The organism is Mesorhizobium sp. LNJC405B00, from assembly GCF_000502615.1.
In the GTDB taxonomy this organism is placed as follows: Bacteria; Pseudomonadota; Alphaproteobacteria; order Rhizobiales; family Rhizobiaceae; genus Mesorhizobium.
On the sequence record NZ_AYWC01000013.1, the window covers coordinates 171,286 to 228,956 of the forward strand.

The 57,671-nt window shown below is 63.3% G+C and carries 48 protein-coding genes, 1 tRNA gene and 3 pseudogenes (2 of these 52 only partly in view); 22 read left to right on the top strand and 30 right to left on the bottom strand.

Annotated features, from left to right (window positions below; all coding sequences use genetic code 11):
- The 3 genes from X756_RS142970 to X756_RS142960 form a co-directional block, all read right to left on the bottom strand.
- On the bottom strand, positions 1-862 hold the 5' portion of the coding sequence (locus tag X756_RS142970) for a sugar ABC transporter ATP-binding protein (protein WP_023730989.1). The gene continues 680 nt to the left of window position 1, outside the view; the window shows 862 of its 1,542 coding nt (coding positions 1-862); it begins with the start codon at positions 860-862; its stop codon lies beyond the left edge, outside the window.
- A gap of 84 nt (positions 863-946) precedes the next feature.
- Positions 947-1,942 carry a rhamnose ABC transporter substrate-binding protein gene (gene rhaS / locus X756_RS142965; protein ID WP_023669661.1) on the bottom strand — a complete coding sequence of 332 codons (996 nt, stop codon included), beginning with the start codon at positions 1,940-1,942 and terminating at the stop codon, positions 947-949.
- 48 nt (positions 1,943-1,990) lie between these two features.
- Entirely contained in the window at positions 1,991-2,794 is an 804-nt protein-coding gene (locus tag X756_RS142960; protein ID WP_023669662.1) for a DeoR/GlpR family DNA-binding transcription regulator, read from the bottom strand.
- Positions 2,795-2,976: 182 nt separating this feature from the next.
- Between X756_RS142960 and X756_RS142955 the strand changes: the two genes are divergently transcribed.
- From X756_RS142955 to ggt, 3 genes and pseudogenes are all read left to right on the top strand, one after another.
- Positions 2,977-5,079, top strand: a complete 2,103-nt coding sequence (locus tag X756_RS142955; protein ID WP_023730990.1) for a bifunctional rhamnulose-1-phosphate aldolase/short-chain dehydrogenase — start codon at positions 2,977-2,979, stop codon at positions 5,077-5,079.
- 107 nt (positions 5,080-5,186) lie between these two features.
- Entirely contained in the window at positions 5,187-6,479 is a 1,293-nt protein-coding gene (gene rhaI, locus X756_RS142950; protein WP_023730991.1) for an L-rhamnose catabolism isomerase, read from the top strand.
- Between the two features lie 140 nt (positions 6,480-6,619).
- Positions 6,620-8,358: pseudogene (gene ggt / locus X756_RS01000000165880) on the top strand (gamma-glutamyltransferase).
- 17 nt (positions 8,359-8,375) lie between these two features.
- Here ggt and X756_RS06780 read toward each other — a convergent pair.
- From X756_RS06780 to X756_RS142940, 3 genes are all read right to left on the bottom strand, one after another.
- Positions 8,376-8,723 (bottom strand): hypothetical protein, encoded by a 348-nt coding sequence (locus X756_RS06780; protein WP_032885862.1) that lies wholly within the window; start codon positions 8,721-8,723, stop codon positions 8,376-8,378.
- A 185-nt stretch (positions 8,724-8,908) separates the two neighbouring features.
- On the bottom strand, positions 8,909-10,258 hold the full coding sequence (locus X756_RS142945; protein ID WP_023730992.1) for a sigma-54 dependent transcriptional regulator: 1,350 nt from the start codon (positions 10,256-10,258) through the stop codon (positions 8,909-8,911).
- The gene (locus tag X756_RS142940) at positions 10,255-12,114 is read right to left on the bottom strand and encodes an ATP-binding protein (RefSeq protein ID WP_023730993.1); all 1,860 of its coding nucleotides are present in this window, start codon (positions 12,112-12,114) and stop codon (positions 10,255-10,257) included. Before X756_RS142940 ends, X756_RS142945 begins: the two co-directional genes overlap by 4 nt.
- Positions 12,115-12,333: 219 nt before the next feature.
- On the opposite strand from X756_RS142940, the gene X756_RS142935 reads away from it, so the two are divergent.
- Together X756_RS142935 and X756_RS142930 are read left to right on the top strand one after the other, a co-directional pair.
- A complete protein-coding gene (locus X756_RS142935; RefSeq protein ID WP_155922526.1) occupies positions 12,334-13,680 on the top strand; it encodes a dicarboxylate/amino acid:cation symporter in 1,347 nt (448 codons plus the stop codon).
- Between the two features lie 135 nt (positions 13,681-13,815).
- Positions 13,816-14,397 carry a histidine phosphatase family protein gene (locus X756_RS142930; RefSeq protein ID WP_023730994.1) on the top strand — a complete coding sequence of 194 codons (582 nt, stop codon included), beginning with the start codon at positions 13,816-13,818 and terminating at the stop codon, positions 14,395-14,397.
- A gap of 21 nt (positions 14,398-14,418) precedes the next feature.
- On the opposite strand, the gene X756_RS142925 is transcribed toward X756_RS142930, so the two are convergent.
- The gene (locus tag X756_RS142925; protein WP_023730995.1) at positions 14,419-15,171 is read right to left on the bottom strand and encodes a pseudouridine synthase; all 753 of its coding nucleotides are present in this window, start codon (positions 15,169-15,171) and stop codon (positions 14,419-14,421) included.
- A 211-nt stretch (positions 15,172-15,382) separates the two neighbouring features.
- Here X756_RS142925 and X756_RS1000000169480 point away from each other — a divergent pair, with 211 nt between their 5' ends.
- On the top strand, positions 15,383-15,481 hold the full coding sequence (locus tag X756_RS1000000169480; protein WP_198020063.1) for a putative RiPP precursor: 99 nt from the start codon (positions 15,383-15,385) through the stop codon (positions 15,479-15,481).
- A 27-nt stretch (positions 15,482-15,508) separates the two neighbouring features.
- Entirely contained in the window at positions 15,509-15,718 is a 210-nt protein-coding gene (locus X756_RS142920; RefSeq protein WP_023730997.1) for a DUF768 domain-containing protein, read from the top strand.
- Between the two features lie 103 nt (positions 15,719-15,821).
- Here the strand turns inward: X756_RS142920 and X756_RS142915 are convergent, their stop codons facing one another.
- Complete coding sequence (locus tag X756_RS142915; protein WP_023696662.1) at positions 15,822-16,280, bottom strand: hypothetical protein; 459 nt, start codon at positions 16,278-16,280, stop codon at positions 15,822-15,824.
- A gap of 190 nt (positions 16,281-16,470) precedes the next feature.
- On the opposite strand from X756_RS142915, the gene X756_RS142910 reads away from it, so the two are divergent.
- From X756_RS142910 to X756_RS142900, 3 genes are all read left to right on the top strand, one after another.
- Positions 16,471-16,734 (top strand): DUF982 domain-containing protein, encoded by a 264-nt coding sequence (locus X756_RS142910; protein ID WP_023730998.1) that lies wholly within the window; start codon positions 16,471-16,473, stop codon positions 16,732-16,734.
- Positions 16,735-16,802: 68 nt separating this feature from the next.
- A complete protein-coding gene (locus X756_RS142905) occupies positions 16,803-17,402 on the top strand; it encodes an SOS response-associated peptidase (RefSeq protein WP_023730999.1) in 600 nt (199 codons plus the stop codon).
- Positions 17,403-17,718: 316 nt separating this feature from the next.
- Positions 17,719-18,882, top strand: coding sequence for a helix-turn-helix domain-containing protein (locus X756_RS142900; RefSeq protein ID WP_031239239.1), 1,164 nt, complete (start codon positions 17,719-17,721; stop codon positions 18,880-18,882).
- 37 nt (positions 18,883-18,919) lie between these two features.
- Here the strand turns inward: X756_RS142900 and X756_RS142895 are convergent.
- Positions 18,920-18,996, bottom strand: a tRNA-Pro gene (locus X756_RS142895).
- A gap of 199 nt (positions 18,997-19,195) precedes the next feature.
- Between X756_RS142895 and X756_RS142890 the strand changes: the two genes are divergently transcribed.
- Positions 19,196-20,716 carry a phosphomannomutase/phosphoglucomutase gene (locus X756_RS142890; RefSeq protein ID WP_023731001.1) on the top strand — a complete coding sequence of 507 codons (1,521 nt, stop codon included), beginning with the start codon at positions 19,196-19,198 and terminating at the stop codon, positions 20,714-20,716.
- An 11-nt stretch (positions 20,717-20,727) separates the two neighbouring features.
- Positions 20,728-22,965: a mannose-1-phosphate guanylyltransferase/mannose-6-phosphate isomerase gene (locus X756_RS142885; protein WP_023731002.1), complete on the top strand. Its 2,238-nt coding sequence runs from the start codon at positions 20,728-20,730 to the stop codon at positions 22,963-22,965.
- Positions 22,966-23,153: 188 nt separating this feature from the next.
- Here X756_RS142885 and betB read toward each other — a convergent pair whose 3' ends face one another.
- Genes betB through betI form a run of 5 tightly spaced genes read right to left on the bottom strand, consistent with a single transcriptional unit; the run spans position 23,154 to position 29,454 of the window.
- Positions 23,154-24,617: a betaine-aldehyde dehydrogenase gene (gene betB, locus X756_RS142880; protein ID WP_023731003.1), complete on the bottom strand. Its 1,464-nt coding sequence runs from the start codon at positions 24,615-24,617 to the stop codon at positions 23,154-23,156.
- A gap of 51 nt (positions 24,618-24,668) precedes the next feature.
- Positions 24,669-26,321 (bottom strand): choline dehydrogenase, encoded by a 1,653-nt coding sequence (gene betA / locus X756_RS142875; protein ID WP_023715687.1) that lies wholly within the window; start codon positions 26,319-26,321, stop codon positions 24,669-24,671.
- Between the two features lie 3 nt (positions 26,322-26,324).
- Entirely contained in the window at positions 26,325-27,329 is a 1,005-nt protein-coding gene (locus X756_RS142870) for a threonine/serine dehydratase (protein ID WP_023731004.1), read from the bottom strand.
- The gene (gene betC / locus X756_RS142865) at positions 27,326-28,855 is read right to left on the bottom strand and encodes a choline-sulfatase (RefSeq protein WP_023731005.1); all 1,530 of its coding nucleotides are present in this window, start codon (positions 28,853-28,855) and stop codon (positions 27,326-27,328) included. Before betC ends, X756_RS142870 begins: the two co-directional genes overlap by 4 nt.
- An 8-nt stretch (positions 28,856-28,863) precedes the next feature.
- Positions 28,864-29,454 (bottom strand): transcriptional regulator BetI, encoded by a 591-nt coding sequence (betI, locus tag X756_RS142860; RefSeq protein WP_023731006.1) that lies wholly within the window; start codon positions 29,452-29,454, stop codon positions 28,864-28,866.
- A gap of 189 nt (positions 29,455-29,643) precedes the next feature.
- On the opposite strand from betI, the gene X756_RS142855 reads away from it, so the two are divergent.
- Positions 29,644-30,810, top strand: a complete 1,167-nt coding sequence (locus X756_RS142855; protein WP_023731007.1) for an acetyl-CoA acetyltransferase — start codon at positions 29,644-29,646, stop codon at positions 30,808-30,810.
- A gap of 27 nt (positions 30,811-30,837) precedes the next feature.
- Complete coding sequence (locus tag X756_RS142850; protein ID WP_023731008.1) at positions 30,838-31,842, top strand: asparaginase; 1,005 nt, start codon at positions 30,838-30,840, stop codon at positions 31,840-31,842.
- Here X756_RS142850 and X756_RS142845 read toward each other — a convergent pair.
- On the bottom strand, positions 31,835-33,229 hold the full coding sequence (locus X756_RS142845) for a TIGR03808 family TAT-translocated repetitive protein (protein ID WP_023731009.1): 1,395 nt from the start codon (positions 33,227-33,229) through the stop codon (positions 31,835-31,837). The genes X756_RS142850 and X756_RS142845 overlap by 8 nt on opposite strands.
- Before the next feature lie 139 nt (positions 33,230-33,368).
- Between X756_RS142845 and greA the strand changes: the two genes are divergently transcribed.
- Positions 33,369-33,842, top strand: a complete 474-nt coding sequence (gene greA / locus X756_RS142840) for a transcription elongation factor GreA (RefSeq protein WP_023731010.1) — start codon at positions 33,369-33,371, stop codon at positions 33,840-33,842.
- Positions 33,843-33,916: 74 nt separating this feature from the next.
- Here greA and X756_RS1000000170440 read toward each other — a convergent pair.
- The 3 genes and pseudogenes from X756_RS1000000170440 to X756_RS142830 form a co-directional block, all read right to left on the bottom strand.
- A pseudogene (locus X756_RS1000000170440) lies at positions 33,917-34,054 on the bottom strand (AbrB/MazE/SpoVT family DNA-binding domain-containing protein); the annotation flags it as partial.
- 64 nt (positions 34,055-34,118) lie between these two features.
- Positions 34,119-36,239: a methylmalonyl-CoA mutase gene (gene scpA / locus X756_RS142835; RefSeq protein WP_023731011.1), complete on the bottom strand. Its 2,121-nt coding sequence runs from the start codon at positions 36,237-36,239 to the stop codon at positions 34,119-34,121.
- The gene (locus tag X756_RS142830; protein ID WP_023731012.1) at positions 36,236-37,678 is read right to left on the bottom strand and encodes a methylmalonyl-CoA mutase subunit beta; all 1,443 of its coding nucleotides are present in this window, start codon (positions 37,676-37,678) and stop codon (positions 36,236-36,238) included. The genes scpA and X756_RS142830 overlap by 4 nt, the downstream gene beginning before the upstream one ends.
- 348 nt (positions 37,679-38,026) lie before the next feature.
- On the opposite strand from X756_RS142830, the gene X756_RS142825 reads away from it, so the two are divergent.
- Both X756_RS142825 and X756_RS142820 read left to right on the top strand, forming a co-directional pair.
- Positions 38,027-39,571, top strand: a complete 1,545-nt coding sequence (locus tag X756_RS142825) for a helicase HerA-like C-terminal domain-containing protein (protein ID WP_023731013.1) — start codon at positions 38,027-38,029, stop codon at positions 39,569-39,571.
- A 71-nt stretch (positions 39,572-39,642) separates the two neighbouring features.
- Positions 39,643-40,512, top strand: coding sequence for an aldose 1-epimerase (locus X756_RS142820; RefSeq protein ID WP_023731014.1), 870 nt, complete (start codon positions 39,643-39,645; stop codon positions 40,510-40,512).
- A 4-nt stretch (positions 40,513-40,516) separates the two neighbouring features.
- Here the strand turns inward: X756_RS142820 and X756_RS142815 are convergent, their stop codons facing one another.
- From X756_RS142815 to X756_RS142785, 9 genes and pseudogenes are all read right to left on the bottom strand, one after another.
- Positions 40,517-40,993, bottom strand: coding sequence for a DUF4189 domain-containing protein (locus tag X756_RS142815; RefSeq protein WP_023687219.1), 477 nt, complete (start codon positions 40,991-40,993; stop codon positions 40,517-40,519).
- On the bottom strand, positions 40,990-41,685 hold the full coding sequence (locus X756_RS142810) for a hypothetical protein (protein WP_023687220.1): 696 nt from the start codon (positions 41,683-41,685) through the stop codon (positions 40,990-40,992). Before X756_RS142810 ends, X756_RS142815 begins: the two co-directional genes overlap by 4 nt.
- A gap of 13 nt (positions 41,686-41,698) precedes the next feature.
- Positions 41,699-42,274 (bottom strand): invasion associated locus B family protein, encoded by a 576-nt coding sequence (locus X756_RS142805; protein WP_023670757.1) that lies wholly within the window; start codon positions 42,272-42,274, stop codon positions 41,699-41,701.
- A gap of 9 nt (positions 42,275-42,283) precedes the next feature.
- Positions 42,284-46,155 (bottom strand): annotated as a pseudogene (locus X756_RS01000000165885) (YadA-like family protein).
- A 1-nt stretch (position 46,156) separates the two neighbouring features.
- Positions 46,157-46,576 (bottom strand): hypothetical protein, encoded by a 420-nt coding sequence (locus X756_RS142800; RefSeq protein ID WP_023673694.1) that lies wholly within the window; start codon positions 46,574-46,576, stop codon positions 46,157-46,159.
- Between the two features lie 233 nt (positions 46,577-46,809).
- Positions 46,810-47,745, bottom strand: a complete 936-nt coding sequence (locus X756_RS01000000165890; protein ID WP_306413643.1) for an AraC family transcriptional regulator — start codon at positions 47,743-47,745, stop codon at positions 46,810-46,812.
- Positions 47,746-48,554: 809 nt separating this feature from the next.
- Complete coding sequence (locus X756_RS142795; RefSeq protein WP_023684556.1) at positions 48,555-48,755, bottom strand: hypothetical protein; 201 nt, start codon at positions 48,753-48,755, stop codon at positions 48,555-48,557.
- A 289-nt stretch (positions 48,756-49,044) separates the two neighbouring features.
- A complete protein-coding gene (locus X756_RS142790; protein ID WP_023692792.1) occupies positions 49,045-49,854 on the bottom strand; it encodes a L,D-transpeptidase in 810 nt (269 codons plus the stop codon).
- A gap of 175 nt (positions 49,855-50,029) precedes the next feature.
- A complete protein-coding gene (locus tag X756_RS142785; RefSeq protein ID WP_023673689.1) occupies positions 50,030-50,692 on the bottom strand; it encodes a haloacid dehalogenase type II in 663 nt (220 codons plus the stop codon).
- Positions 50,693-50,860: 168 nt separating this feature from the next.
- On the opposite strand from X756_RS142785, the gene X756_RS142780 reads away from it, so the two are divergent.
- The 4 genes from X756_RS142780 to X756_RS142765 all read left to right on the top strand — a co-directional run bounded on the left by X756_RS142780 (position 50,861) and on the right by X756_RS142765 (position 54,004).
- A complete protein-coding gene (locus tag X756_RS142780) occupies positions 50,861-51,739 on the top strand; it encodes a branched-chain amino acid aminotransferase (protein ID WP_023731015.1) in 879 nt (292 codons plus the stop codon).
- Positions 51,740-51,844: 105 nt separating this feature from the next.
- Positions 51,845-52,447: a superoxide dismutase gene (locus X756_RS142775; protein ID WP_023673687.1), complete on the top strand. Its 603-nt coding sequence runs from the start codon at positions 51,845-51,847 to the stop codon at positions 52,445-52,447.
- 159 nt (positions 52,448-52,606) lie between these two features.
- Complete coding sequence (locus X756_RS142770; RefSeq protein ID WP_023684552.1) at positions 52,607-53,044, top strand: cytochrome c; 438 nt, start codon at positions 52,607-52,609, stop codon at positions 53,042-53,044.
- Positions 53,045-53,053: 9 nt separating this feature from the next.
- Positions 53,054-54,004, top strand: a complete 951-nt coding sequence (locus X756_RS142765; RefSeq protein WP_023731016.1) for a cytochrome c — start codon at positions 53,054-53,056, stop codon at positions 54,002-54,004.
- Between the two features lie 6 nt (positions 54,005-54,010).
- On the opposite strand, the gene X756_RS142760 is transcribed toward X756_RS142765, so the two are convergent.
- The 3 genes from X756_RS142760 to X756_RS142750 all read right to left on the bottom strand — a co-directional run bounded on the left by X756_RS142760 (position 54,011) and on the right by X756_RS142750 (position 57,341).
- The gene (locus tag X756_RS142760) at positions 54,011-54,400 is read right to left on the bottom strand and encodes an SET domain-containing protein-lysine N-methyltransferase (protein WP_023673684.1); all 390 of its coding nucleotides are present in this window, start codon (positions 54,398-54,400) and stop codon (positions 54,011-54,013) included.
- A gap of 146 nt (positions 54,401-54,546) precedes the next feature.
- Positions 54,547-55,173, bottom strand: coding sequence for a LysE family translocator (locus X756_RS142755; protein WP_023702202.1), 627 nt, complete (start codon positions 55,171-55,173; stop codon positions 54,547-54,549).
- The gene (locus X756_RS142750; RefSeq protein WP_023731017.1) at positions 55,170-57,341 is read right to left on the bottom strand and encodes a S9 family peptidase; all 2,172 of its coding nucleotides are present in this window, start codon (positions 57,339-57,341) and stop codon (positions 55,170-55,172) included. Before X756_RS142750 ends, X756_RS142755 begins: the two co-directional genes overlap by 4 nt.
- A gap of 114 nt (positions 57,342-57,455) precedes the next feature.
- Here X756_RS142750 and X756_RS142745 point away from each other — a divergent pair, with 114 nt between their 5' ends.
- On the top strand, positions 57,456-57,671 hold the 5' portion of the coding sequence (locus X756_RS142745) for an SH3 domain-containing protein (protein WP_023702200.1). The gene runs 159 nt beyond the window's last position; only the first 216 of its 375 coding nucleotides appear in the window; it begins with the start codon at positions 57,456-57,458; the stop codon falls past the right edge of the window.

Genomic DNA, 57,671 nt, shown 5'->3' on the forward strand with positions numbered 1-57,671 from the left:
CGCTGAATTCGGTCGGGTGCGACAGGCCGGATACAGACAGCACCGGCGCGCCGATCTCGGCCTTGCGTTGCGGGAAGATGTGGTCGACCGAGCGGCCGACCATCATGCGCACGATCTGGCTCTGGCCGGCATCCTTTATAAGGCCCTCGCCAACCATCTCGCCGTCGCGGAACACGGTGTAGCGATCGGCGATCCGATAGATCTCGTCGAACTTGTGGCTGATGAACAGGATCGCCTTGCCTTCCTCCTTGAGGAATTCGATCAGCAGGAAAAGCTCCTCGATCTCCTTCATCGAAAGGGCTGCGGTCGGCTCATCCATGATGACGATCTGCGCATCGATCGACATCGCGCGAGCAACCGCTACCAGATGCTTGTTGGCGATGCCGAGGTCTTTCAGCCGCGCATCGGCGTTGATATGGCCGGCATGCATGGTGTCGAGCACTTCGCGCGCGTGTTTTCGCATGGTGCGCCAGTCGATGGTGCCTAGCCGCGTGCGCGGCGCATGGCCGAGAAAAATGTTTTCGGCGACGCTCAGATCGTCGAACAGCACGGTTTCCTGATGAATGGCGGTGACGCCGTGGCCGAAGGCGGCATGCGCGCTGGGCAGGGTGACGGCCTGGCCGTCAATGCTGATCGTGCCGGCGTCGGGCTGGTAGATGCCGGTCATGATCTTGACCAGCGTCGACTTGCCGGCACCGTTTTCACCGATCAGCGCCGTAACCTGGCCGGGGTAAAGCGACAGGCTGACATTGTGCAGCGCGCGCACGCCGGGAAAGCTTTTGGAGACGCCGGACAGCGTCAGGCGCGGGGCAGGACCCGTGGGCTCCTCCTTCGCAATGCCGTGCTGGGCTGTCGTGTCCATATCCGTATCAAGCCCTGAAACAAGGTCCGTTTAAAGTCGCGGCGGGATTTTGGTCCCGCCGCGCTTGGTCCGAGACGTCCGAGATCAATAGATCTTGGAGAACTTTTCGATGTTGGACTTGTCGAACTGGAAGGGCGGAGCCATCGCAGCCGAGTTGCTGTCATCGAGCGTGACCTTGCCGACGCGGCCGATCGACAGCGTTGCGCCCGGCTTTGCCTCTTCCTTCTTCACCGCCAGATCATGAGCGAGGTAGACGGCGGAGTAGCCGAGGTCGATCGGATTCCAGAGGGCAACCGCCTGGCTGGAACCGTTGTCGATGAACTTCTTGAACTCCGACGGCAGCGCCAGACCCGTGACATTGACCTTGCCGATCAGGTTCGCGTCGGTGACGACCTGGGCAGCGGCAACGACGCCGACGGTGGTCGGCGCGATGATCGCCTTGAGGTTCGGATAGGATTTCAGCAGGCCCTTGGCTTCGTCGGTGCTCTTGGCCGAATCGTCATCGCCGTAGACGGTGGCGACGAGTTTGATCTTGGGGAATTTCTCCGGCAGGATCTTCTTGGCCGCGTCGATCCAGGCGTTCTGGTTGGTCGCGGTCGACGAAGCCGACAGAATGGCGACTTCGCCGCCTTCCGGCAGATAGTCGGCGGCCAGCTTGATGATGGTCTCGCCGATCAGGCCGGTGTCGGACGGGTTGAGATGCAGCTGGCGGCCTTCCTTGGCGACGCCCGAATCCCACGAGATGACGGTGATGCCGCGCTCCATGGCCTTCTTCAGCACCGGCACCAGCGCGTCGGCGTCATTGGCCGAAATCGCAATGGCGTTGACCTTCTGCGCGATCAGCGAATTGACCACTTCGATCTGCGCTTCGGCGGTCGCCTTGGTCGGGCCGGTGTAGATGATGTCGACATCGCCGAGTTCCTTGGCCGCCTCTTCGGCGCCCTTATTGGCGGCGTCGAAGAAGCCGTTGCCGAGCGACTTCACCACCAGCGCGATCTTGACGTTCTCGGCATAGGCGGCATTCACGAACATGGCGGCCGAGAACGCGGCCGTCACCATCAATTTCTTCAGAAAGCTCATCGTATTTCCTCCCTTGAGCGTTGCATTCCATCGTCGCTGCGGTTGGCCTCAGGCCTGCAGCGAGGATTCTTCCTTTGCCGACTTGCGGGCGACGATCAGCGTCACACCCGCGGCCTCCAGCATGTTGGCTTCGCGATCCTCGATGCCGTCATCGGTGATGACGGTGGCGATGCGCTTGAGCCCGCACAGGATCAGGCTCGAGCGCTGGCGGAATTTCGATGAGTCGACCAGCACCACCAGTTCGTCGGCCTGGTCGATCAGTTTCTGCTCCGCCTGGATCAGCAGCGGGTCGCCTTCCATCAGGCCAAGCGGCCCGAGCCCTTGAGCGCCCATGAACATGCGGCGCGCGTAGAAATTACGCGTCACGTCATTGTCGAAGGGCGAGAGGATGATGTTCTGCTCGCGGTAGATGGTGCCGCCCGACAGCATGACGGTGTTCTTCGAATGCTTGAGCAGGTGCTCGGCGATGGGGAACGAATTGGTGAAGATCGGCATGCGGCGTCCGGTCAGGAAATGCACCATCTGGAAGGTGGTGGTGCCGCCATTGATGATGATCGGTTCGCCGTCCTTGCACAGCTCCACCGCTTCGCGCGCAATCGCGCGCTTCTGCGAAGCGTTAAGCGTTTCGTTGACGGAAAAGGGCCGGCCGGCGAGGCCGATGAACTGCGGTGGCGAGATCGCCTCGGCGCCGCCACGCACGCGACGCAGGCGCTTTTGCACATGAAGAGCCGCGATATCGCGCCGGATCGTCGCCTCGGAGGAGTCCGTCAGGTCGACCATCTCCTGCACCGTCACCACAGGCTTTTCCTGGACGGCGGACAGAATGATCCTGTGGCGCTCTTTTTCGTGCATGGTTCCTCCCTGCATGGTCATGAGGCACTAGAAAACCACCAGTGTCAATCATTTCCGCTCATATAATTTCATTGTGCAGTGCAATATGATCGATCTTGATCGTTTATGATTGACAACCGAGATGCTTGCGTAGACATTTCCGGCAAAATGGACCGCGCCTTTTGCGTCCAGGGAGGATAATCATGCTCGACAAGCGCTCCGGCTCGCGCCTTGCCAACCTTTGGGACGATGCTAAAGCCAAGGGGCTGAGCGAGCCTGAGCTTCTGGTCTATCGCTCCAACACGCTCGGCTCCGACAAGCGTGTCACCAATTATGGCGGCGGCAACACCTCGTCCAAGATCCGGCAGAAGGACCCGCTCTCCGGCGCCGAAGTCGAAGTGCTATGGGTCAAGGGCTCGGGCGGCGACAGCGCCTCGATCAAGCTGGACGGTTTCGCCACGCTTTACATGGACAAACTGCAGGCGCTGAAAGGCCTTTATCGCGGCGTCGCGCATGAGGACGAGATGGTGGGCTATCTTCCCCACTGCACCTTCAATCTCAACCCGCGCGCGGCCTCGATCGACACGCCGCTGCACGCCTATGTGCCGAAGCCGTTCGTCGATCACATGCATCCCGATGCCATTATCGCGATTGCCGCGGCCAAGGATTCCAAGGCGTTGACCAAGGAGATATTCGGTGACGCCATCGGCTGGCTGCCGTGGAAGCGGCCGGGCTTCGAACTTGGCCTCTGGCTGGAGAAATTCTGCGTCGAACACCCCGAGGCCAAGGGCGTCATCCTCGAAAGCCACGGCTTGTTCACCTGGGGCGACACACCCAAGGAGTGCTATGAGACGACGATCTCGGTCATCAACCAGGCGATCGAGTGGTTCGAGCGCCGCTCCGAGGGTCTCGCCATCTTCGGCGGCGAAGTCGTCAAATCGCTCGACGCCGCTGAGCGCCGCGCCATCGCGGCGAGACTGATGCCGAGGATTCGCGGCCTGATTTCGGAGAAGAGCCACAAGCTCGGCCATTTCGACGATTCCGCCGCCGTGCTCGAATTCGTCAACTCCAGGGATTTGCGCCCGCTGGCGGCGCTCGGCACTTCATGCCCGGATCATTTCCTGCGCACAAAAATTCGCCCGCTGGTTATCGAGTTCGACCCAGCGAAGCCCGACGTCGAAGCCGTTATCGCCCGACTCGCCGACGATATTGCTGAGTACCGTGTCGGCTACCAGGCCTATTACGACAGCTGCAAGCATCCGGACTCGCCCCCGATCCGTGACCCCAACGCCGTGGTCTACCTGATGCCCGGCGTCGGCATGTTCACCTTCGCCGGCGACAAGGCCACCGCCCGCATCTCTGGCGAATTCTACGTCAACGCCATCAATGTCATGCGCGGGGCCTCGACCGTTTCGTCCTATGTCGGCCTGCCGGCGCAGGAGGCCTTCGACATCGAATACTGGCTGCTCGAGGATTTGAAGCTGCAGCGCATGCCGAAGCCGAAGTCGCTCGCCGGCCAAATCGCGCTGGTCACCGGCGGCGCCGGCGGCATCGGCCGCGCCACCGCCAATCGCCTGCTGCGCGAAGGCGCCTGCGTCGTGCTGGCCGATATCGACGAGACCGCACTTGCCAACGCCAACGGCGAACTGGCGAAAGCCTATGGCAAGGACTTCGTCCGGCCGGTGCTGATCAACGTCACCGCGGAGGAGCAGGTGATTTCCGGCTTCGCCCAGACAGCCGTCGAGTTCGGCGGCATTGATATTCTCGTCTCCAACGCAGGCCTCGCCTCCTCGGCGCCGATCGAGGAGACGACGCTGGCGCTGTGGAACAAGAACATGGACATATTGTCGACCGGCTATTTCATGGTCTCGCGCGAAGCCTTCCGGCTGTTTCGCGCCCAGAAGATCGGCGGCAATGTCGTCTTCGTCGCCTCCAAGAACGGCCTTGCCGCGTCACCCAACGCCGCCGCCTATTGCACCGCCAAGGCCGCCGAAATCCATCTCGCCCGCTGCCTCGCGCTGGAAGGCGCGGAAGCCCAGATCCGGGTCAATGTCGTGAATCCGGACGCCGTGCTGCGCGGTTCGAAGATCTGGACCGGCGAGTGGAAGGAACAGCGCGCCGCCGCCTACAAGATGTCGACCGACGATCTGGAAGAACACTACCGCTCGCGCTCGATGCTGAAGCGCTCGGTGTTTCCGGAAGACATTGCCGAAGCGATTTATTTCCTGGCGTCCGACATGTCGGCCAAATCCACCGGCAACATCATCAACGTCGACGCCGGCAACGCGCAGAGCTTTACGCGCTGAGTTAAGGGCGGAGCGCTTCTCTTCTCCCCGTCACTATACGGGGAGAAGGTGGCCCGAAGGGCCGGATGAGGGGCAGCGCTGACTGAACGCATTGGGAGGAATAGCACTTGTCCGAAACCATCATCGCCGCCGATCTCGTCTCCAGCCACAACGCCCAGCGCAAACCCGACCTCGAACGCGACTACGCCTCGCTCGGGGAACGCCTCGACCGCCGCGGCATCGCCATCGATGCCATCCGCGACAAGGTCGAGAAATTCGCCGTCGCCATTCCGTCCTGGGGCGTCGGCACCGGCGGCACACGCTTTGCCCGCTTTCCCGGCGCCGGCGAGCCGCGCGACATTTTCGACAAGATCGAGGACTGCGCCGTCATCAGCCAACTGACGCAGGCGACACCGACCGTCTCGTTGCACATCCCGTGGGACAAGGCCGATCCGAACCGGCTGAAGCAGGCCGCCTCGCGCTTCGGCCTCGGCTTCGACGCCATGAACTCCAACACCTTTTCGGATGCCAGGGATCAGACGCTCTCCTACAAATTCGGCTCGCTTTCGCATGCCGATGCCGGCACGCGCCGCCAGGCCGTCGAGCATAATCTCGAATGCATCGAGATCGGCAAGACGCTGGGGTCCAGGGCGCTGACAGTGTGGATCGGCGACGGCTCGAATTTCCCCGGCCAGGTCAATTTCGCCAAAGCCTTCGAGCGCTATCTCGACGCCATGAAGGAGATCTATGCCGGACTGCCCGCCGACTGGAAACTGTTCACCGAACACAAAATGTACGAGCCGGCTTTCTACTCCACGGTCGTGCAGGACTGGGGCACTAACTACCTCATATCCAAGGAGCTGGGCGACAAGGCCTACTGCCTGGTCGACCTCGGCCACCATGCGCCCAACGTAAACATCGAGATGATCGTGTCGCGGCTGATCCAGTTCAAGAAACTCGGCGGCTTCCACTTCAACGATTCCAAATATGGCGACGACGACCTCGATGCCGGCTCGATCGATCCCTACCGGCTGTTCCTGGTCTTCAACGAACTGGTCGATGCCGAGCTGTCCGGCGCCGAGGGTTTCGATCCCGCCCACATGCTCGACCAGAGCCACAACGTCACCGACCCGATCGAAAGCCTGATGCTGTCGGCAGTCGAGGTGCAGCGCGCCTATGCGCAGGCGCTGCTGGTCGACCGCAAGGCGCTCGAGGGTTTCCAAGACGGCAATGATGCGCTGATGGCGACGCAGACTCTGAAAGCTGCCTACCGCACCGATGTCGAGCCGATCCTTGCCATGGCGCGGCTGAACACAGGCGGCGCCATCGATCCAGTCGCCGCATATCGCGCGGCGGGCTACCGGGCGAAGGTCGCGGCGGAACGGCCGGCGGTTGTGGGCGGTTCAGGCGGGATTGTTTGAGATTGGCTAATCTCCACCACAGGGGGGAGATCAGCTTGCCTCTGCCGGCAGGCGAACACCAATATGTGTTCGCTCATATTGATGATGGACTCGGCCGCTCCATGTAGCTCTTCTAGGCACACCGCACTTGGAGCACCGCCATGCCCTTGACCCGCCGGACGCTGATTGGCGTCACCCTTTCGCTCGCAATTGCGCTCGCGCCATCCGGCGCGCTCCATGCCGCCTCGCCTCAACCGGCGAAGGGCGAGCACGGCATGGTCGTCACTGCCCAGCATCTGGCGTCGGAAGCCGGCGTCGAGGTGCTGAAGAAGGGCGGCAATGCCGTCGATGCGGCGGTCGCCGTCGGCTATGCGCTCGCCGTCGTCTACCCTAATGCCGGCAATATCGGCGGTGGCGGGTTCATGACCATCCGCTTCAAGGACGGCAAATCGACCTTCCTCGATTTCCGCGAGCGCGCGCCGCTGGCGGCAACCAAGATCATGTATCTCGACAAGGACGGCAATCCGGTGAAGGGCGCCAGCCTTGATGGCTACCTTGCGGTCGGCGTACCGGGTTCCGTGGCAGGGTTCGAGATGGCTCGTGAAAAATATGGCACGCTGCCACGCCAGGATTTGATGGCGCCGGCAATTGCCTATGCCAAGGATGGCTTCATCCTCGACCAGGGCGACGCTGCTTCATTCGCAAGCAATGCCGCACGGCTGGCGAAGGACCCTGCCGCCGCCGCCATCTTCCTGAAGCCGGACGGCAAACCCTATGGCGCCGGCGAGCGTCTCCTCCAGCCCGATCTTGCAGCCTCGCTCGCCGCCATCTCCGAAAAAGGCGCCGACGCCTTCTACAAAGGCGCCATCGCCGGCGCCATCGTCAAGGCGAGCGGCGCCAGGGGCGGCATTCTGGCCAAGGCAGACTTCGAGCAATATAAGGTACGCGAGCTGCAACCGGTGAGCTGCACCTATCGCGGCTATGAGATCACGTCCTCGCCGCCGCCAAGCTCCGGCGGCGTTATCATCTGCGAAATCCTCAACGTGCTGGAGGGCTACCCGCTGTCCTATCTCGGCGCCGGCTCGGCCGAGACGGTGCATGTCATGGTCGAGGCGATGCGTTACGCCTATGTGGACCGCAACTCGGCGCTCGGCGATCCAGATTTCGTCGACAATCCGGTCTCGAAACTGCTCGACAAGGGTTACGCCAAGGAGATCCGCGACAAGATCGACCCGTTCCGCGCCGGCGTCTCGCAGGATTTGATGCCGAAGGGCTTCGGCGAGTCGAAGGAAACGACGCACTATTCGATCATCGACGATGACGGCAATGCGGTCGCGGTCACTTATACGCTGAACGGCTCGTTCGGCGCCGGCGTGGTCGCGGACGGCACCGGCATCCTGCTCAACAACGAGATGGATGATTTCACCCAGAAGCCTGGCGTGCCCAACCTCTACGGTCTCGTGCAGGGAGAGGCCAATGCTATCCAGCCGAAGAAGACGCCGCTGTCATCGATGAGCCCGACTATCGTCGCCAAGGACGGCAAGCCGTTCATGGTTATCGGCAGCCCCGGCGGCTCGCGCATCATCACCATCACGCTGGAAGCCATCGTCAACGTCATCGACCACGGCATGAACATCCAGGAGGCGATCGACGCATCGCGCATCCACCATCAATGGCTGCCCGACACGATCTATGTCGAACCCTTCGGCCTGTCGCCCGACACTGAAAAACTGCTGGCCGGCATGGGCTACCACCTCGATCTCGCGGATTCTACTTGGGGCAGGCGGCCGGCATTCTTGTCGGCGGCAAGAGCCTGGCGGAAATCGAGAAGGGCGGCGGCTCCCGCTACAACGGCGCCATCGACAGCCGCGCCGCATCCGGCGAGGCGATTGGCTACTGATCAAAACAAGAGATTGATCAGAGGACGAGCGTAAGCGTCGACCCGACGAGCATCAGCGCGGCGATCACGACGAACGCCGCGTAGATGCGGGGACGGTCGAGGAGCAGCGCATTGCCCGATATCCAGGCCGCGGTTGCGCCGCCAAGCGCAAACAGGAAGCCGTTCCGGTGACCAAAGGTCATGGAAGCGGCCATCAGCCCGCCAATGATCAGCGCGCCGAAGACGATGATCACGGCAACGGCGTATTTCTCGAAGTCGTTGCCGCCGCCCATGGCCGGGCCGATCGCGTTCAAATTCGTCAGATCGTCCGGATCGAACGGATTGGTCGATCCATATTCATCTTGACCGACAGGTTCTCGCATCATTCATTCTCCGCTGACCGGCAACAAATCATCAACATCTGCCGAGCGCAACCGGATCGCGCCGTGCCGAAGGCCGCCGATGCGGTCTTCAACACTTTCTGATGCCGACTTGCCACGGTTTTTTTGCGCCGGTTCACAAAATCTACCCTGCTTTCGGGTCCACACGCCTGAATTGCCTGGAAAATGAATTACCTGGAAAAATCGCTGCGCACGATGCCGTGCCGCTGCAGCTTGTCGTAGAAGGTCTTGCGCGGAATGCCGAGCGCTTCGATCGTGCGCCGGACATCGCCGTCATTGCGGCCAAGCGCCTCGCGGATGACATTGGCTTCATAGCGTTCCAGCCGTTCCGGCAGTGAGCTGGCGTCATCCGGCTCCGCCGGGGCGGAAGGTGGCGCTTGCGCCGCTTCCTCGAGTCCCAGCACGAAACGCTCGGCGAAATGCGCGAGTTCACGCACATTGCCCGGCCAGTCGTGCTGGCTCAGATGGCGGTGCACTGAGGCAGGCACGGCTGGCATTTGCCGGCGGAAGCGGGCGGCTGCACGCTCTGCGAAGTAGAAGAACAGCAGGGCGACGTCGTCGCGGCGTTCGCGCAGCGGCGGGATCGAGATCGTCACCACATTGAGCCGGTAGTAGAGATCCTCGCGGAAGGCGCCGCGCCGGCTGGCATCGCCGAGATCGACCTTGGCGGCGGCGACGACGCGCAGGTCGACCGGCCGGATTTCATTGGTGCCGAGCGGCGTCACCTCGCGCATTTCCAGCACCCGCAGCATCTGCACCTGGGTCGAGGCCGGCATGCTTTCGATCTCGTCGAGAAACAGCGTGCCGCCGCTCGAATGCTCGATGCGGCCGATGCGCTTCTTCTGTGCGCCGGTGAACGCGCCGGCCTCATGGCCGAACAGTTCGCTTTCGATCACCGTATCCGGCAGCGTGCCGCAATTCAGCGCCACGAAATTGCCCTTGGCGCGGCGGCTCCAGCGGTGCAGCAGGCTCGCCACCACCTCCTTGCCGGAGCCGGTCTCGCCAGTCACCAGCACGTCGACATCGGTGTCGGCGATCTGCCGCAGCGTGCGGCGCAGCCGCTCCATCGCCGGCGTCTGGCCGATCAGCGGCAGGCCGTCCTGCGCCTGTTCGGCGCTTTCGCGCAGCGCGCGGTTCTCCATCACCAGTCGGCGTTTTTCCGCCGCCCGCGCCACACTTTGCGCCAGCCGGTCGGCGGCGAACGGCTTGGTGATGAAGTCGTAGGCGCCGTCCTTGATCGCCTTGACCGCAACCGCGATGTCGCCATGTCCGGTGACCAGGATTACCGGAATGTCGGCATCAAGCTGCAAGACGCGGTCGAAGAGCTGCAGGCCGTCAATGCCGGGCATGCGGATGTCGGACACCACCACGCCGGGAAAATTGGCGTCGAGCCCGGCCAGCGCCTCGGCCGCCACCGCAAAGGCCGAGACGGAAAAACCAGCGAGTTCCAGCGTCTGCCGCGTGGCCCTCAGCAATTCGCTGTCGTCGTCGATCAATACGACCGGTGCGGTGTCCATCATGCTGCCCTGGCGAGGTGAATGGTAAAGCGCGTGCCGGCCTGGCCGCTCGCCACCTCGATGCGTCCGCCATAGTCGGCGACGATGTCCTGCGAGATGACGAGGCCGAGCCCGAGGCCTTTTTCCTTCGAGGTGTTGAACGGCGTGAACAATGACTTGAGGATGGCAGGCGAAATGCCCGGCCCATTGTCGGCGACGGCAAGCGCCACGCCGTCGGCCGTCTCCTGGGCCGACACCTGCACCCTGGCGCCGTCGCGCCCGTCCAGCGCTTCCAGCGCATTCTGGAACAGGTTGATCAGCACCTGTTCGAGCCGCAGCCGGTTGCCCATCACCTTGAGCGTTACCGGCGGCAGCGTGATATCGAGCGCGTCCAGCCGGCCGGCAAAGCGGCTTCTGAGCAGCACCACGGCGCCCTCGATGACGCCGCGCAGTTCGACCGGTTCGGCTGCCGTGCGCCCCTTGCGGGCAAAGACCTTCAACTCTTCGGTGATGCCGCCGATGCGCTCGGTCAGCGCGGCAATCGCTCCAAGGTTCTCCTCGGCCGAGGCGGTCTGCTTGCGCTCCAGGAACACACGCGCATTGTCGGCATAGGCGCGGATGGTCGCCACCGGCTGGTTGATCTCATGCGCGACGCCGGCGGCAACCTGGCCGAGGGTAGCAAGACGGTTGGCCTGCACCAATTCCTGCTGCATGACCTGCAGCTTGGCTTCGGTGCTGCGGTGATCGGTGATCTCGGCCTGCAGCCGGTCGCGAGCCAGGCTGAGGTCATGCGTACGCTCGACGACGCGGCGCTCGAGCTCGATGCGCGCTGCCTGTTCGGCGGCGATGCGCATCTGCGCCGACTGACGGCGCCACAGGAGGTAGCCGGCCAGCGCCAGCAACGGCACCACGACGCCCAGCGCCAGCAGCCGCATCTCACGCACCGCAGCCGCGATCGGCGCTTCGACCGGCACGAGATAATCGAGCCGCCATGGCGTCGATTGGACCAGTGTCGAAAGCCTGAGATATTCGGCATCGCTGCCGCCCGGTGTTATCGCATGCACCATCGACACGTCAGGGCTCAATGCCTCGGGGCGTGTGATCGGCAAGGGGATCAGCGGCGCGTTGCCGAATTGCTGGCTGCTCCGGATGGCGGCAGCCACCGGGCCGGCCAGCGGCGCGGTGGTCATGAAGCGCCAGGACGGCACGCTGGTGATCAGCACGACGCCGTGGTCGTCGCTGACATAGGCCGGCCGGTTGGCCTCATGCCAGTCGGCTTCAAGCTGGTCGAATTCCATCTTGACGACGACGACGCCGAGCGGTGCCGCCGCATTGCCCACGCGACGCGAAATGTAGAGGCCGGGGCGCTTGCTGGTGTTGCCCAGCGCAAAATATTCGGCCGTTCCCGATTGCATGGCGCCGGAGAAATAGGCGCGGAAGCCATAGTCGTTGCCGACGAAGCTGGTTGTTTCGCGCCAGTTGCTGGAGGCGATCGCAAACCCGTCGACGCCGGTGACGTAAAGCACCGAAGCCTTGGTGCCGGAGACCAGCCCTTCGAGCTTGCGGTTGAGCACGTCGATCGTGACAGCGCCCTTGTTCCGCAGGGCGTCGTGCACCTGCTGGTCCTCGGACAAGAGCAGCGGCAGCGCCCGCGGGCTTTCCAGCACGGCGCGCAGCAACGCTACCTTCAGATTGGCATCGGTGCGGCCTTGCGCCGCCAGTGCCGCGACCTCGGCGCGGCGCGCGTAGAAGCCGGCGCCGGTGAGCGCCGTGGCAACGATCACCAGCGCGATCGCCGCAAACAGCAGCCAGGCGCGACGCGCGCTTTTGCCGAGTTGCTCGGACGTCGGCGACAGGACCGCGGCAGGGCGTTGCAGCATTCCCTATTTGTGCATAATTTCGCACAAAGCACAATTCAATCATGCGGATGTCCGCACTTGCGGTTGAGCGGCATCAGCCTCCATCGGTCGAATACCCAACAAAATCAATGGCTGCGGTAATGCCGCACAGTCTGGCACGGCAGTTGCAATCACCGATACAGCAGTCGCAAGGCTGCGGAAACAACTGCCCCGGGAGGTCGAGCTTTCGATCGGGGCGCCATGGAGGACGTCATGCAGCCAGCATTCGCTGCCGCCGAACCGCGCGGCAAGCTACCCTTTTACCGTCATCTCTACGTGCAGGTCCTGACGGCGATCGCCGCCGGCGTGCTGCTCGGTCATTTCTATCCCGAACTCGGTGCTTCGCTGAAGCCGCTCGGCGATGCCTTCATCAAGCTGGTCAAGATGGTGATCGCGCCGGTCATCTTCCTGACGGTGACCACCGGCATTGCCGGCGTCTCCGACCTGAAAAAGGTTGGCCGCGTCGCCGGCAAGGCGATGATCTATTTCCTGGTCTTTTCGACCCTGGCGCTGGTCGTCGGCATGGTCGTCTCCAACGTCGTCCAACCGGGCGCCGGCATGCACATCAATGCGGCGACGCTCGACCCCTCGAAGGTCGCCACCTTCACCGAGAAGGCGCATGACACGACCATCGTCGGCTTCCTGCTCAACATCATCCCCGACACCATCACTGGCGCCTTCGCGCAAGGCGACATTCTGCAAGTGCTGTTCTTCTCGGTACTGTTCGGCATCTCTCTCGCTCTGGTCGGCGAGCGCGGCCGCCCGGTCGTCGATTTCCTGCAGGCGCTGACCTCGCCTATTTTCCGCCTGGTCGCCATCCTGATGAAGGCCGCCCCCATCGGCGCCTTCGGCGCCATGGCCTTCACCGTCGGCAAATACGGCATCGGCGCGATTGCCAACCTCGCCTTTCTGATCGGCACCTTCTACCTGACGTCGCTGCTCTTCGTGCTGGTCGTGCTCGGCGCTGTCGCTTGGTACAACGGCTTCTCGATCCTCGCCTTGATCCGCTACATCAAGGAAGAGCTGCTGCTGGTGCTCGGCACCTCGTCCTCGGAAGCCGCTCTTCCCGGCCTGATGGCCAAGATGGAGCGCGCCGGCTGCAACCGCTCGGTGGTCGGCCTGGTCATCCCGACCGGCTATTCCTTCAACCTCGACGGCACCAACATCTACATGACGCTGGCGGCGCTGTTCATCGCCCAGGCGACCGACACGCCGCTCACCTATGGCGACCAGATCCTGCTGCTGCTCGTCGCCATGCTGAGCTCCAAGGGTGCCGCCGGCATCACCGGCGCCGGCTTTATCACGCTGGCCGCCACGCTCTCGGTGGTGCCTACTGTGCCGGTCGCCGGCATGGCACTGATCCTCGGCGTCGACCGCTTCATGTCGGAATGCAGAGCGCTGACCAACTTCGTCGGCAATGCAGTGGCGACGATCGTCGTGGCGCGCTGGGAAGGCGAACTCGACCAGACCAAGTTCGCCGCTGCCATGGCCGGCACATTGTCCGAGGAAGCCGACCTGGCGCTGTCGGGCGATCTGCAGCCCGCCTGACCGCTCCGGGCACTGACGTTTGAGCACAAGGCCGCAGCCGATTCGGTTGCGGCCTTTCCTTTTCCGCCTGCACGCGGCTGGCGCTGGCCAGGCCCTCCCGGGTAGGGTGCGGACGTAAAACCGAAAGGCCGGCGCATGAGCAATCCGTACCCCGAAATCTACCTCGTCCGTCACGGCGAGACGGAGTGGAGCGCTTCGGGAAAACACACCGGCCGCACCGACATACCTTTGACGCCAAAGGGCGAGGCGGCGGCTCGCGGCGTGGCGGACAGGCTCAAGGATCTGTCCTTCCAGGCGGTGTGGTCGAGCCCGTCGCAGCGCGCCTTCAGCACCTGCACGCTTGCCGGTTTCGGCGCCACTGCCGTGAAGAAGCCGGACCTGCAGGAATGGGATTACGGCGCCTACGAAGGCGTAAAGACCAAGGAGATTCTTGTGCAGCGCCCCGGCTGGCAGTTGTTCCGTGATGGCTGTCCCGACGGCGAGTCGGCAGCGGATGTCGGCGCCAGGGCCGACAGGATCATCGCCGGACTGCGGGCAATCGAGGGCAATGTGCTGGTGTTTTCGAGCTCGCATTTCCTGCGCGTGCTGGCCGCGCGCTGGCTCGGTCTGCCACCCGAAGGCGGTGCGCACTTCGTGCTTGATACCGCGAGCCTCAGCATCCTCGGCTATAAGCACGATCTGAGCGAGCCGGTGATACGCAGGTGGAACCAGAAGTAGTGTTCTCAGCAAGCCTGCCTCTTAACGCGCGAGCACCGCCAATTCCTCCGATGTCAGATGCCGCGCCTTGCCCTTGGCGAGCTCGCCGAGCTGCAAACCGCCGATCGCCACCCGAACCAGCCTCAGCACCTCGATGTCGAATGCCCCGAGCAGGCGGCGGATCTGGCGGTTGCGGCCCTCGTCGAGCACGATTTCCAGCCAGGCAGTGCGGCCGCCGCTGCGCAGCAGTTCGATCGAACTTGCGGTCAGCAGTTCGCCGTCGACGATCGCTCCGTCGCGAAAGCGCGCCAGCATCGCTTCGTCGGGCGCGGTACCGATCTGGACATGATAGGTCTTGGCGACATGCGAGGCCGGATCGAGCAGGCCGTTGGCCCAGCGCGTGTCGTTGGTCATCAGCAACAGGCCTTCGCTGGCCTTGTCGAGGCGGCCGACCGGCGACACGAAAGGCAACTCCAGATCCACCAGGCAGTCATAGACGGTGCCACGATCCTGCGGGTCATCGCGCGTGGTGACCTGTCCGCGCGGCTTATTGATCATCAGGTAGACTTTTGCCTCGCCGACGATCTGCTCGCCGTCGACAGCGATGCGGTCGCGGCCGAGATCGACGCGCAGCGACGGATCGCGCACCACCTTGCCGCCAACCCGCACGCGCCCTTCGGCGATCAGCAGCTCGGCCTGCTTGCGCGAACACAGGCCGAGTTTGGAAAGCGCCCGGTTCAGGCTGACGCCTGCGCTCGCGGCCTGTTGTCGGACGATGTCTGGCGGCCGTGCCATGTCCTGCTTGTCATCCCAATGATCGGCATCGACAAATGCCACGCCCCGCATTGGCTTCGCAACCTGCCGCGGCATCAACATCACGGGTCGCGGGAGCGGGGCTGTTCTCAAATACGATGTGTCAGGGGGTCGGGCTCAACAGCCGGCCAGGGAACGCTGCCCCGCGACGGACGTTGTTGCCGACGAGCGATTTGTCGCGAAAGGCACCGCCATGAAGAAAATCTACGAAAAACCGACGCTCGTGAAGCGAGGCAGGCTCACCAGCCTGACGGCTCAGATCGTCGCTTCTGGGGTCATTCTGGGGGAATGATCCCCAGATAACGGAAGGGATAAATCGATGAGCGAGCGCGGCGTTGATTTCCTGCAGGGCTGGATCCACGAGCACCTGCCGGGCGAACTGCCTGTCGACAAGGCAACGGCTCGAACCCTAACCACGCGAGCTGCCCTGGATGCTCGGCATTTAGGCCTTGAGGTCAGCGAGATCGAAGAGGATCTCGGTCCGCTGGAACGGGTGATTTTCGAGGCGCTGGATCAGCCCGATATCTGAGCCCCGACATCTGAGCCCCCGATATGAGCCCATTGCAGGCGATATTGGCCCATCGCCATCCTGGCGGGGGCTTTTCCGTGATGGCATCCGCGGGTGCGCAGCCCTAGGCAGCCCGCGCAGCTGACGCTCCCCGTGCCGGCGGCAATTCGAACACAGTGGCGCCGTTCTCTCGGCCGCGTTCGACATAACCGATGACACGGAACCATTTGCCGACGTCGGCCCGCTGCAGCCAGCTGCGCGAGTGGATGGGAAGGTTGCCGGCCAGCGCCTGAATGTGGCGGATGTGGCGCCTGCAGAAGCGGACTGTCGCGGCGCTGAAGAAACCCTCCTGCGCGGCAAACAGCGTGTCGGCGGCGTCGCTGTTCTCGTGCCAGGCGACGATCGCCACCGTCTTGTCGCCGTCGACCAGCGCGTGCGCCCGGCCTTCCTTCAAATTCATCATCAGATTGTCGTAGGCGACCTTGCTGTCCTTGCCGGCGGCCACATACTCGTCCGACATCCGCGTGGACAGATCGCGGAAGACACTTTCGAGATCGCCGATCGTAGCTGCGCGTGCTCGCATTTCTCCTCCTGCAGCCCCGGCAGGCAGTTTGCCCTAGGCAGACGGGATCACCAAGCAAATCAAATCCGCCATTTGGCCGATGCGCGCAAAGTGATTTCAGAAGGCGGGTTTATTGCGTTGGCAAATCGCTCCCGTGGAACCGAACTTGCCTCCCCCGAATTGACTCGCGATCGCGTTCGGGAGGGGAAGCATGCAAGATCAGCATTTCGATGAGCCGGTTCGCGTGGCGCTCGGCAGGTCCAGAAACACGATCTACAAGGTGGAGCGTGTCGCGCAGGCCGCTGACATCCTCATGAACCGATGGCCCGTGAAGACAGGCGGCTATCACGTCGCCGCCCGCAAAGCCTGCCTCGGCGTTCTCGAAGACCTGAAAGAGCCGCGCTATGCCCGCGCCCCCTTCGTCAACGCGGCGATCGAGGCCGATATCCTGGTCGAGCGCGACCGCGAGGGTTGAACGGCCACGGCTTTCCATCGCCTCTTTGTTTGCGTAACGTAAACTGGCAGACCGGTCGGGAGCCTTCCATGTGCAACGACTATGAGCAGCATATTCTCTGGGCTGAATATTGCCGGATGCTGGAGTCGCTGGCACTCGAGATCCCGACCCATCAGACCGAACTTGACCTGCCGCAGGTTGATGACATCCACATTAATGATCCGGCCCCGATCATGCGCGCCGCCGGCGACACCGGCGCTGTCGAACTGACGTCGATGACGTTCGGATTTCCACCGGCCGGACCGAAAGGCGGACCAGTGTTCAACTTCCGCTCCGAAGGCAGGCAATTCGCCGGCAGCAAACGCTGCCTCGTTCCGGCATCCGCCTTCTTCGAGTTCACGGGCACGAAGTATCCGAAGGCAAAGCATCGCTTCACGCTCAACGGCTCGCCGTTCATGGCCATCGCAGGGCTTTGGCGTGAAGCTGCCGGCAACAAGCCGCCAACCTTCACCATGCTGACAACCGAGCCTGGACCGGATATTGCGCCCTATCACAGTCGGCAGGTCGTGGTGCTTCGGCCCGGCGATTGGGCGGCTTGGCTCAGTCTGACGAAGCCGGAAGCCGAACTGCTGCAGCCGCTTCCAGCCGGCTCGCTGCGCGTGGAGACCGTGCGCCCCGAAAGTTCATAACTCGGTTGGGCAGGCTTGCCGGCACAGCCGGCAGGCCGAAATCAGGAATCCGTCGGTGCGGCGCCAGGAAGTCAAGCCCTTGATGTTCAGTGCCCTTCCCGAGAGATGGGTGACAGTTCATTCCGGAGACATGGGTTACACTTTCGGCCCTTTGCAAGGAGAGCNGTGCTCTTCCGATCTTCAATTCCCACTCAGGCCTCCACACTATCTCTTTGTGCCCTTCCCGAGAGATGGGTGACAGTTCATTCCGGAGACATGGGTTACACTTTCGGCCCTTTGCAAGGAGAGCAAGGTGCCTTGGAAGGAGTGTAACGTCATGGAAGAGCGGCTGAAGTTCATTGCCCGGCTGCTGGACGGCGAGAAGATATCGGTGCTTTGCCGTGAGTTCGATATCTCGCGCAAGACCGGCTACAAGATCCTCACACGCTACAATGACAGTGGCCTTGAGGGGCTGACGGATCGATCACGCCGACCCTACCGCCACGCCAATCAGCTTCCGTTTCAAATCGAGAAGCTGATTGTGCGCCTCAAGCAAGACAAGCCGACCTGGGGTGCGCCAAAGATACGCGAACGGTTGGCCCGGCTGTATCCTGACGTTCACCGGCCTGCGATCTCGACGGTGCATGCGGTTCTCGACCGCCATGGCCTGGTCGAGCGCCGCAAGCGAAGGCGCAACAGGGCGATGGGAACACCACTTTCAAACGGCTATCGGCCCAACGATCTGTGGTGTGCCGACTACAAAGGCGAGTTCATGCTCGCCGATCGGCGCTATTGCTATCCGCTGACGATCACCGACTTCGCCAGCCGCTATCTCATCGCCTGCGAGGCGTTGTCGACTACCAAGGAAGCCTATGCCTTCACGGTGTTCGAGAGCGTTTTCAAAGAGTTCGGCCTGCCCAGCGCCATCAGGACCGACAATGGCGTTCCCTTTGCCAGCCCAAACGCGCTGTTCAATCTCAGCAAACTGTCGGTCTGGTGGCTGCGCCTGGGCATCGACATCGAGCGCATCCAGCCGGGCTGTCCGCAGCAGAACGGGCGCCATGAGCGCATGCACCTGACTCTCAAGAAGGAAACCACCAAACCGGCTGGCGCCAATTTCCTGCAGCAGCAGGCCAGGTTCGATGACTTCATCAATGAGTTCAACTCAGAACGCCCACATCAGGCGCTCGACATGGCCTGTCCAGCCGAGCGCTACACCCCGTCACCGCGCATCTATGCCGGCCTGCCGGATCTCGATTATCCGTTTCACGACAAGGCCGTCACCGTCACCACCTGCGGCCGCATCTGCTACAATCGCAAGAAGATCAACCTCAGCCTCGTCTTTGCCGGCCAGACCGTCGGCATCAAACAGGTCGAGGACCATATCTGGCTGGCTTCCTTCATGGATTATGATTTGGGCTACTTCGATGATGAGACATGCAGGCTCGAACCACTCCAAAACCCCTTCGGGCCAAAAGTGTTACCCATGTCTCCGATATAAACCGTAACCTATGTGTCCGGAATGGACCTGTTTTTTCTGGTCGGAGTGGCAGGATTTGAACCTGCGACCCCCTCGTCCCGAACGAGGTGCGCTACCAGGCTGCGCTACACTCCGTGACCAGACCGCGGGCTTATAGCTGCCGCATACCGTTCCTGCAAGCGGCAATGGCAGCGCTTCTGTCGCATTTCGTTGGCTTTCGTTGGGCATTGCCGCAAAGCTTGGCTTTCCTCCCGGGATAAACCCGGCTTAAAGCCTTGTGTGCTAAGTCGCAGCCTCGATAGATCGTGTTTTCGCCATCTGGAGCTTTGCTGCCTTGCCCCTGAAAATCGTAGGCGACGCCCGGCCCAACAGCTTCGAATTCGAAACCGAAGCGCTGATCAAGGCGTCCGGCTTTCGCGAATACGACGCGCGCTGGTGGTTTGGCCATGCCGGTTCGACGCAACCGCCGGACCTGAACCTGATCGGCGTCCAAGCGTTGGGCATGGGCCTGGGCACCTTGATCCGCCGTCTTGGCGCGGGTCCCGACATCGTCACCGGGCATGATTTCCGTTCCTATTCGCTTGCCATCAAGCTGGCGCTGGTTTCCGGCCTGATGGCTGCGGGCGCAAAGGTGAAAGACATTGGCCTGGCGCTGTCGCCCATGGCCTATTTCGCCCAGTTCGCGCTCGACGCGGCATCCGTCGCCATGGTCACGGCATCGCACAACGATAATGGCTGGACCGGAGTCAAGATGGGTGCGGCGAGGCCGCTGACCTTCGGACCAGAGGAGATGAGCGCACTGAAACAGATCGTGCTGTCGAGCGACTTCGATCTCGCCGGCGGCGGCTGCTACGATTTCGTCGCCGGTTTTCGCGAGACCTATCTCGACGACCTGACTCAGGACAAGCGCATCGCGCGCAAGATCAGGGTTGTGGCGGCTTGCGGCAACGGCACCGCCGGCGCCTTCGCGCCGCAGGCGCTGGAGCGCATCGGCTGCGAGGTGATCCCGCTCGATGTCGAGCTCGACCACACTTTTCCCCGCTATAACCCCAACCCTGAAGACATGCAGATGCTGCACGCCATCCGCGACAAGGTGCTGGAGACCGGCGCCGATGTCGGGCTGGGCTTCGACGGCGACGGCGACCGTTGCGGCGTGGTCGACAATGAGGGCAACGAGATCTTCGCCGACAAGGTCGGCGTCATGCTCGCGCGCGATATCTCCAGCCAGCATCCCGGCTCGACCTTCGTCGTCGATGTCAAATCGACCGGCCTGTTCAACACCGACAGCGTTTTGCGTGGCAACGGCGCGAAGACAGATTACTGGAAGACCGGCCATTCCTATATCAAGCGCCGGGTCGCCGAGCTTGGCGCCGTCGCCGGATTCGAGAAGTCGGGCCATTTCTTCTTCAACCCGCCGATCGGCCGCGGCTATGATGACGGTCTCATCACGGCAATAGCCATTTGTGAGATGCTCGACCGGAACCCCAGAAATTCGATGGCCGATCTCTATCGCGCGCTGCCGCTGACCTTCGGCACGCCGACCATGTCCCCGCATTGCGCCGACGATGTGAAATACGGCGTGGTCGATCGGGTGGTGGCGGACTTCCAGGCGATGCAGCGCGCCGGCAAGACTTTTGCCGGCCAGAAGATCGCTGACCTGATCACCGTCAACGGCGTGCGCGTCGTGGCTGAGGACGGCACCTGGGGGCTGGTGCGGGCGTCATCGAACAAGCCGGAGCTTGTCGTGGTTGTCGAAAGCCCGACATCGTCCGACCGCCGCCGGCAGATGTTCGAGGCCGTCGACGCCGTGCTGCGCCGCAGCCCCGAAGTCGGCGCTTACAACCAGACGTTCTGATTGGACCTTTCATGAGCGAGCGCATCGTCAGTTTTGTCATGAGCGGCGGTGTCGGCTCGCGGCTGTGGCCGCTGTCGCGCGAGGACAACCCGAAACAGTTCCACGATCTTTCCGGCGACGGCTCGATGCTGGCCAAGACACTGCGCCGGCTGACGGCGCGGCCGGAGGGCGAAACGCCGATCTTCTTGATCGCCGCCGAGCGCCATGCCGAGCGCGTGCATGCCGACCTTGCCGGCCTCGACCTCGCCGGCGGTGGCCCGCTGTTCGAGCCGACCGGGCGCAACACGGCTGCCGCCGTGGCGCTGGCCGCGCTGCGCACATTGTCGGAGTTCGGCGACAGCCTGGTGCTGGTGGTGCCGTCAGACCACGAAATCGCCACGCCCAAGCAGTTCTGGCAGAGCGTCGAGGCGGGCAGCCAGGCAGCGCTTGCCGGCCGTCTGGTGGTGTTCGGCATCAAGCCGACGCAGCCCGAGACCGGCTATGGGTATATCGAAGTCGCAGCCGAAAGCGGCGGCGTCTTCGACGTGTCGCGCTTCGTCGAAAAGCCCGACCTCGCCACTGCGCAGAGCTATCTCAGTGCGGGCACCTTCTACTGGAACACCGGCATTTTCCTGTTTCGCGCCGGCGCCATGCGCGACGCCTTCGCCACCTTCCAACCCGACATCTGGCAGGCCACCGAAACCGCCTACAAGGCGGCAACGAGCGACCTGTCCGGCCTCTATATGCCGCTCGACCTCTACGCCGCCATCCCGTCGAACTCGATCGACTACGCCATCATGGAACGGGCCAAGGACATCGCCATGGTGCCGGCCGGCTTCCGCTGGAACGACCTCGGCTCCTGGCAGTCGCTGCTCGATGTCGGCCCTGCCGACGCCAAGGGCAATGTCGTCGTCGGCGATGTCGTCGCCATCGATTGCGAAAACTCCTACATCAGAAGCGACGGCCGGCTTTTGTCGGCAATCGGTATGAAGGATGTCGCCATCGTCTCGACGGCGGACGCCACCTTCGTCGCCCCGGTCAGCCACAGCCAGCACGTCAAGAAAATCGTCGAGCAGCTGGAAAAGTCGGGCCGGCTGGAAACCAGGTTCACGCCGGCACACGACCGCGTCATCGAGAGCGGCGCCTGGCGTCGGCGCGTGCATCACTGGCTGTTCGAGGAGACCTTGCCGCTGTGGTCGACTTCAGGCGTCGATGAGCGTCATGGCGGCTTCCACGAGGCGCTCGGCTTCGACGGCGAGGCGCTGTTGAAGCCCAAGCGCATGCGCACGACGGCGAGGCAAGTCTACGCCTTCGCCGTTGCCAAGGCCCGCGGCTGGGACGGTCCAGCCGATCGCCTGATCTCCCATGGCATCGCCTTCATGGCCGGCAAGGGCCGCACGGACCGGGGCGGCTGGGTGCGCACGCTCAATGTCGACGGCTCCGTCGCCGACCCAACCGAGGATGCCTACGACCATTCCTGCGTGCTGCTGGCGCTGGCGCATGCGCATATGTGCGGCAATCCGGATGCGCTGCGGCTGGGCCAGGAGACCTTCGTGTTCCTCGACGCGCATCTCGAGGACAGCCGCATGACCGGTTTCCTCGAGACGTCGGACGGGGAGGGCGAGCGGCGCTCCAACCCGCATATGCATCTGCTCGAGGCCTTCCTCGCCTGGTATGAGGCGACCGGCGACCGCACCTATCTGCGCCGCGCCGCGCGCATCATCGACCTTTTCCGCAGTCATTTCTTCGATGCCGAGAGCTGGACGCTGGGCGAATATTTCGACGCCGGGTGGAAGCCGGCCGCCGGCGAGAAGGGCACATGGACGGAGCCCGGTCATCATTTCGAATGGGCCTCGCTGCTCACCGATTTCGTCGCCCGCAGCGGCCAGGGCGAGTTGAGCAATTTTGCCCGCAAGCTCTACGCCTCGGCCATCGCCAACGGCCTCAACCGCGCCACCGGCCTTGCCTACGGCGCGGTCTCCAGACAGGGTCTGCCGCTCGAGCTTGTGTCGCGGAGCTGGCCACAGGCCGAAGCGATCAAGGCGGCGATTGCGCTGGATGGCTCGGGTGGTCCCGACCTCAAGCCGGAAATCGAGGCGCGCGTCGGCCGCCTGTTCCGCTGGCACATCGATCCGGCCCCGCTCGGCCTGTGGATTGACCGCATCGACGAACGCGGCCGCTCCTTGGCATCGGACGTGCCGGCCAGCATCTTCTATCATCTGGTCTGCGCGCTGACGCAGTATCTGGACGGCACGGCGCAGAAGGGGTGAGGCGTTGGAGCTGCCAATCTCCCCCCTTGCGGGGGAGATGCCTGGCAAGGCAGAGGGGGGTGCTGTCCCGCCGACGTCTCAGCTACTCGAAGATCAGACCAAAGGTGGCGATCCGTCACACCCCCCTCTGGCCTGCCGGCCATCTCCCCCGCAAGGGGGGAGATCAGCTGTCACTTCGCTTTCAACCCTCAATACGGGCTCGCCACGTCCCCGGTCTCGACATACACCGCCTTCAGCTGCGAATAGAGCGCTAAAGCCGCCAGCGAGTTCTCGCGCCCGATGCCGGATTGCTTCACCCCGCCAAACGGAATTTCCACTGGCGTCAGATTGTAGGCGTTGATCCAGCAGGTGCCGGCCTGCAGTTCGGCGATCACCCTATGAGCGCGCTGCAGGTCGCGGGTGAAGACGCCGGCGGCGAGGCCGAATTTGGTGTCGTTGGCGCGGTCGATCACCTCGTCCTCGCCGTCGAACTTCAGCACGCTCATCACCGGCCCGAAAATCTCCTCGCGCGCAATGCGCATTGTGTCGGTGACACCGGTGAACACCGTCGGCTCGACAAAGAAGCCGCCATCGAACCCTTGCAGCGACGGCACGTTGCCACCGCAGGCGAGCGTTGCTCCATCCTGCCTGCCGGCCGCGATGTAGGAAACGACCTTCTCCTGCTGCGCCTTGTTGACCAGCGGCCCCATCTGCGTCTCAGGATCGAGCGGATCGCCGATGCGGATCTTTTTCGTCCGCTCGACAAGCCGGTCGACGAAGCGGTCATGGATGCCGCTTTGTACGAAAACACGCGTGCCGTTGGAGCAGATCTGCCCGGTCGAATAGAAATTGCCGAGCATGGCGCCGCCGATGGCGTTTTCGAGATCGGCATCGTCGAACACGATCAGCGGCGACTTGCCGCCGAGTTCCATCGTCGCATGCTTCATCTTCGAGCCGGCGAGCGACAGCACCTTGCGGCCGGTCGGCACCGAGCCGGTCACCGAAACCTTGGCAACGACATCATGGCCGACCAGGCCGGCGCCGACATCGCCATAGCCTTGCACGACGTTGAACAGCCCGTCGGGCAGGCCCGCCTCTGAGTAGATCTCGGCCAGCGCCAGCGCCGACAGCGGCGTGTTCTCCGAGGGCTTGAACACCATGGCGTTGCCCATGGCGAGCGCGGGGGCGGATTTCCAGCCGGCGATCTGGATCGGATAGTTCCAGGCGCCGATGCCGACGCACACACCGAGCGCCTCGCGGCGCGTATAGGCAAAAGGTCCACCAAGATCGATCGCATCGCCGTTGAAGGCGGCAACCGCGCCGCCGAAATATTCGAGGCAGTCGGCGGCCGATAGTGCATCCGCCACCAGCGTCTCCTGGATCGCTTTGCCGGTGTTGAGCGTCTCGATCCGCGCCAGATCGGCGTTGCGCGCGCGCAAAATGTCGGCGGCGCGGCGCAGGATGCGGCCACGCTCGACCGGCTTCATCCGCGCCCAGGCCGGTTGTGCGGCCCGCGCGGCTTCGATGGCGAGCTCCAGCACGTTCGGAGTCGCCGAATGCAAAGTGGCGATGACCTCACCGGTCGCCGGATAGATCACCGGCAGCGGCGCGCCGCCTTCGTCCTCGATGTAGCGGCCGTTGACATAGTGCGATGCCGTTGGCTGGGCGCGCATGCTGTTCTCCAGATGTATTCGCTATTGCGGAGCAGTCCGCCGGACAATGCCCTATCGATCCGCCACCTGCCAGCGCGGATTGATCCAGGGTTCCTGGTTGGACGGCGCCAGTGGCGTGCGGCCGAGAATGTGGTCGGAGGCCTTCTCGCCGGTCATGATCGACGGCGCGTTGAGGTTGCCGTTGGTCACCCGCGGGAAGATCGAGGAGTCGGCGACGCGCAGGCCGTCGACGCCGATTACCCGGCACTCCGGATCGACCACGCTCATGATGTCGTCGGCGCGGCCCATCTTGCAGGTGCCGCACGGGTGGTAGGCACTCTCGGCATGATCGCGGATGAAGGCGTCGAGATCCTCGTCCGACTGGACGTGCGAACCCGGCGAGATTTCCTTGCCGCGAAAGCCGTCAAAAGCCTTCTGGCCGAAGATCTCGCGGGTCAGCCGGATGCAGTGGCGGAACTCGGTCCAGTCGTCTGGATGCGACATGTAGTTGAAGCGGATGACCGGCGTCGCTTTCGGGTCGGGCGAGCGCAGCGTCACCGAACCGCGCGACTTCGACCGCATCGGCCCGACATGCGCCTGGAAGCCATGCGCCTTCGCCGCCGCCTTGCCGTCATAGCGCACCGCCGCCGGGATGAAGTGGTACTGGATATCGGGGTAGTCGACACCGGCCTGCGAGCGTACGAAGGCCGCGGCCTCGAAATGGTTGGTGGCGCCGAGGCCGGTCTTGAAGAACAGCCACTGCGCCCCGATCAGCGTCTTGGAGAATGGGTTGAGAACCGAATTCAGCGTGATCGGCTGGGTCGATTCCTGCTGGATGTAGAGCTCCATATGATCCTGCAGATTGCGGCCGACACCGGGCCGGTCGGCCACGACCTGGATGCCGTTCTCCGTGAGATGCGCGGCCGGGCCGATACCGGATAGCATCAGGATCTTGGGCGAATTGATCGACGATGCGGCGACGATCACCTCACGTCGTGCCTTAACGACCTGAATCTGTTTGTGAGCTTCCATCTCGACTCCGACGGCACGCTGATTCTCGATGATCACCCGGCGGGCGAAGCCTCTGATCACGCTGACATTTTGCCGCTTGAGCGCCGGCTTCAGATAGGCTGACGCCGCCGACCAGCGGCGGCCGCCGCGTATGGTTTGCTCCATCGGTCCGAAGCCTTCCTGCTTCGAGCCATTGTAGTCGTCGGTCAGTTCGAACCCGGCTTGGCGGCCGGCCTCGACAAAGGCGCCGTAGAGCGGATTCTTGCGCGGGCCACGCTGGACGTGCAGCGGGCCGCCGTGGCCGCGCCAGCCGTCCTCGCCCCCGTCACTGTCCTCCATGCGCTTGAAATAGGGCAGCACGTCGGCGAAGCCCCAGCCGGCCGCCCCCTGTTCGGCCCAGTGGTCGAAGTCGCGTGCGTGGCCCCTGACATATACCATGCCGTTGATCGAGGACGAGCCGCCGATCACCTTGCCGCGTGGCGTCGCCAGCACGCGGCCGCCGAGATGCGGCTCTGGTTCGCTGGCAAAGCCCCAGTCGTAAAGGCTCATGTTGAGCGGGATCGACAGCGCCGACGGCATCTGGATCAGCGGCCCGATATCGGTGCCGCCGAACTCGATGACGATCACCGAATGCTTGCCGTCTTCCGACAGCCGGTAGGCCATGGCCGAGCCGGCCGAGCCGGAGCCGATGATGACGAAGTCTGCTTCAAGCATGGTTCACATGCGCCCATCGTTCATATGCGAAATAAAATCGGCGAGCGAGACATTGCCGCCGGTAGCCATGACCAGGACCGTTTTACCCGTCACATCCACCTTGCCGCCGAGCAGCGCCGCCAGAGAGGCGGCGCCTGACGGCTCGAGCACCAGCTTCATCCGCTCGAAGGCGATCTTCATCGCTTGCCTAACCGACTGGTCGTCGACGGTGATGCCGCGCACGCCGGCGTTCCTGACCGCCGCGAACGGCGCGTCGCCCGGCCGCCGCGACATCAGCCCGTCGCAAATCGATTTCGGCGCGATCGGCATGGTCTCGATGGCGCCATGCGCTAGCGATGCACCCATGCCGTTGAAGCCTTCCGGCTCGACGCCGATGATCTCGGTTGCCGGCGACAGATAGTGGAAGGCGAGCGACATGCCGCCGATCAGTCCGCCGCCGCCGACCGAGCAGAACAGAAGGTCGGCACTGGCGTCCTTTGCCTCGAGTTGTTCGAGCGCTTCGAGCCCGGCGCCGGCCTGGCCGGCAACGATCTCCGGATCGTCGAATGGATGCAGCAACGCCAGCCCTTCGGTCTCGGCAATCTCGCGGGCCTTGGCGGCTGCGACCTCTTCACGGGCGCGCTCGCCATGATCGGTCAGCACGACGCGCGCGCCATAGCCTGCGGTCGCATCGCGCTTGGCGGCCGGCGCGTCGAGCGGCATGACGATGGTGACGGGAATGCCGAGCGCCTGGCCGGCGGCTGCCAACCCTTGCGCGAAATTGCCGGAGGAGTAGGCGACGACGCCTTTTATGGCCTCATCCGGCGACAGCCGCTTCAACCGCCAATAGGCGCCGCGCACCTTGAACGATCCCGCCCATTGCAGCGATTCCGGTTTGATGAAGACGCGGGCCGCACCCGTCTCCTTGGCCAAGGCTGTCGATTCCAGCAAAGGCGTGATCTGCGTCGCCTTCGACGTCACGGCATAGGCCTGTCTGAGGTGCTCGAGGGAGGGGACAATTGTCATCATTCGCCTCGCGGAAAGCGTTTCTGTTCCTCGAGATTGTCGAGGTTCATGTGGTTGCGCATGTAGCGTTCCGACGCCTTCTGCAGTGGCTGGAACTCCCAGGGGTAATGCGTGCCGTTGCGCAGCGCGGGATAAACCACCCAGCGCCGCGCCTGGCTGACGCGCACCGCGGCATCGAATGCCGCCATGTCCCAGCGCGCTCGCACGGCTCCCGTGAAGGCCGCCACCAGATCGGCATGCGCCGGATCGGTGGCAAGATTGGTGCGTTCTTGCGGATCGGCTTCGAGATCGAACAGAAGCGGCGGGTCGATCTCGCAATGGATGAATTTGTAGCGGCCGTCGCGGATCGCCACCAACGGCGCGTTGGAGCCCTCGGCGGCATATTCCATCAGCACCGGCGCGGTGCGCTGTCCGCCATCAAGCAACGGCAGCAGCGACTGGCCATCGGTCCACGGTGCGATCGCGGAGATGTCGATGCCGGCGAGATCGCACAGCGTCGGCGTCACGTCGAGGTTGGAGACCGGCGCCTCGATCAGCCCTGCAGGAATGCCTTTGCCGGCGATCATCAAAGGTACTCGCGCCGAGCCCTCGAAAAAATTCATCTTGAACCACAGGCCGCGCTCGCCAAGCATGTCGCCATGGTCGGAGCAGAACAGGATGATGGTGTCGTCCAGCATGCGCGTTCGCTCCAGCACTGACATCAACTCGCCGACCTTGTCGTCGAGATAGGAGATGTTGGCGTAGTAGCCGCGCCGCGAGCGGCGGATCTGCTCCGGCGTGATGTTGAAACTGTCGTAGTCGCTGGCCCGGTAAAGCCGTTGCGAATGCGGGTCCTGATGGGCATAGGGGATGAATCCCACCTCCGGCTCAAGCGCCGGACAGTCTTCATAGAGATCCCAATATTGCCGCCGTGCGACATAGGGGTCGTGCGGGTGGGTGAAGGAAACCGTCAGGCACCAGGGCCGGCTGGCCTCGTCCTCGGAGGTGCGGGCAAGATCGTAAAGTTTTTGCACCGCGTGGAAGGCGACCTCGTCGTCATACTCCATCTGGTTGGTGATCTCGGCAACGCCGGCGCCGGTGACAGAGCCCAGATTGTGATACCACCAGTCGATGCGCTCGCCGGGCTTGCGGTAATCCGGCGTCCAGCCGAAATCGGCGGGATAGATGTCGGTGGTCAGCCGCTCCTCGAAACCGTGCAACTGGTCAGGGCCGACGAAATGCATCTTGCCCGACAGGCAAGTGTAGTAGCCGGCGCCGCGCAGATGGTGGGCATAGGTCGGGATCGAGGAAGCGAATTCGGCGGCGTTGTCATAGACCTGGGTGCGCGACGGCAATTGCCCGCTCATGAAGGCGGCGCGGCCCGGCGCGCAAAGCGGCGAGGCCGTGTAGTTGTTCTGGAAGCGCGCGGCACGCGCGGCCAGCGCCTTGAGGTGCGGCGCATACAGGAAGTCCGCCGGCCCGTCCGCAAACAGCGTGCCGTTGAGCTGATCGACCATGACGATCAGGATGTTGGGTCGCCTTGATATCACTGAGGCTGTCACTGTGTCTGTCGCCCGCCGAGTTTGATTTCGAGATAATCTTCGACCAGCGCGATCGCGGTTTGAGCATCCGGCACGCCGTCCTTCAGCGCGCGCCTGATGTACAGCCCGTCGATCATCGCCGCGACCGCTTCCGCCGCGCGGTCGGCCTCGTTGCGCGGCAGTATGCCGGTCAGTCCGCTCATCAGGTTCGAGTGCAGCCGCCGCGCATAGACCCTGAGCAGCCTGCGCAGGGCCGATGATTTCTGTGCCTCGACATAAAAGGTGAGCCAGGCCGCGATGGTTTCCGGCCGGAACTGGATGTCGGAGAAGTTGACGGCGACCACCGCCGAGACGCGTTCGCGCGGCGAGCCGGCGGATTGCAGGGCGCGCCGCATGTCGATGGTCAGTTCGGCCAGTATGTGCCGCATCGTCGCCAGCAGCAGTTCGTCCTTGGCGCCGAAATAGTGGTGGGCAAGGGCCGACGACACGCCCGCCCGTCCGGCGATCTCCGACATGGTCACATCAAGCGAGCCGCGCTCGCCGATCGCCGAGATCGTCGCGTCGATGAGCGCCTTGCGGCGCAACGGTTCCATTCCGACTTTCGGCATTGGGGAGATCCAGATCAAAACCGAGATTATTTTTTATTGACGGATCAATCAATAAAAAACTCGCGCTCGGATCAACCGATCGTGTCGCTCTGGCCCATCCCTTGGACTGGAAAACGGTTCACTGTTGAACAATATTAGAGGCTGATGCCGCGCTATGACATGTTAGGCTTGCGGCGAACGGAGGTTGCCATGACCGCATGCATCGTCGGCTGGGCGCATTCGCGCTTCGGCAAGCTTGAAGCCGAGACGCTCGAGGGCCTGATCACAAAGGTCGCGGTCGACGCGCTCGACCATGCCGGCATTGGCCCGGATGAGGTCGACGAGATCGTGCTCGGCCATTTCAACGCCGGCTTCTCCCCTCAGGATTTTACCGCCAGCCTGGTGCTGCAGGCCGATGACCGGCTGCGCTTCAAGCCGGCGACGCGGGTCGAGAACGCCTGCGCCACGGGTTCGGCAGCGGTCCGCCAAGGCATCCGCGCCATCGACGCCAATGCCGCCCGCATCGTGCTGGTGGTCGGTGCCGAGCAGATGACGACGACCCCCGGCCCCGAGATCGGCAAGAACCTGCTCAAGGCTTCCTATCTGCCGGAGGAGGGCGACACGCCGGCCGGTTTCGCTGGCGTCTTCGGCAAGATCGCGCAGGCCTATTTCCAGCGTTATGGCGACCAGTCGGACGCGCTGGCGATGATCGCCGCCAAGAACCACAAGAACGGCGTCGACAATCCGTACGCGCAGATGCGCAAGGATTTCGGTTACGAATTCTGCCGCCAGGAAAGCGAGAAGAACCCCTTCGTCGCCGGTCCGCTGAAGCGCACCGATTGCTCCCTGGTTTCCGATGGCGCCGCCGCTCTTGTGCTCACCGACACCTCGACGGCGCTGAAGATGCGCCGCGCCGTCGCCTTCCGCGCCAACGAGCATGTCCAGGATTTCCTGCCGATGTCGAAGCGCGACATCCTGTCTTTCGAAGGCTGCGCGCAGGCCTGGAACCAGGCTTTGAAGAAGGCCGGCGTGACGCTCGACGACCTCTCCTTCGTCGAGACGCATGACTGCTTCACCATTGCCGAACTCATCGAATATGAGGCGATGGGCCTGGCCAAGCCGGGCGAGGGCGCCAGGCTGGCGCTGGACGGCACGACGGCAAAAGACGGCAGGCTCCCGGTCAATCCTTCGGGCGGGCTGAAGGCCAAGGGCCATCCGATCGGCGCCACCGGTGTGTCGATGCATGTGCTGACCGCCATGCAGTTGACCGGCGAAGCAGACGGCATCCAGGTGCCGGACGCAAAGCTTGGCGGCATCTTCAACATGGGTGGCGCTGCCGTCGCCAACTACGTTTCCATCCTCGACCGGATCAGGTAGAAGCGGCCCGTATATTTCGGGGTGGTGATGACAAATCCGGTTCTGGTCGAAGTCTTGCGCGGCGCGATCGTCGAGAGCGCCCATCGCGGCGCTGTCGCAATCTTCGACGGTGACGGCAAGCCTGTCCTGGAGATCGGCGATACGGCGCGGCCGGTGTTTCCGCGCTCGGCGGTCAAGGCGATCCAGGCGCTGCCGCTGGTTGAAACGGGTGCTGCCGATGCGTACGGCTTGGGCGACCGCGAACTGGCGCTGGCCTGCGCTTCGCATTCGGGCGAACCCGCGCATGTCGAACTGGCGCAGGCGATGCTGGCCAAGGCCGGGCTCGACAAGTCGGCGCTGGAATGCGGCGCGCATTGGCCGTCGAGCCACGACGCGACGATCGCACTGGCCCGCACAGGCGTCTCGCCGAACGCACTGCACAACAATTGCTCGGGCAAGCATTCCGGATTTCTCTGCACCTGCGTGCACTCAGGGATTGCCCACCAAGGCTACGTCAAGGCAGGCCATGGTTTGCAGGAGATGGTGCGCGACGCCATGCAGGCGGTGACCGGCGCTGCCCACGATGCGGATCACCGGGCAACCGATGGCTGCTCGATCCCCACCTATGCCGTGCCGCTGAAAAGTTTTGCCCTTGGCTTTGCCCGCATGGCGACGGGCAGGAGCTTTGGCCCTGAGCGCGCCAAGGCGGCCAAACGCCTGCTGTCTGCCTGTATGGCCGAGCCTTACCTGGTCGCCGGCACCGGCAAAGTGGATGTGGCGCTGATGCAGGCCGCGCCCGGCCGCATATTCGTCAAGACGGGCGCCGAGGGTGTCTATTGCGCTGCCGTTCCGGAGCTTGGCCTCGGCATCGCGCTAAAATGTGATGACGGCGCCGGCCGCGCCGCCGAGGTGATGATTGCCACTGTGCTGGCAAAACTTCTCAGCGCCGACGGCGCACTGGCGGCGAACCTTCTGGAGCGGGCCAATCCGCCGATCGAAAGCCGCATCGGCGCCAAGGTCGGCTCGCTGCGGCCGACGACGGCGCTCAGCTGACCCTGTTTCGCTCGACCGTCAGATGCGCATAGCCGCTTACGCTTGACCGCGCGAGGTCGCCGGTCGCCGGTTCGGCCCAGCGCTGGCCGATGATGGCGCCGTTCTTGGCGCCGTCGATGACGTTGTCGGAAATGATGGCGTTTCCAGCGCCTTCTACCACAGTGACGGCGATGCCGGTTCCGGCCTGACGGATGATGTTTCCCGTAGCCACAACATTGCGCATATAAGCGCCCCAGCCGATCTGCATGCCGTAGAGCGGCGCGTTCTCGATGACATTGCCCGAGACGGTGGTGTCGGCCTCGACGCTGATACCGACGCCGAAGCCCGGCGCGTCGGCGGGGTAGGGGCCGGTGGTCGAGAGGTTGCGCACGATGTTGTTTGAGCAGACACCCATACGGCCGCCGTCGTTGAAATTGACGATCGAGATGCCGTTAGCGGCACCATCGACGATGTTGTTGCCGATGATGGCGCCTTCGAAGGAGAATTCGGAATAGAGCGCGGTTTCGCCCGACCGCGAGCAGGTGTTGCCGGTCATCTGCAGATTGCTGGAACTGTTGGCGCGGATCGCCGAGAAGGCGCAGTCCGAGACGATGTTGCCGGTGACCGAGACATTGCCGGCACGGAATGCGTTGATGCCATTGCCGTTCTGCCCGGTGCCGCCGCTGCGCGCGCCGATCCGCTGCACGCGGTTGCCGCTGACGATCGTGCCGTCCTCGGCCTGCTGCCAGCGATGGACAAGAATGCCGCCATTGCCGCAGTCGGATACGGCATTATCGGATATCGCCAGGCCAGCGGCCTCGACGGAGTAGATGCCGGCGTCCGCAGCCCCCGAAATCTCGGAGCGCTCGACGCGGCCCGACGCATGCTCCAGCGCCAGCCCATGCTTGCCGCTGCCGGTGATCGTGCAATTGTCGATGACGAGATGGGCGACGCGGCGCAGGTCGAGCAGGCCTTGCGCATCGTCGGCCAACCCGCCGTTGGCGCCGTCGAAGACCAATGCGGTGAACTCTATATGCTCGGCCTGTTCGGCCGTCAGCAAATGGCCATTGCCGCCATAGAGGATGCGCGAGNCCTGGGCGCGGCGCAAGCGACAGGCGGCGATGCGCGAGGCGCCCGGCACGCCCGAAAGCCTGACGCGGGCGGGCAGGGTCAGGTTGGACACGACATAGGTGCCCGGCGGCAGGAACACCGGCGCATTGCGCTGGCTTGCCTCGGCTAGCATCCTGGCGAAGGCCTTGCTCTGGTCGTCCGGTGCGTCCGGCTCCACGCCAAGCTCGGCGGCATTGATCGAGCCAAGCGCTGCCGTCTTCGCCAAGGCGTTGTCCAGCGAAACGCCGAGCACCGCAAAGCCGACAGTCCCCTTGAGAAGCGTTCGTCTGTTCAACATCGGCACAGATCCCTGCGATGAAATGGTTCTTCGCAGGAATTGGGCCAGCCGCATAGGTCTCCGCTCGGCCATAGTCCGGCCAATGACCGGGTCCGCCAAGTGGCTTGTACAGTCGCCGAAGCGGGCCTAAGTTTATCCGATGAGCAGGGCTTTCACCCGCGAGGAAGACAGCGAAAACGCCATTGCCGGCATCGGCGAGCGGCCGATCAGCCAACACCGCAATCTGGTGACGGAGCGCGGCCTGGCGATGATCGAGGACAATCTGGCCGATCTGCGCGACATCTTGGCGAAAGCCGAGCGAAAAGCCGATCGCGAGCGCATTGCCGTTGTCTCGCGCGACCTGCGCTACTGGACAGCGCGCCGCGAAAGCGCCGAGCTTTCCGTGCCGGAACCGGGCAGCGACCAGGTGCGCTTCGGCATGGGTGTCACGCTGGAAGGCGATGACGACAAGAAAGTGCACTGGAAGATAGTCGGCGAGGACGAGGCCGACCCCTCAAAGGGCAGCATCTCACATGTCTCGCCAATGGCCGTGGCGCTGTTCGGCAAGAAGGTCGGCGACGTCGCAAGCGTCAACGGCAAGGAATGGGAAATCGTCAAGCTGTCGGACGCCTGACGCCAGCTCACCCTATTTGCCAACGCGGGCTCATACTTGTCCATGACATCGCGAGCAGCACGCATTTGCCGTTCGACGTATAGGATGATGCCGTCGTCGGTTTCGATGATCTGGAGTTCATCGCCCACTTGCAGGCCCAAGCTGTCGAGCGTTTCCCGCGGCAGGATTACAACGCCCGATCCGTCCTCAAGTCCGTGAATGATGGTGTTCATAGCTATACCATAGGTTGCGCCCGATATTGTAACGCAACTTTGATAAGCAGTGCAACTGTTTCAATCAGCCCGCCAGCAGCCGGTCCAGCAACCGATCCGCAGCCTCTGGAATAACCGTGCCTGGCGGGAAGATCTCCGCGGCGCCAGCTTCCAGCACCGCGTCATAGTCCTGCGGCGGGATGACGCCGCCGGCGACGATCAGCATGTCGGCGTGTCCGAGTTTCTTCAGCGCATCACGCAATTCGGGGATCAGTGTCAGGTGCCCCGCCGCCAGCGACGAGGCGCCGATGATATGGACGTCCTGCGCCACCGCCAGCCTGGCGATCTCCTCGGGTGTCTGGAACATCGCGCCGACCGTCACGTCGAAGCCGAGATCGGCGAAGGCCGTGGCGATCACCTTCTGGCCACGGTCGTGGCCGTCCTGTCCCATCTTTGCGACCAGGATGCGCGGCTTGCCGCTGGACTTCTTCTCGAAAGCTTCGAGCTTCTCCAGCAATCGGTTGACCGTCAGATTGTCGCCAAGCGCATTGCGATAAACGCCGGAGATCGTTTGCACCGAGGCGACGTGACGGCCAAACACCTTTTCGAGCGCCAGCGAGATCTCGCCGACCGTGGCATTGGCGCGCGCGGCGCGGATGGCAAATTCCAGAAGGTTTTCGTTACCCTGCGCAGCGCGGGTCAGCGCATCGAGCGCGCTCTCGACCGCGCCGACATTGCGCGTGCCTTTCAGGTTCTGCAGCTTCGACAATTGCCGGGCCTTGACCTCGGCATTGTCGATCTTCAGCACGTCGACCTCGCTATCGTTCTCCGGGCGATGCGCATTGACGCCAATCAGCATCTGTTCGCCGGAATCGATGCGCGCCTGCGTGCGCGCCGCCGCTTCCTCGATGCGCAGTTTTGGAACGCCCTGTTCGGTTGCCGCCGCCATGCCGCCAAGCGCCTCGACCTCTTCGATGTGGGCGAGCGCACGCGCCGCCAGATCGTGCGTCAGCCGTTCGATATAGGCCGAGCCGCCCCACGGATCGATGATGCGGGTGGTGCCGGATTCCTTTTGCAGGATCAGCTGCGTGTTGCGGGCGATGCGGGCCGAGTGGTCGGTCGGCAGCGCCATCGCCTCGTCGAAGGAGTTGGTGTGCAGCGACTGGGTGTGTCCCTGCGTCGCCGCCATCGCCTCGATCATGGTGCGGGTGATGTTGTTGTAGGGGTCCTGCGCCGTCAGCGACCAGCCGGAGGTCTGGCAATGGGTGCGCAGCGACAGCGAGCGTTCGTCCTTCGGTGCAAAATTCTTCTGCATCAGGGTCGCCCACAACAGGCGCGCCGCCCGGAGCTTGGCGATCTCCATGAAGAAGTTCATGCCGATCGCCCAGAAGAAGGAAAGCCGCGGGGCGAAACGGTCGATATCGAGCCCGGCGGCGACGCCGGCGCGGGCATATTCGATGCCGTCGGCGATGGTGTAGGCGAGCTCCAGGTCCGCGGTCGCGCCGGCCTCCTGCATGTGATAGCCGGAGATCGAGATCGAATTGAACTTCGGCATGTGCTGGGAGGTATAGGAGAAGATGTCAGACACGATCCGCATCGAGGGCTTCGGCGGATAGATGTAGGTGTTGCGGACCATGAACTCTTTCAGAATGTCGTTCTGAATGGTGCCGGCGAGATCCTTCTGCGCAACTCCTTGTTCTTCGGCCGCAACGATATAGAGCGCCATGATCGGCAGCACCGCGCCGTTCATGGTCATCGACACCGTCATTTCGTCGAGCGGGATGCCGTCGAACAGCTGGCGCATGTCGAGGATGGAATCGATGGCCACGCCCGCCATGCCGACATCGCCGGCAACGCGCGGATGGTCGCTGTCATAGCCGCGATGGGTGGGCAGATCGAAAGCGACCGAAAGGCCCTTTTGGCCGGCGGCGAGATTGCGCCGGTAGAAGGCGTTGGATTCCTCGGCCGTCGAGAAGCCGGCATATTGCCGGATCGTCCACGGCTGCTGGACATACATAGTCGGATAGGGACCGCGTACGAAGGGCGGCATTCCCGGATAGGTGTCGAGATGCGGCAGCCCCTTGAGATCGCCCTGGCCGTAGAGATGCTTGACGGCAATACCTTCCGGCGTCAGCCGCTGGCCCTTGACCTCGACCGGCGCGCGCCGTGGCGCCGACCAGCCAATGTGGCTGAAATCCGGGATCACTGTGCGGCTCCGATTGCCTGGTCGATGCGGACGGGAAACAGCGCCTCGCACACCGCCACGCCCTCTGTGAAAGGCGGCCGCCGCTCAGCCGCCAGCGTCTCGACCGGGGCATCGTTTTTCAGCGGGTAAAGCGTGGTGCCGATGATTGCCCGTTCACCCGACCGGTAGGCCTCGGCGCGGCGCTCGGATGCTGCCTTCACGCGCTTCTGGATATGCCCTTGCTGCAGGCTTGCCAGAACGCCGCCTTCCGCTTCGATCCGCTGGAACTCTTCCCACGCCGCTTCGCACAGGCCCAGGGTCAGCGCCTCGACTGCGCCCGACCCAAATGCTGGGTCGGCGACATGGTCGATATGGCTTTCATTGGCCATGATCAACTGCGCATTGCGGGCGATGCGGCGGGCAAAGCCGGCCGGCAGCCCGAGGGCGATGGCGTGTGGCAGGATGGAGATCGAGTCCGCGCCGCCTGCTGCCGCTGCAAAGCTGGCGATGGTGGTGCGCAGGATGTTGGTTTCGGGATCCGCCGCCGTCATCATGCGGAACGACGTCTCGGCATGGATGTTGGCTGTCGATGCCGGGATGGAACAGGTTTCCTGGATGCGCGCCCACAGCCTGCGCAACGCCCGGACCTTGGCCATCGACAGGAACTGGTCCTGGTCGACGCTCAGCGCAAAGCCGATATGGGGGGCGGCATAGACAAGCGGCTGGCGCGCATCCTCGAACATCCTGAGGTAGGAGACGGCGGAAGCGAGCATGGTGCCGAGTTCCTGCGCCTCCGTGGCGCCGGCATTGTGGAACACCCGCCCGTCGGCCTCCAGCAGCACACCCGGCACGCCCAGCGAGAAGAAATGCGCCAGCGATTGCGGCATCGATGCCTGCAACGCCTCGATCGACATGCGAAGCCGGCCGGTTCCGGCAAAGATTGCCGCCGGGTCGATGCCGAATGAGAGGTTCAGTTTTGCCGGGTCGGAGCGGCGCTTGCTCAGAAACGCCACCAGCCAGTCGGCGACGGCACGGCTCCAGGGATGGGCGTCGATGCGGATCTGCGTGCGGTTGAGCGGTACGCCGTCCAGCACCGTCTCCAGCGCCTGCGCCGTCCTTGGCAGGCCATAGCCGAACGCATTCGGAGCACCTTCGAAGACAAGCGACAATCCCGTCGCGCCTTGTGCCACATCGTCCAAGGCCTGCGCCTTGGCGCGGCCGATATCGGGATCGTCAATGCGCTGGCTGACGATCCAGGGCAATTTGGGGTTGGCGCGCACAAGCGGCTCGGCGCCGCCGGCGCGATCGTAGAGCGGTTCGATGCGAATCTGATCGTCGGTATGCGAGACCAGTTTTTCCTCGAAGGAGGCGCCGGCGAGCGCCTTTTCGGCCAAGGCCAGCCAACGCTGGCGCTCGACGTCAGCGGGTTCGACACTCCTGGTCAAGGCTCCGGCGCCCATCCATGCTCCTCGTTTTTATGCGGCCGCACCAACCTCAGCGGTCCAGTCTACGGTTCCCTGCCCGATATCGCAATGCAATGCGCCTGCGACGGCTGGATTTGATGTCCTGGATATAGGGCAGCCTACGTGGACGAACCATGAACGATTGCCAAACAGCGGCAAAATCCGCAAGTTCCAAAAACCGATTTGGAGGATTGGTTCAATTTAGACGATTGGCCCAATCTGGATGAATAGCCAACTGGATGGATAGCCCAATTGGAGAATAGCATTGTCGCTGCGCAATGGCCTGACTATACCCTGCGGCAAGGCCACAGGCTTTTAACACATCAGTTGCGGAGACATGGCCATATGGCTGACGACACCAGCATTTTCCTCGGCGCCAGCCGCAAACCCGACGACAGCTATCAGCGCGCCGAACAGCTCTTGCTGCAATATGGGAACCGCCATGGCCTGATCACCGGCGCCACCGGCACCGGCAAGACGGTCAGCCTGCAGATCCTGGCCGAGGGGTTTTCCAATGCCGGCGTGCCTGTGTTCTGCGCCGATATCAAGGGCGACCTGTCCGGCATCGCCATGATGGGCAAGGCGCAGGATTTCCTGGTCAAGCGGGCCGAGCAGGTCAAGCTCGATCCCTATGACTTCCAGGAATTCCCGGTCATCTTCTGGGACCTGTTCGGCGAGCAGGGCCATCCGATCCGCGCCACCGTCTCGGAAATGGGGCCGCTGCTTCTGTCGCGGCTGATGAACCTCTCCGAAGCGCAGGAAGGCATCATGAACATCGCCTTCCGCATCGCCGATGAGGACGGCCTGCTGCTGCTCGACATGAAGGATCTGCAGGCGCTGCTGGCCAACATCGCCGAGCGCGCCGACGAGATCAGCTGGCGCTACGGCAATGTCACCAAGCCGTCGGTCGGCGCAATCCAGCGCACGCTTCTGGTGCTGGAACAGCAGGGCGCGGCGCATTTCTTCGGCGAACCGGCTTTGCGCATCGCCGACATCATGCGCACTACCCGCGACGGCCGCGGCGCCATCAGCGTGCTCGCTGCCGACAGGCTGATGATGAACCCCAGGCTCTACGCCACCTTCCTGCTCTGGCTGATGTCGGAGCTGTTCGAGGAATTGCCCGAGGTCGGCGATCCCGACAGGCCGAAGCTGGTGTTCTTCTTCGACGAGGCGCATCTGCTTTTCGACGAGGCGCCGAAGGTGCTGATCGACCGCGTTGAGCAGGTGGTTCGCTTGATCCGCTCCAAGGGCGTCGGCGTCTATTTCGTTACGCAGAACCCCTTGGATATCCCTGAAAAGGTTCTCGCCCAGCTCGGCAACCGTGTGCAGCACGCGCTGCGCGCCTATACGCCGCGTGAGCAGCAGGCGGTCAAGACCGCCGCCGACACCTTCCGGCCCAATCCCGATTTCGACTGCGCCACCGCCATCACCCAGCTCGGCACCGGCGAGGCGCTGGTCTCGACGCTGGAGGTCAAGGGCGTGCCGTCCATGGTGCAGCGGACATTGATCCGGCCGCCGTCGTCCAGGCTTGGCCCGATCACGGCGGACGAGCGCCGCAAGCTGATCGACCAGAGCCCGGTCGCCGGCCAGTACGACCAGACCATCGACCGCGAATCGGCCTTCGAGATGCTGCAGAAGAAAGCCAGGGATGCGCAGGACGAGCAGGCGCAGCAGGCCGACACTGGCCGCTCGCGCTGGACTATTCCGGGCTTCGGCAATGACGATCCGCCGCCGCCGCAATCAGGCGGTCGCCGCGCCCCGGCGCCGCGCCCGTCCAACCGCCAGACGGTGGCCGAAGCCGCGATCAAAGCGGTGGTGCGCTCGGTCGGCTCGTCGGTCGGCCGCGCGATCGTGCGCGGGATTCTGGGCAGCCTGTCCAGGGGGCGGTGAAAAGTGTCAGCCAGCCCGCCTCGGACATGATCAGCGGCCAGAACATCGCTATCGACGGCGGTTGGTGAGGGGTGGCCGGCCTCCTGGAACTGCGCGACGACCGCGCCCGTCTGGTCCTGGCGCCGCAAAAGGGCGCGGCGATCGCCCGCTTCGACGCACTGGTCTGCGGCGCAACGGTGCCGCTGCTTCGCTCTGACGATGGCACCGGCGCCTCCGGCTGCCAACTTCTGGTTCCTTGGTCGAACCGCATCTCAGGCGGCGGTTTCGCCTTCGACGGCCGCTTCCATGCGATCGAGCCGAACGTGCCGGGGGAGGCCTTTCCAATCCATGGCGACGGCTTCCAGAGGGAGTGGCGGATTGCCAGCCACAGCGCCACCGAGGCAGAACTGGTCCTCGAAGCCGGTGAAATCGGCCCCTACCGATATACGGCGCGGGTCGCCTATGCGCTGCATGACGGGGCCTTGGATGCCACGCTCACGGTGGAGAATCGCACCGGCATTCGCCTGCCTTACGGGCTCGGCTTTCATCCGTGGTTCCCGCGCAGCGCCGGAACGACGCTCGAGGCGAAGGCGGCGCGGGTCTGGCTGGAGGACAAGCATCATCTGCCGGTCGGCGTGGCGCCGGTGGCCGATTACCCCGCGTGGAATTTCTCGAACGCCTCCCTGTTGCCGCGAAGCTGGGTCAACAACGCCTTCGACGGCTGGGACCGCCGCGCCAGGATCACCCGGCCCGAGGACAGGATCGCCATCTCGCTCACCGCCTCGCCATTGCTCGACGTCTTCATCCTCTATTCGCCGTCGCAGGATGCCGATTTCTTCTGCTTCGAGCCGGTGTCGCATACCGTCGATGCGCATCACGGCAAAGGGCTGACCCCGCTTGAGCACGGCGCTACACTGAGCGCAAACATGCGCCTCGATTGGCGTTCCGCTGCTTCGCTCTGATGCGTCATGTGCACACCCACTCGCGGATCTTGCATTTTTGTCCGTTCCGCTCGCAAGCCTGCAGTGTCAGGTCTTCGGCATCCCGGCGTGTTTGCGCCGTCTCGGCGCCCCAACTGGTCAGCCGCCCTTCCGGCTTCTCGCCTACGGCGAGGGCGCCGCAATGCTTGTAGGGAAAGCCGGTATTGTCGTCGTCATCCCAATGGCGATGATTGCGGAATACGCTGACCACGGCGCAGCTGCCGCCGCCGGCGTTCTGGCAATGCTTCAGCGCGATGTCCATCGCCTCCTGCCGCTTGTCGGCGCCCCAAAAGAAGCCGTGCTTCTCGTCGGGGCTCGAATAGGCGATCGCAGCCCAGATGCCTCTCTCCTCCTGGGCCGGCGGCTCGGGCACGTCCGCCGCCGGGGCTAGGTCCGCCGCGCCCAGCCGCCCGGCGCAAAGCAACAGCATGCCGATCGCCGCAATGGCGGAATTCACCCTCATTGTACGCCTCCTTGTTTTCCTGCTGCCGAGGCCACGGAAATGACGACGCAGCTGTTGCCGGTCGGCAGCAGCATCGCGTTGCCCCCTCCATTGGCGAGTTCATAGACGCTGATTTGTCCAAGATTGTTGGCGAGCTTGCTGTCTTTCGGAAGCAGGGCCGGAACATCGGCGCAATTGGCCGCGAATGGCGCCACCCTGACCATCGTACCTTCGCAAACGGATGCGGTGGGTGCTGCGAACACCAAGCCTGCCGCCGGGCCGCTGTAGCCCTGCGTGGCGTAGTTCATGCCGACCAGGGCTTCCACGAGGTGTTTGTCGGGGGCCTCGTTGTTCCAGATCGACTGGACGCTGTACGTCGTGCCGGTCGTCAGCATCTGCCCAAGGGCCGGGAAAATGTTGGAACAAGACTGCAAGCCTGCCTCTTTGGCATGCTGCAGAAACGGCGTTTCGGCCAGAGCCGGATTGGGCTGGTTGGTCTCCGCGACCGCCGGCTGCGGCAATAGATTGTGGAGCAGGTCGTAGCGCATGGCCGCGAAGCCGGCCGTGGCGACGACGGCAATGGCGAGCAACGAGAAGACAGCGGTCTTCGCCCGGTTTCGTTGCGGTCTGCTCCGGTCTTCGATGCCGACCCGGACAGCACCCTTTCCCTGGTTGCGGGACATTATCCGGTCATGGATCGATTGCTGGTTCATCGCGATTGCCTCGTCAATTGATCGCCGCAACGGCCGCGGCCAAGCCCTTGAGGGTTGCGGTTACGTTGATCGTTCTGCCATCCGTGGTCGGAAAGGAGATGACGGATGCCGCGGCCTTCGAAATCTGTTCGCGCATGATCGGACCAACCGGCAGCATGCCGACGCAGACGGCCTGATTGCATCCGTCGAGTTGAATTTTTATCGGCTCCTTGCGCCCCTCGAACGTCAGCGAGACAGGAGCGTCGCTCTTGGCGATCGGCGGGGCGCGCAAGATCATGTAGGGGTTGCCTTCCTTGGTGGCGGCAAGCGACCAGCTGAACGCAACCTGTCCTGCCTGGTCCTCGATGATCTGGGTGACATTGCAGACCTTTTGGCGCGCCTTCAGGTTCTCGTCGCAGATCAGCGTCCAGTTCTCGAACGGACGGGTGGTCCGTTGATATTCGCCAAGCTTCGCATCCGCAGGGATCGCTACGTCGGAAGGTTTTACCCTGTAGCCGGAAGGGATCGCTTCCTGCCCGGCCGCTAACGGGCCGGACAGGAGCATTGACGTCATGGATATCGCGACAGCAAGGACTGCCTGCCTGATCATGGCCGGGCTCTAGTTCAGCGTAAGGCTGACGCCCGCGCCGACACCCCAGTGTCCGCCTGCCGTCGTACCGGACAGGTTCGCTCGAACACGTCCTTCCTCGCTGGTGTAGCCGGCGCCGAAGGCCAGGGCGCCTTCACCGCGCCAATAGCCTCCGCCGGCGGCCACGCTCAGCTTGCCGGGACGATCGTCGTAGCGCAGCGAGCCGGCCGCCAAGCCGATTGCCGCAGCCTGGCGCGCCTCGCCCCTGACCTCTCCCATGTCCATGTTGAGCTGGCTGAGTTTGGAGTCCGCATACGCATTGGCTTGCTGCAGCGTGGTGGCCGCCACCTGGTTGGTGTAGTTCTTCGAATTGTCCAGGTTGAGTGCTAACCCGCTGTTGAACTGCTGAACATTGACCGCATCGGTGTTGGCAACGCCCGGCCCGACATTGTGGATGACCACCGGCGTGTTCGGGTCGCCGCCGGCAAGGGTAATCGAGTTGGACTTGTTGCCGTTCCCGTCCTTGTCGTACTGGACGGCGAACTGGTTGAGGTCGCCGACGCTACCCTGCATGGCTTCGACCGCCTGGTTGGTGGCGAAGAGCTGGCTGCCGTTGATGGCGTCGGTGGAGGTGCCGCTGATCCGGCCCGCCGCGACATTGGTGACGGTGCGCTCGTTGCCGACGGTGCCGACGCTGACCGTGCTCGTCGGAGCTGTTCCGGCGAAGGTATAGGCAACGCCGTTGATCGTGGTGCCGGTGGTGGCGACCGCCGCCGCCGTCGTCGAGCCCGCGCCGAGCGCGACGCTGCCCGGCTCGTTGGCCTTTGCGCCGGCGCCGAGCGCCACCGCCTGCGCTCCGTTGGTGGTCGCGTTGGTGCCGAGGGCGATGCTGTCGGCCTGGTTGACCGTCGAATTCTGGCCGATCGCAATGCCTCCCGGCGCCGTCTGCTGCACGATGGCGCCATTGCCGATGCCGATNTGCCGTTGTCGCCATTGACGGTGGTGCGCGGACCGACCGCAACTGAATCGACGCCGACCGCAAGCGAATCCGCGGCCGTCGAATTGGCGTGGAAGTACAGGCTCCCCGTCACCGCGAACGAGCTCAGCGCGCCCTTCAACTGGCGAAGCGTGACCGCGTCCTGGTCCTGCGTGCCGTCGGCCACGTTGATGATCTGGCGATAGGAGGTGGAGGTGCCGACCGAGACGGCGCCGAGCAGGCTCATGTCCGCGGTGTTGTAGGGAATGAGGCCGGTGCCGGAGAGGATCGATCCCGAGACGGGCGCGACCGCCCGGTCCGAAACCGAGCCGGCGCCGAGCGCCACGCCGCCGATGACGCTGGCCTGGGTGTCGCGGCCGAGCGCCAGCGCATTGTCGGCGCTCGCGGTCGCCTGGTAGCCGAGGGCGGACGAGCCGATCCCTTGCGCGAAGGAGTCCGCGACGGCGAGCGTCCGGTCGTTGGTGCGCACATAGCGTATGCCGTCGCCATTGGCGTCGGTGTAGGCCAGCGAGGTGTCGCCGGTAATGTTGCTGATCGAATTGCCGAGATTGGTGATGTCAGCCGTGTTGGCGGCAATGTCGGTCGTGTTCTGCGTCACCTGCTGGTTGGTCGCAAACAGCTGCGAACCATTGACCGCGTCGGTCGAGGAGCCGCTCAACTGCCCGGCCGCGACATTCTGGATCTGGCGTTCCGCGCCCACCGAGCCGACCGAAAACGCTCCCGCCGGCGTGGTTCCGGCGAAGGTGTAGGCAACGCCGCCGATCGTGGTGCCGCCGACCGCCGTCGTCACGGTCGACACCGCATTCGCGCCGATCGCCACGTCGCCGGCATTGTTGGCCACGGCATTCGGGCCGATGGCAACGGAATCCGTCCCCAGCGCCTGCGAATCCGCCAGCGTCGAATTGGCGTGGAAATACTTGATGCCGCCGCCGGTGCTGATGCTGTTGATCGTGTTGCCGAGATTGGTGATGTCGGCGGTGTTGGCGGCGATCGCCGCCGTGTTCTGCGTCACCTGCTGGTTGGTCGCAAACAGCTGCGAGCCGTTGATCGCGTCGGTCGACGAGTTGCTGAGCCGGCCCGCCGCGACATTGGTGATGGTCCGCTCCGCGCCGAGCGCGCCGACGCTGACAGTGCTCGTCGGCGTCGTGCCGGCGAAGCTGTAGGCCGTGCCGCCGATCGTCGCGCCGCTGGTGCCGACCGCCGTCGCGGTCACCGAGCCCGAACCGAGCGCTACGTCGCCGGAGCTTGCCGTCGCCGTCGCGCCGTTGCCCAGCGCGACATTGCCGGCAAGGCCGGCTGCACCCGCCGTCGAGCCATTGCCCAGCGCCACGGAGCCTTGCCCGACGGCCTTGTTGTTGTTGCCGATGGCAACCGCGCCTGCGGCCTGGTTTGCGGCTGTGGCGGTTGCCGTGCCGTCGCTGTTGGCGATGTTGTTGGCGCCGCCGGTGAAGGCGCCGGTGCCGCTGGCATAGCTCGGATCGCCGATGGAGACCGCGCCGTTGCCGTAAGCCGTGTTGCCGGCGCCAATGGCGACAGCCTTGCCGCCCGTGGCCGTCGCGGCCGTGCCGATGGCAACCGCGTCGGCGGAATTGGCGACCGCAGCATTACCGATCGCCACGGCGTTGGTGGCACTGGCCTTGGAGCCGATGCCGAGCGCGGTGCTGGCAATCCCGCTAGCGGCGGCGCTGACACCGGCGGCAAGAGAATTGTCTCCCGTCGCATTCGCGCCGGACCCGAATGAGGAGGCGTTCGCGCCGCTGGCGACAGCCGTGTTGCCGATCGCTGTGCTGGCGGAGCCACTCGCAACCGAGGTAGCACCCATCGCCGTGGCGAAAGCGCCCGAAGAGAGCGAATTGGTACCGATCGCGATGCTGTTGGGCACAGCCGTGTTGGCCTGAACGCCCGCCTGCGCGCCCGTGCCGAATGCGATGGACTGGTTGCCCCATGCACTGGCTCCTCTACCCACCGCTGCGGCGTTCGTTCCCGTTGCTTTGGTCAGGACGCCAATGGCAAGGGCGTTTTGCTGATTTGCTGTGACATCCGTGCCAAGGGCGATGGCGCCTTGGGCCAAGGCCCCTGACCCCGCAACGGTGCGCGCGCCGATATTGATAGAGTTGATATCGGACGCGACCGACTGGAAGCCTATCGCGATGGCGTTTTGACTGCCTGCATTGGCGTTGGTACCTTGGGCAAGGGAATCGATTCCGCTCTGGGTTGCTTGATATCCAAGCGCCATACCGCGCAGGCCACTAGCACTGGACTGATAGCCCATGGCGTATGCGTATTGGGCGCTGGCTACCGACCCGTAGCCAGTGGCGAACGCATAATTGTTGCTGGCCGTGGCGCCGACACCGACCGCGGTGGAGTTCGATCCCGAAGCGTGGGAGTTTGTGCCCAGTGCGCTGGCCCCGGCCGCAGTGGCGTCGGACTGAACGCCAATGGCTACCGTATTGATGTTGTTTGAAATCGCGCCGCCGCCGATCGCCACCGCGCCGCCGGTGCCTGTGGCCTGCGCATCCTGGCCGATTGCCACTGCGTATTGCGTTGACCCGACAGACCGGGTCCCGATCGCAACAGCATTGAGCTGAGAGGCCGTCGCGGCCGGGCCGATAGCGACTGAGCCACTGGCCGTCGCGGTGCCGCCGCCGGCGGCATACTGCGCGGACGCCGGGGTGGCGATGCTCCCGAATGCGATTGCACCCAGCGCCGCTGCCGCAATTCTGCCGCTGCCCAGCGTGCCAAGCCCCAGACATTTGCGTCGCATGCCGAGCACGCGGCACGCGTTGCGCAGCACCGCCATCAGGCGGCGCCGCACCGAGCGGCTGTCGGCCGCGCCCGCGATCCAGTTTCCGACAAAGCTTGAAGAAAGTTCGATCCTTCTCCGCCCCTCGACGCGTTTGGTCATGCTAGTTTTTCCTCGCAATTGCCGAGGCGCTCTGATGTGCCGCACCATTCGCCTCGGTGGCCAAAAAATCTTCGAAATTGCGCGTCTTCTCCCGCAACGAGAGACCGACCTTCGCGCCTTGTTTTTCAATCAGCTGATAGGCGCTCGCGACCCATGGCTGCGTCGGTTCTGGAACCGCATGCAGTGCAGCCTCCGTCCGTTCCGGCGGCAGGTTTACCGCCACCAGCGCGCGGCAGAGATCGAAATGAAATCCCGGATCGCCTTCACCACAAGCCGGAGAGGTCAGTCCAAGCACGAAACAGGCCAGGAGATGGTCGAGTTCCGCAGCGCTGATCCGGCTGGCGTATTGGCGTTGCAGTGCAGCCCAGGCCGCTTCGGCCTTAGGCGCGAAGACCTCGATTTCCGCGAATTGAATGTCCATGGGACAATCCGACATGCTGTATCATCTGGTTGCTCCCCCGCCCCAAATGACTTCAATCGCGACCATGAGCACATTCGCGGTGCAGGTATTTTGGAATAATCCGGAATCTTTGTAGGAAAATCCGGTATTTGGTCCCTGCGCGACAACTGTGACTGCTCTGCCACACAACCTTCGACTATACTGAAGATCAATCGAGGTATCGCCGCGGACAATCATGCGCGCCGCAACAGTCGTTAACGTTGCAGCTTCACCTGCCTGGGGGTTCTGTTCCGGTATCTGGACATGGTGACTGTCAAGTGGCTCTGGTCCGAGAATCCACTGAGATGAGCGACTTCCGCAATCGACAGGTCGCTCTCGATGAGAAGTTTTTCGGCGAAATCGAGACGCAGCCGCAGCAGGTATTTGTGCGGCGGCTCGCCAAAGGTCTTGGTGAATGCCAGGATGAAATGGCTCGGCGAAAGGCCACAGAGTGCGGCCAGCTCGGCCACCGCGATTTTGCTGGAAAAATTTACCTCCAGGAATTCGCGCACCCGCCGGGCGCTGCGGTTAGACAGACCGCCCTTTGGGGCTTGTGGCAACTTTCGCGCTCCTGCGTAGTTCCGAAGCAAATGGACGCCGAACATGGTGACCAACGAATCGATATAGAACTCGTTTGGAGTTTCCCGATCCGTCAGTTCCGCCTTCAGCAACTGCGCGAGTTGCAGCGCTTGGAAGTCGACGGTCCCGTACGGCGGCGGCTGAAGCTCGGCATGGCCGGTGTCGAATTCACGCGTTGCCAGCTCGAAGAGACTCTCGGGGGTGAGCGCCACGATTACGCTTTCCGTGGTGGATGACCGGGTCACCTTGCCGCCGAGGTCGGCTGGGACGATCATGATCATGCCGACGTCGCCGTCGTATTCGTGGACTTTGTCGCTGCCCAGCGATGCCGCAATCCCTGGTGAGGGTGTAAGCAGAACCGAAGCGAAATGTTCCGCCGCTTTGAATGTGTGTGATCCCGGCCCATGAACGACATGTGCCGCGCCGCCTCGAAACGTGACCAGGTAGCGCCCCGCGCTTTCCGGAATTCCGTCGAAGATGCGACGATCCGCGCGCCGCCGCTCTGTCCCGGCGCTTTCCTGGACGTTGCCTCTATGTTGCATCTTCGTCTCTGCCACTGCTGCGCCGATCAATCCAATCCTGTGCTGTATCGAGGCGCCCAGAATTCACGTTTGCTCCTGGGCGTTCCTTCGAATCCTACAGATGCTGCTTTATATTGCAAAGAAGAATTTGAGCTCAAATGAAAATTTTACCAGGATTTTGACTATAAATTTACAGGTTTGAATTTTTAGCCAAGGCTACCTGACTATTTTCCGATCTTATCTTACCATTTTGCCTAGTTATTGTGCATAGTGTGCCGTCGCAATCCAGCGTTGTATTCCGAATATAGATCGCGCGGCCATTGACAGAGCTGGTCGACTATCTGTCATTGCCACGGACGATCCGGCAGCAGTTATCGCCCGAATCATGGCTTCTTTCCCTTGTGCTTCTTCATGGCGGTGGCCAAATGGCCTTGATCCGAAAATCCCGCGAGGTAGGCGACTTCGGCGATGGCGACCCTCCGGGAGCGATCCAGGGCTGCGGACAGAGCATATCCCGCTCCCCCGCATGGTTGCTCTTCTGGGATTGGCATTTTCGGGCATTATGTCCGAGGGCGTGCCGATCGACCCGATCGGCGCCTGCGCTGCGTTCCTGAACCTCGCCCGCATTTTTCATTCAGCCTTGCCTCAGCCGCTTTGCCAGCCCATCGAAATTCCGTGCCGTGCAAACAGCCAACCCGGAAATCCGGACGGTAATTTGTATCCCCCATAGTCCTGCCCAAAGGCAGCGTAGCGCATCCCGTGGATAGAAAAAACATTGTAAGTGAAGAAAAAAGTTCGCGCGAGAAAAACATGGCCTGGCTTGGCCGGCGCTACGGAATTATCCGGCTCACGCAGGCCTGCTAAAGATCGCCTCGGCGTTTCTCGTACAGATCCCAGGACAGCTCGACCATGGCCAGAAGAACGTCTTCCTGGCTCCACCCGGCGGCAACCGCCGCCTCGACAATTCCGCGGACGAGCGGCAGCAATTGGCGCTCGCATTCGGCCGACAGGTTGGCCTCGGCGCCGTCGGCAGGCGGACTATCGAAATCAAATCCCACCATCGGCGTTCCCCCGCCATCAATGATCTAATGAAATGTATGTCTCTGCAATCATACTCCCGTCTAATATACATCAATCGGTAACGAAACACAGCAGCGTCGAGATTGACAGGGCATGGCCGCCCCGATTGCAGCGGCTCCATGGTTCGTCTGGACGTCTTTTTTGGCCTCCTGTTGCCGGCATTGCACATCTTGGATGCGAACCCCAGGCATTCGCGTAAAGCTATCGGGATCCTGGCGAGCTTTGCCGCATGGAGCGGAACCTGCCGCTTCATGGCATCGATGAAGTCGATCAGGTCACCGGGCCGAGCAGGACCGAGCCATCCGGCACCCCGCCATCGATCGGGATGGCTCTGCGGTTTGCGCTCGCCGCCATCGGCTGGCCGATGTCGGACGTCACGATGACCGGGCTCTTCGACGGCACGCGGTCGTAGAGGTCGATGATGTCCTGATTTATCAGGCGCACGCAGCCTGACGAGACGGATTTGCCGATCGAGTTCCATTCCGGCGAGCCATGCAGGCGGTAGAGCGTGTCGACGTTGTCGTGGAACAGGTAGAGCGCGCGGGCGCCGAGCGGGTTCTTGAGGCCGCCGGGCATGCCGCCGTTCTTGGCGCTGTATTCTTCCAGTTCAGGCTGGCGGGCAACCATCTCATCGGGCGGCGTCCATTTCGGCCATTTCTGCTTCCACTGGACGACGGCGTCTCCCGACCATTCGAAGCCGGCGCGGCCGAGGCCGACGCCGTAACGGATCGCCTGGCCGCCTTCGCGCACCAGATAGAGGAAATGGTTGGTCGTATCGACGATGATGGTGCCTGGCCGCTGGCCGGTCGGATCGGGAACGATCTGGCGCAGGAACTGCGGGTCCATCTTCTTGATCGGGATGGCCGGGAGCTCGAACCCGCTGTCGGAAATCGGGCCGTACATCGTCGCATAGTCGCCGAGCGGCGGCTCGTCATAGGTCGGCGGTGGCGGTTCGACCGGCGCCGGCGCCGGTCCGGTGGTGGTGCAGGCGGAGACCGCAATCGAAGCGGCGCCAAGGGCTGCAGCATTCAGAAAGCCGCGACGGCTCAGGCGATAGGGGTCGATTTCGGTCTTCAACATGGTTGCCTTTTTTAAGTCTCGAATCGCAAGAAAGCGTGAATGCCTTCAAGCGGCGCAGTGGTCGGCCTCCCCCAATGCCTGACGCGATAGGCGGTTCCGATTCTGGCCTGAGGGTGGACAAACAAAGGCGAAGCTGTGACCGCCCTGCCACTGTTGCTCGAAGGCAACAGAGTGATCAGCCGCCGGTCAGCAGGCCTTCAAGCGACGGCAGGATCAGCGCCGGCGGGAAATCCCGGTATTCCTCGGGCTGGTTGGCGCGGTTGATCCATACGGTGCGAAAGCCGAATTTGGTGGCGCCGGCGACGTCCCAGCGGTTGGACGACTGGAACGAGACGGCGCCCGGATAGAGTCGCCAGCCCGTCGCCACCATGTCGTAGGTCGACGGGTCGGTCTTGAAGCGCCTGACGGCGTCGACCGAAAAGATATCGTCCAGCACCTGGTCGAGGGCGGCCGACTTGACCGCCGCTTCCAGCATCTCGGGCGAGCCGTTGGACAGGATTGCGAGCTTGGCGCCGGATGCTTTCAGCGCCTTGAGCACGGCCGGCACTTCCGGATAGCAGTCGAGCCGCCAATAGGCTTCGAGCAGCTTGGCCTTCAGTCCCTTGTCGGCGGAGGGAACCTTGAGCAGGGCGAAATCGAGCGCCTGTTCGGTGAGCTGCCAGAAATCGGCATAGCCGCCCATCAGCGTGCGCACCCAGGAATATTCCAGCTGCTTGGCGCGCCAGATTTCCGAAAGCAGCGGGCCGTCGGGGCCGATCTCGCCGTCATGACGGCGCACGGCTGCGTGCACGTCGAACAACGTGCCATAGGCGTCGAAAACGTAAGCCGCGTAATGCATGGCGACAGTTTTGAGGGCAGGCGGCGCAAGGTGCAAGCATCGATTACAGTCTTGATCGCTTTCTTGGGGGGCTCTGGCCTCAACAAATCCGCTCCATGCCGGTTGACGGCGCCGGTCAAAGCATCTTCCAATGCCTGGCAACAAACAGCTTTGAAGCGGAACCGAACAATGACACTGGCGACTGCGGCGCTATCGGCGACATGGACCTTCGTCGACGGCGACTGGTACGAAGGCAACGTCGCCATCCTTGGTCCGCGCAGCCACGCCATGTGGCTCGGCACCAGCGTCTTCGACGGCGCCCGCTGGTTCGAAGGCGTCGCCCCCGATCTCGAGCTGCATGCCGCTAGGGTGAACGCATCGGCGACCGCGCTCGGCCTCGCGCCGTCGATGAACGTCGACCAGATCGTCGGCCTGACCTGGGACGGGCTGAAGAAGTTCGACGGCAAGACAGCGGTCTACATCAGGCCGATGTACTGGGCCGAGCATGGCGGCTATATGGGCGTGCCGGCCGATCCGGCCTCGACCCGTTTCTGCCTCTGCCTTTACGAATCGCCGATGATCTCGCCGACCGGCTTTTCGATCACCGTGTCGCCGTTCCGGCGGCCGACCATCGAGACCATGCCGACCAATGCCAAGGCCGGCTGCCTCTATCCCAACAATGGCCGCGCCATTCTCGAAGCCAAGGGACGCGGCTTCGACAATGCGCTGGTGCTGGACATGCTGGGCAATGTCGCCGAGACCGGAACCTCGAACATCTTCCTGGTCAAGGACAGCCACGTGTTGACGCCGGCGCCCAACGGCACCTTCCTGTCCGGCATCACCCGCTCGCGCACCATGACGCTGCTTGGCGATTACGGCTTCAAGACCACGGAGAAGATGCTGTCGGTGCGCGACTTTCTCGAAGCCGACGAGATATTTTCGACCGGAAATCATTCCAAGGTCGTGCCGATCACCCGCATCGAGGACCGCGATCTGCAGCCCGGGCCGGTGGCCAAGAAAGCGCGCGACCTTTATTGGGAATGGGCGCATTCGACTTCCGCCGGTTGAGCCGCTAAAAGGCAATTGGCGCTTCATTCCGGAGTTGTTCCAGATCAATGCAGCCCTATCTTAATCCGGTATCCGCACCGGATTTTTCCATGAGGAGTATGACCGATGGCTTTTGAATTGCCCGCCTTGCCCTACGACTACGAGGCCTTGCAGCCTTACATGTCGAAGGAGACGCTGGAGTATCACCACGACAAGCACCACAAGGCTTATGTCGACAACGGCAACAAGCTGGCCGCCGAAGCGGGCCTTGGCGATCTGTCGGTCGAAGAGGTGGTCAAACAGTCGTTCGGCAAGAATGCCGGCCTCTTCAACAACGCAGCCCAGCACTACAACCACATCCATTTCTGGAAGTGGATGAAGAAGGGCGGCGGCGGCAACAAGCTTCCGGGCGCCCTGCAGAAGGCTTTCGACGCGGATCTCGGCGGGTACGACAAGTTCAAGGCCGACTTCATCGCCGCTGGCACCACGCAGTTCGGCTCGGGCTGGGCCTGGGTCTCGGTGAAGGACGGCAAGCTGGCAATATCCAAGACGCCGAACGGCGAGAACCCGCTCGTCCATGGCGCATCGCCGATCCTCGGCGTCGATGTCTGGGAACATTCCTATTACATCGACTACCGCAACGCGCGGCCGAAATATCTCGAGGCCTTCGTCGACAGCCTCATCAACTGGGACCATGTCCTTGAAATGTACGAAGAGGCGAAAGCCTGATCGACCCAGAGAAGCCCCGGTACTCCGGGGCTTTTCTTTCTCAGCTGAAGCAGCAGGCACACAAAATTCGGCAGAATCCGGCCGGCGGACAGGGAATAATCCCGGCCCGCCCTCCGTTAACGTTAGGTCGCGACCCCTCATCATCCTGGAGCCAATTGAATGAGAAAGCTTGTTATCGCCATCTCTATGCTCAGCCTCGCCGCCTCGGCGGCTTTTGCCGACCCGATCCTCGACCGACAGGGACTGATGAAGGAACGAGGCAAGATCGTCGGCGGCCTGTCGAAGATCGCCAAGGGCGAAGCGGACTTCGATGCCGCCGCCGTGCTGACGGCGCTGCAGGCGCTGCAAGTCAATGCCGAGAAGTTCGATGTCGACACGCTGTTCCCGGCCGGCAGCGACAGCGGTGATACCACCGCCTCGCCCAAAATCTGGAAAGACATGGCGGGCTTCAAATCGACCGAAGACAAGTACCTCGCCGACGTCAAGGCCGCAGTCGCCGCCGCCCCCGCCGATGTCGATGCGCTGAAGGCGCAGATCGATACGCTCGGCAGTGATTGCGGCACCTGCCACAAGACCTATCGGGTGAAGAAGAGCTGATCCCGGGCAATGCCCTTGTGGAAAAAATTTGTCGGCGTCGCCCTTGTCCTGGGCGTCGTCGGTGCGGGCGCCGGCTGGCTGTTGTCGGCGCCGGTCAAGCTCGACACTGGCACCCTGGCGCAGCTCGGCCCCGGCGACGCCGCCAGGGGCAAGCGCATTTTCAATGCCGGCGGCTGCACCTCCTGTCACGCCAAGCCGGGCTCGCAAGGCGACGCCCGTTTGCAACTGGTCGGCGGCCTCGAGCTCAAGACGCCGTTCGGCACCTTCGTGCCGCCCAACATCTCGCAGGATCCCAAGGACGGCATCGGCGCCTGGACGGTCGAGGACCTTGCCAACGCCATGCTGAAGGGCGTGTCGCCGTCGGGCGAGCATTTCTATCCGGCCTTTCCCTACGCGTCCTACGCCCGCATGAAGCCGGCTGATATTGCCGATCTCTATGCGTTCCTGAAGACGCTGCCGGCGGTCGCCGGCAAGGCGCCCGACAATTCCCTGACTTTCCCCTTCAACATCCGCCGCGGCCTCGGCCTGTGGAAGCGGCTCCATCTCAGCAAAGAGCCGGTGATTGCCTTTGCCGATGGCACGCCTGATCTGGTACTCGCCGGCCGCTATCTGGTCGAGGGGCCCGGCCATTGCGGCGAATGCCACACGCCGCGCGATGTCACCGGCGGCACCAGGAAGAGCCAGTGGTTGGCTGGCGCGGCGGCCGCCGAAGGCAGCGGCATCGTGCCGAACATCACATCGGGCGAAGGCGGGCTCGGTGACTGGTCGGAAGCCGACATCGCCAACTATCTCGAAACCGGTTTTACCCCTGATTTCGATTCGGTCGGCGGCGCCATGGTCGACGTGCAGCGCAACATGGCCGAACTGCCGCCGGAAGATCGCGCGGCAATAGCCGCCTATCTCAAGGCGGTGCCGCCGCATCCCAACGGCTACCCGGTGCGCAGCAAGCCGGCCAAGTGATCCCGGCTACAGGTGGCGATCGCCGAGGAAGTCGAAGCCCGTCTCGAAGAAATGGCTGTAATTGCAGGTCAGTTCCTCGCCGGGTGCGATGTCGCGCAAGGCATAGGTTTCCTCGGGCGAGGAGACATCGCAATTCGGTTCGTCGTCATGGTTCATGTAGCGGGCGTCGTCGGCTTCGAAGACGATGTAGTTCGGATCCCGGCGGTCTGGATAGGAATAACGGTCGAGATAGTTCTTCACCGGGCCGCTCTCGCCTTCATAGGTCTCGACGTCGATGATCCGGTCGAATCTGGGGTCGAGCTTCCAGACCAGCGTGCCCTTGGCAATGTGGTTCCTGGCGAAAACCCCGATGCCCTGGATCGGTGATTTCTCGAGATAGGTGTCGACGAGCAACATAGTGGCCCCTTTGCGTATGTCATGGTCTGGAAGGTGGCGCGCATTGGGTAGCGCGCAGCCATTGCAAATGCGAGTGAAAATGAGCAGCCTGGAATTCAAAAAGTGACGACCGGCGCGCCTCGACGGGCGCGCCTTTCGCATCGACATCAGCGCTGCTGCAAGGCCAGACGGACGCCTAACGCGCAGTAGATGCCGCCAACCACCTTGCCTTGCCATTTCACCACCGACGGATTGCGGCGCAGGAACGTGCCCAGCCGGCCCGCACTCACGGCAAAGACGACTGTGCTGAAAAGGCCGAGCAGAACAAAGATTATTCCCAGCGTCATCAGCTGGAGCATCACCGATCCGTTTTCAGGCCGCACGAACTGGGGCAGGAAGGCGAGGAAGAAAAGCGCCGTCTTTGGGTTAAGCACTTCGGTCAGGACAGCTTGACGAAACGCCTTGCTGGCGGAGATCGCGAGTGCGCCGGCAGTAGGGTCGGCCGGTATTCTCTCGATGATTGCGCGGATGCCGAGGTAAACGAGATACGCCGCGCCGATGTATTTTACGACGCTGAACAGCGTTGCCGAAGTGGCGATGATCGCCGAAATGCCGACCATCGCCATGATGGTATGGAACACATCGCCAGCCGCGACGCCCGCGCCCGTCGCGACGCCAACCCTGGTTCCGGAACTCGTCGCTCGCGTGACCGTCAAAAGCGTGGCTGGGCCTGGAATAAACACAAAGCCAAGCACAACCGCTATGTAAGCCGTCAAGGTGGATAGATCGATCATTGCGACGCCTCCGTTGCATTCTCAGCCTTGCCCGTCACCTCAGGTTCGGGCTTGCCCGTAACCTCGGGTTCGGCCTTGCCAGTCACCTTGAGCGCAAAGGAATAGGTGTAGGCGATCTCCTCCAGCCTGGAGAACCGGCCCGACGCGCCGGCATGGCCGGAATCCATGTTGATCTTGAACAGCACCGGATTGTCGCCGCTCTTGCGCTCGCGCAGCCGCGCCACCCATTTGGCCGGCTCCCAATAGGTGACGCGCGGATCGGTGAGGCCGGCCAGCGCCAGTATCGGCGGGTAGTCGTGATCGGCGACATTGTCATAGGGTGAGTAGGCGGCGATCGTTTGGTAATCTTCCGCCGACGCGATCGGGTTGCCCCATTCCGGCCACTCCGGCGGCGTCAGCGGCAAGCTTGCGTCGAGCATCGTGGTCAGCACGTCGACAAAGGGGACCTCGGCAACGATGGCGCCGAAATTTTGCGGCGCCATGTTGGCGATCGCACCCATCAGCATGCCGCCGGCCGAGCCGCCTTGCGCGACGATGCGGTCGTGTTGGGTGTAACGCTCGGCGACGAGATGCTGCGCGACGGCGATGAAATCGGTGAACGTGTTCATCTTGTGCGCCCGCTTGCCGTCGTCATACCAGCCATAGCCCTTGTCCTTGCCGCCGCGGACATGGGCGATGGCAAAGACAAAGCCACGGTCGACCAGCGAGAACCAGTTGGTGTTGAACGCCGCCGGGATGGCAATGCCGTAAGAGCCGTAGCCGTAAAGCAGGCACGGTGCGGAGCCATCGAGCGGCGTGTCGCGGTGATGCAGGAGCGAGACCGGCACCAGTTCGCCATCGGCGGCCGGCGCCATCAGCCGGCGCGTGACATAATGATCCGGATTGTGACCGGAAGGCACTTCCTGGGTCTTCAGCAGCACACGCTCGCGGCTGCGCATATTGTAGTCGAAGACCTGCGCCGGGGTCGTCATCGACGAATAGGTGAAGCGCATGATCTCGGTGTCGTATTCATAGGACCCCGACAGGCCGAGCGAGAACGCCTCTTCGTCGAACGAGATCAGATGCTCCTCGCCGCTGCGGCGATCGCGCACGACGATGCGCGGCAGCCCTTCCTTGCGTTCGAGCCTGACCATATGATCCCTGAAGCCGACCACCGACAGGATCAGCCGGCCTGGCTCGTGCGCCACCAGCTCTTCCCAGTTGGCGCGAACCGGGTCATCAGCCGGCGCCGTCATGATCTTGAAGTCCTTGGCGCCGTCGGCATTGGTGAGGACGAAGAAGATGTCGCCGCCTTCTTCCAGATCATATTGCAGGCCAGTCTCGCGCTTTGCCACCAGCTTTGGCTCGGCGAAAGGCTCATCGGCGCGCATCAGGTGATATTCCGAGGTTTCGTGATCGTTGATCCCGATCATGATCCATTCGTTGGAGCGCGTGCCGCCGACATCCATGAAGAAGCCGGGATCGGTTTCCTCATAAATCAGCCGGTCATTAAGGGGGCTGCCGCCGAGCGCGTGGAACAGCACCTTGGACGGGCGATGATTGTCGTCGAGCCTTGTGTAGAAGAAGCCGTCATCGGCGGCATTCCAGACGCCGCCACCACTGGTGGCCTCGATCTGGTCGCTCAGTTCCTTGCCGCTGGTGAGATCGCGCACGCGAAGTGTGAAGAATTCAGAGCCCTTGTCGTCGAACGCCCACAACAGCTTGCGGTGATCGGCCGAATGGTCGACGCCGCCGAGGCGGAAATAGGGCTTGCCCTCGGCTTCCGCGTCGCCATCGAGCAGGATCTGCTCATCGCCGCCATCGCGCGGCATGCGGAAATAGCGGGGCTGTTCGCCGCCAAGCTTGAAGGATGAGCCGTAAGCATAGGGGCCATCCTTCATCGGCACCGTCGAATCATCTTCCTTGATGCGCCCCTTCATCTCGCCGAACAGCTGCTTCCGAAGCTCTAGCGTATCGGCCATAAGCACTGCTTGATAGGCGTTTTCGGCTTCGAGATGGGCGCGGATGCGGCCCTCAAGCAGGGAAGGGTCCCTGAACATCGCCTGCCAGTTCTCGGCCCTCAGCCAGGCATAGTCATCTGTGCGGGTAATGCCGTGATGCGTGTCGAAGACGGGGTGTTTCTCGGGGCTCGGCGGGCTGGCGGTCGGAAAAGCTGAGGTCTTGGTCATTGCGTCTCACTGAAGAAATTACTTGAATGGCAAATGAACACGCCGATCAGCGCGGGTTCAAGGGCCGGGATGTATTGGTTGCGGCGGGCTCGGGAGATGAGCCAAAAGGAGAGGATGATGAATTTCCATATCAACACCGCTGCGGCTCTCGCCGTCGTCGCTTCGACCGTTCTGGCTTTCACCGGCCAGTCTCATGCAACCGCGTTCGCCGCTTGGCAAGTGGCTGGCGTGCCGTTCGGCGACACGCTCAACGTTCGCAAATATCCGTCCGGCACCTCGCAGAAGCAGGCCGCCTATCCCAACGGGACGATCCTGCAGATGACCGGCAAG

Coding starts and splice junctions, on each gene's coding strand:
- rhaS (WP_023669661.1), bottom strand. CDS start 1,942: ATGAGCTTTCTGAAGAAATTGATGGTGACGGCCGCGTTCTCGGCCGCC.
- X756_RS142960 (WP_023669662.1), bottom strand. CDS start 2,794: ATGCACGAAAAAGAGCGCCACAGGATCATTCTGTCCGCCGTCCAGGAA.
- X756_RS142955 (WP_023730990.1), top strand. CDS start 2,977: ATGCTCGACAAGCGCTCCGGCTCGCGCCTTGCCAACCTTTGGGACGAT.
- X756_RS06780 (WP_032885862.1), bottom strand. CDS start 8,723: ATGATGCGAGAACCTGTCGGTCAAGATGAATATGGATCGACCAATCCG.
- X756_RS142945 (WP_023730992.1), bottom strand. CDS start 10,258: ATGATGGACACCGCACCGGTCGTATTGATCGACGACGACAGCGAATTG.
- X756_RS142940 (WP_023730993.1), bottom strand. CDS start 12,114: ATGCTGCAACGCCCTGCCGCGGTCCTGTCGCCGACGTCCGAGCAACTC.
- X756_RS142935 (WP_155922526.1), top strand. CDS start 12,334: ATGGAGGACGTCATGCAGCCAGCATTCGCTGCCGCCGAACCGCGCGGC.
- X756_RS142930 (WP_023730994.1), top strand. CDS start 13,816: ATGAGCAATCCGTACCCCGAAATCTACCTCGTCCGTCACGGCGAGACG.
- X756_RS142925 (WP_023730995.1), bottom strand. CDS start 15,171: ATGGCACGGCCGCCAGACATCGTCCGACAACAGGCCGCGAGCGCAGGC.
- X756_RS1000000169480 (WP_198020063.1), top strand. CDS start 15,383: ATGAAGAAAATCTACGAAAAACCGACGCTCGTGAAGCGAGGCAGGCTC.
- X756_RS142920 (WP_023730997.1), top strand. CDS start 15,509: ATGAGCGAGCGCGGCGTTGATTTCCTGCAGGGCTGGATCCACGAGCAC.
- X756_RS142915 (WP_023696662.1), bottom strand. CDS start 16,280: ATGCGAGCACGCGCAGCTACGATCGGCGATCTCGAAAGTGTCTTCCGC.
- X756_RS142910 (WP_023730998.1), top strand. CDS start 16,471: ATGCAAGATCAGCATTTCGATGAGCCGGTTCGCGTGGCGCTCGGCAGG.
- X756_RS142905 (WP_023730999.1), top strand. CDS start 16,803: ATGTGCAACGACTATGAGCAGCATATTCTCTGGGCTGAATATTGCCGG.
- X756_RS142900 (WP_031239239.1), top strand. CDS start 17,719: ATGGAAGAGCGGCTGAAGTTCATTGCCCGGCTGCTGGACGGCGAGAAG.
- X756_RS142885 (WP_023731002.1), top strand. CDS start 20,728: ATGAGCGAGCGCATCGTCAGTTTTGTCATGAGCGGCGGTGTCGGCTCG.
- betB (WP_023731003.1), bottom strand. CDS start 24,617: ATGCGCGCCCAGCCAACGGCATCGCACTATGTCAACGGCCGCTACATC.
- betA (WP_023715687.1), bottom strand. CDS start 26,321: ATGCTTGAAGCAGACTTCGTCATCATCGGCTCCGGCTCGGCCGGCTCG.
- X756_RS142870 (WP_023731004.1), bottom strand. CDS start 27,329: ATGATGACAATTGTCCCCTCCCTCGAGCACCTCAGACAGGCCTATGCC.
- betI (WP_023731006.1), bottom strand. CDS start 29,454: ATGCCGAAAGTCGGAATGGAACCGTTGCGCCGCAAGGCGCTCATCGAC.
- X756_RS142855 (WP_023731007.1), top strand. CDS start 29,644: ATGACCGCATGCATCGTCGGCTGGGCGCATTCGCGCTTCGGCAAGCTT.
- X756_RS142850 (WP_023731008.1), top strand. CDS start 30,838: ATGACAAATCCGGTTCTGGTCGAAGTCTTGCGCGGCGCGATCGTCGAG.
- greA (WP_023731010.1), top strand. CDS start 33,369: ATGAGCAGGGCTTTCACCCGCGAGGAAGACAGCGAAAACGCCATTGCC.
- X756_RS142830 (WP_023731012.1), bottom strand. CDS start 37,678: ATGGGCGCCGGAGCCTTGACCAGGAGTGTCGAACCCGCTGACGTCGAG.
- X756_RS142825 (WP_023731013.1), top strand. CDS start 38,027: ATGGCTGACGACACCAGCATTTTCCTCGGCGCCAGCCGCAAACCCGAC.
- X756_RS142815 (WP_023687219.1), bottom strand. CDS start 40,993: ATGAGGGTGAATTCCGCCATTGCGGCGATCGGCATGCTGTTGCTTTGC.
- X756_RS142810 (WP_023687220.1), bottom strand. CDS start 41,685: ATGAACCAGCAATCGATCCATGACCGGATAATGTCCCGCAACCAGGGA.
- X756_RS142805 (WP_023670757.1), bottom strand. CDS start 42,274: ATGATCAGGCAGGCAGTCCTTGCTGTCGCGATATCCATGACGTCAATG.
- X756_RS142800 (WP_023673694.1), bottom strand. CDS start 46,576: ATGGACATTCAATTCGCGGAAATCGAGGTCTTCGCGCCTAAGGCCGAA.
- X756_RS142795 (WP_023684556.1), bottom strand. CDS start 48,755: ATGGTGGGATTTGATTTCGATAGTCCGCCTGCCGACGGCGCCGAGGCC.
- X756_RS142790 (WP_023692792.1), bottom strand. CDS start 49,854: ATGTTGAAGACCGAAATCGACCCCTATCGCCTGAGCCGTCGCGGCTTT.
- X756_RS142785 (WP_023673689.1), bottom strand. CDS start 50,692: ATGCATTACGCGGCTTACGTTTTCGACGCCTATGGCACGTTGTTCGAC.
- X756_RS142780 (WP_023731015.1), top strand. CDS start 50,861: ATGACACTGGCGACTGCGGCGCTATCGGCGACATGGACCTTCGTCGAC.
- X756_RS142775 (WP_023673687.1), top strand. CDS start 51,845: ATGGCTTTTGAATTGCCCGCCTTGCCCTACGACTACGAGGCCTTGCAG.
- X756_RS142770 (WP_023684552.1), top strand. CDS start 52,607: ATGAGAAAGCTTGTTATCGCCATCTCTATGCTCAGCCTCGCCGCCTCG.
- X756_RS142765 (WP_023731016.1), top strand. CDS start 53,054: ATGCCCTTGTGGAAAAAATTTGTCGGCGTCGCCCTTGTCCTGGGCGTC.
- X756_RS142760 (WP_023673684.1), bottom strand. CDS start 54,400: ATGTTGCTCGTCGACACCTATCTCGAGAAATCACCGATCCAGGGCATC.
- X756_RS142755 (WP_023702202.1), bottom strand. CDS start 55,173: ATGATCGATCTATCCACCTTGACGGCTTACATAGCGGTTGTGCTTGGC.
- X756_RS142750 (WP_023731017.1), bottom strand. CDS start 57,341: ATGACCAAGACCTCAGCTTTTCCGACCGCCAGCCCGCCGAGCCCCGAG.